The following is a 56,934-nucleotide window of genomic DNA, read 5'->3' on the forward strand; positions in this document are numbered from 1 at the left end:
CTGCTGATCGTGCTGGGCGCCGGCGGCCCTGGTTCGCTCATCGGCTTCGACTTCGCTCGCACCTTCAATCCGCAACGCAGTCTCGGCTCGGCCAACGGTGTCGTCAACGTGGGCGGGTTCCTGGCCAGCTTCGTCATGATGTTCCTGATCGGAGTGCTCCTGGACCTGCAGGACGGCTGGCGTCAGGCGCAGGGTGGTGCCAGCGATCTGTACTCGCTGGACTCCTTCCGAATCGCCTTCACGGTGCAGTTCCTCATCATCGGCATCGGAGTCGTGATGCTGGTCAACACCCGGAAGCGAACCCGGCGCATGCTGTCCCGCGACGAGGGAATAGAAGTCGCCCCGCTCTGGGTTGAACTCTCCAGGAAGCTACGGCGACGCAGGCACGGCGACTAGGCGTGGGTGGCTCGGTTTATACACAATCCGTGCAATAATTGTCAATAGGACCCGTTCTGGTTCCTGGGCGCACCGGCTGCTTGTCGGCTGCATTCCCGGGGACTTGACATGGGTCCTAGTACTGCCCAAAAACGTACTGCCCACAACCCTTTCTCGACGTGTGCACCCGGCCCGCGCCGGGTGAACGGTGCGGGCGAGGAAGCGCCGCACGCGCACGAACTACGGCATGAGAGGTGTTCGAATGGCAACCCCAACGAAGACAGAGCCCGAAATGAAGACCACCGAGACCGAGCCGGCCGTCGACGAGTCGACCGCGGCCAAGACGCCCGCACAGAAGGCGGCAGCGACTCGCGCCGCCAAGGCCGCCGCCGCTGCCGCGAGCGGCGATGCCCCCGAGAAGGCCGCGCCGCGCAAGCGTGCCGCCAGCACCAAGACCAAGGCACCCGCTGCCGGCAAGAAGAAGGCCGCCGACGCCGGCGACGACGAGACCGCGGCTCCGGGCGATGAGCACGACGGCGACGACGACGACACCACCGATGGCGCCGCCAAGCGCGTAGCCCCCGCAGAGCCGCTGCCCAGCGGCGCTCTCGTCCTGTCGCTCGTCGACGACGAGGACGAGGTCCCCGTCTACTCGAGCGCCATCACCGGTGCAACAGCGGACCCCGTCAAGGACTACCTGAAGCAGATCGGTAAGGTCGCCCTGCTCAACGCGGCCGAAGAGGTCGAACTGGCCATGCGGATCGAGGCTGGCCTGTTCGCCGAGGACAAGCTCTCTCAGATGACCGACGCCGAGAAGAAGAGCGCGCTCGGACGCGAACTGCAGTGGGTCGCCAAAGACGGTGCCCGCGCCAAGAGCCACCTGCTCGGAGCCAACCTGCGCCTCGTCGTGTCGCTTGCCAAGCGCTACACCGGTCGTGGCATGCAGTTCCTGGACCTGATCCAGGAGGGCAACCTGGGCCTCATCCGTGCCGTCGAGAAGTTCGACTACACGAAGGGCTTCAAGTTCTCGACCTATGCGACCTGGTGGATCCGTCAGGCCATCACCCGGGCGATGGCCGACCAGGCCCGCACCATCCGCATCCCCGTGCACATGGTCGAGGTCATCAACAAGCTCGCCAGGGTGCAGCGCCAGATGCTTCAGGACCTGGGCCGCGAGCCCACACCTGAGGAACTGAGCCGCGAGCTCGACATGACTCCGGAAAAGGTCGTCGAGGTACAGAAGTACGGCCGCGAACCGATCTCCCTGCACACACCCCTGGGTGAAGACGGCGACAGCGAATTCGGCGACCTGATCGAGGACACCGAAGCCGTGGTCCCCGCGGACGCCGTCGGGTTCACCATGCTGCAGAAGCAGTTGGAGAGCCTGCTCGACTCGCTCTCCGAGCGCGAAGCCGGCGTGATCCGGATGCGCTTCGGGCTGGGCGACGGCATGCCCAAGACCCTGGACCAGATCGGCGACACCTTCGGTGTCACCCGCGAACGGATCCGTCAGATCGAGTCGAAGACCATGGCGAAGCTCCGCCACCCGTCCCGTTCACAGTCGCTGCGCGACTACCTCGAGTAAGCCTTGCCAGTGCGGTATGCGCCGGCGATCCTGCTCGGCAGGGTCGCGCGCACCCTTGCGCGTCTGCGTAAGCCCGGTGGCGGGTCAGCGGTCCCCGGCCTGGTGGTCAACACCATCGCGCCGGGGTTCCTGCCCCGCACCCTGAACGGTTTTCCCGGCGGCCTCGTGATCGTCACGGGCTCGGCCGGCAAGTCCACCACCACCAAAATGCTGGTGGCGGCGTTGCGCGCCTCCGGCGTGTCGGTCTTCACCAACCAGTCCACGGCGAACATCAGCCAGGGGCTCACCTCTGCGCTGCTGGAGCAGGTCAGCCTGACCGGCCGCATCGAGGGTGACATCGCGGTGCTGGAAATGGACGAGGGCCACGGCGCTCTGATCTCCGCCAAGCTCAACCCCCGGGTCGTCGTGCTGACCAACGTGATGGTCGACCAGATCGACCGCTTCCACGACTCCGACATGGTCGCGGCGATGCTGGCCAAGATCGCCCTGCGCGCCACCGGCTCCGTGGTTCTGAACGCCGACGACCTCTACCTGGCCAGGCTGGGCGAGGGGATCGCCCACGGCGTCACGGTCAACCGCTACGGTGTCTCCGACGAGGTCCTGGCCGCCAACCCGCGCGGCCTGGGCTACACCCTGACGGCGCCGACCCGGCTCGATGCTGCCGACGGCATGGTGCTGACCCGGGTCAGCGGACTGGACGCGACGGTCCTGGTGGACGGCCGGGTGCACGAGCTGCGCCTGCCCGCCCGAGGGACCCACTATGCGGTGGATGCGATCACCGCTCTCGCCGCCGCCAGAGCTGCCCTGCAGGACAGGTTCGACCCCGCCGTCGCTGTCGCCGCCATCTCGAGCATCCCGCCGGTCTTCGGTCGCGGCGAGGTCGTCTCGGTGCGCGGCACCACTGTGGAGTTCGTGCTGGTGCAGAACCCGGCCAGCCTGCAGTTGAACGTGGACAGCCTTGACCCGGACACCGAGCAGATCCTCGTCGCCGTCGGCTCCGACGTGCGCGACCCGTCCTACCTCTGGCCGGCCGACACCTCCCGCCTCGGCCATGTCCTGATCGCCTCGGGGTCGAAGGCGCACGACATAGCATTGCAGCTTCGGTACGACGGAGTACTCGTCGATCGCGTCGAAGCCGACCTCGGCCGGGCGCTGGACGACTTCCTGGCGCTCCCGGAACCCGCTCACGGCGTCAAGACGATCATCTTCTCGGCCGACTCGATGCGGCGCACCCGGGCTCATCTCGGCCTGGAATCCAACGAAGCGGACCCGTCATGACTGTTGACCACCCGGCAGACCTCACCATCGTCACCCTGGTCCCGTTGCTGCTGGACACGAACGGGGACGCGGCGAACGCCCGAGTCCTCGCTCAGCGTGCCCGCTGGGCCGGGCTGAGCGCCCGCATCGTGCCCGTGCACTCCGTGGCCGATCTGCCCGCGGTCGTCGACCTCGTGGTGATCGGTTCGGGAACGGACACCTCTCTCACGGCCGCCCGCGACGCCCTCTCCGCCCTGGCCGATGCGCTCCGTGGCTGGCTGGGCGGGGGAGTGCCCATCCTGGCGGTCGGCACCGGCTGGGAGCTGCTCAGCGCCGGGCTCGACCTGGCCGACGGTTCATCTCTCGCCGGTCTCGGCCTCGTGCCGGGCCGCGCGGGTCTCCTGCCCGACCGGGTCGCCGACGACCTCGTCGTCGACGCCGCCGGCCAGCGGCTGTCCGGTTTCGAGAACCACCGGCGGGGATACTCCGGCGCGACGGCATCGCTGGGCGTGGTGTCCTACGGCACCGGAAACGGAGACGGAACCGAGGGGGTGCGTCACGGCAGCTTCATCGGCACCCACCTGCACGGACCGGTTCTGGCCCGCAATCCTCACCTCGCGGACCTGCTGCTCGACCTGGCCTGCACCGCCAGGGGACTGACCCCGGCTGGTTCCACACAGACCGCGAGCGTCGACGGCATAGCAAAAGCCGCACGCAACCAGGTTGCAGTGCGGCTCGGGCTCACGGCGGAATAACTCCGACCGGATGCGTTCGGCGCCGCAGCTGACTGCGGCGCCGATCGACGTTTTAGGACTTCTGGTCTTCGAAGAGTCGGCTCGACTCGTCGTGCCAGCTTTCGGCGATAGCGGCGAGCTTCTCTTGGTGCTTGCGTCCGTGGTGGGCGCAGAAGAGCAGCTCGCTGTTGTTCACGACTACACGAATGTAGGCCTGAGCGCCACAAGCGTCGCAGCGGTCGGCCGCGGTGAGCTGGTGGGGGGCGCCCTGTTGGTCGACTGCACCATTTTCGGTGGCGATCTGGGACATATTCTCCTCCTCCAGACTGATACCAGGTGATACCAATTGAATCCTTACTGACCATGTAAACACGGCTGAGCCCCGATTGGGCCACAGTTGGGTGACATTTCGCTCACCGCGTAGCATTCGCGCGGCGGACCCGGGGCATTGGGCTCCCGCGCGAGTGTCGATCGGAGCGGGACGCGTCCGGGTCACTATTCTTAACCGTTGTGAGTTCTGACTATTCCGCCCGCCACCTCTCGGTCCTCGAAGGCCTCGACGCGGTGCGCAAACGCCCCGGCATGTACATCGGATCGACCGACTCCCGCGGGCTCATGCACTGCCTCTGGGAGATCATCGACAACTCTGTCGACGAGGCGCTCAGCGGGCACGGCACGTCGATCGGCATCGTCCTCCATGCCGACGAGAGCGTAGAGGTCAGCGACACGGCGCGAGGCATCCCCGTCGACATCGAACCGAAGACCGGTCTGTCCGGTGTCGAGGTCGTGTTCACCAAGCTGCACGCGGGCGGGAAGTTCGGCAGCGGGTCGTATGCGGCATCGGGCGGCCTGCACGGCGTCGGCGCGTCGGTGGTGAACGCCCTGTCGGAGCGTCTGGACGTCGAGGTCGACCGGGACGGCAAGACCTGGGCGATGTCCTTCCACCGGGGCGAACCCGGCATCTTCGCCGACACCGGCGAGAAGAGCCCTGACGCACCGTTCACCCCGTTCGAGAACAAGAGCGAACTGCGTGTGGTCGGCAAGGTGCGCAAGGGCGTCACCGGTACGCGGATCCGCTACTGGGCGGACCGCCAGATCTTCACCAAGGGCGCCGCCTTCCAGACCGAAGACCTGATGGGACGGGCCCGCCAGACGGCCTTCCTGATTCCGGGCCTCACCATCAACATCGACGACAGGCGAAGCGACGAGCCGGTCGCGGAGTCCTTCACCTTCGCCGGTGGTATCTCCGAATTCGTCGACCACCTCGCGGTCGACACGCCGATCACCGACACCTGGCGCCTCACCGGTGCGGGCAGTTTCACCGAGACAGTGCCCGTGCTCACCGACACCGGTGCCATGATCCCCACCGAGCTCGTGCGTGAGTGCCAGGTCGACATCGCCCTGCGCTGGGGCACCGGCTACGACACCGTGATCAAGAGTTTCGTCAACATCATCGCCACCCCCAAGGGCGGCACCCACCAGGCCGGGTTCGACGCCGGCATGCTCAAGTTCCTGCGAGCGCAGGTGGAGCAGAACGCCCGGCGCCTCAAGGCCGGCTCGGACAAGCTCGAGAAGGACGACATCCTCGCCGGGCTCACCGCCGTGCTCACGGTGCGGCTGCCCGAACCGCAGTTTGAGGGCCAGACCAAGGAGGTCCTCGGCACCCCGGCGGTGCGCGCCATCGTCGCCGCGGTGATCCAGAAGACCATGACCGAACGGTTCACCTCCACCAAACGGGACGACAAGACCCAGTCGGCCGTGGTGCTCGACAAGATCGTGGCCGAAATGAAGTCGCGCATCTCCGCGCGGGCCCACAAAGAGACCCAACGTCGTAAGAATGCGCTGGAGAGCTCGTCCCTGCCCGCCAAGCTGGTGGACTGCCGCAGCAACGACGTGGCGCTCAGCGAGCTGTTCATCGTGGAGGGCGACTCCGCGCTCGGCACCGCGAAGCTGGCCAGGGACAGCGAGCACCAGGCGTTGCTGCCCATCAGGGGCAAGATCCTCAACGTGCAGAAGGCCTCGGTCTCCGACATGCTCTCCAACCTCGAGTGCGCGTCGATCATCCAGGTCCTCGGCGCCGGGTCCGGCCGCAGCTTCGACCTCTCCGCCGCCCGCTACGGCAAGGTCATCATCATGAGCGACGCCGACGTCGACGGCGCGCACATCCGCACCCTGCTGCTCACGCTGTTCTTCCGCTACATGCGCCCCATGATCGAGGCCGGGCGGATCTTCGCCGCCGTGCCCCCACTGCACCGTGTCGTCGTGATGAACCCCGGCAGCAAGCCCAACGAAACCATCTACACGTACTCCGAAACCGAGTTGCAGGCCGTGCTCGCCGCCCTGAAGAAAAGCGGGAAGCGCTACCAGGACCCGATCCAGCGCTACAAGGGACTGGGCGAGATGGATGCCGACCAATTGGCGACAACGACCATGGAGCGCGCCCACCGCACCCTGCGCCGCGTCCAGGTGGCCGACGCCGAAATGGCGGGGAAGGTGTTCGAACTGTTGATGGGGAACGACGTCGCGCCGCGCAAGGAGTTCATCATCGAAAGCTCGGACAAACTCAGCCGCGACCGCATCGACGTCTGAACAACGCTTCGCCGGCCGGCGGGGGAGCGGCAGGTCAGCTCGGCGCTGGAACCGCGAATGCGGTGCTGGGCAGGTCCCGCTCACCGTCGGCGAGCCCTTGCACGATCCGGGCGCACACGAATACAGGGTCCAGGCCCACGGGCAGCGTCGGCGCGGTGCCGCTGATCGGATGTGAGGAGAGCGCCGTCTCGGTGTGTCCGGGCCTGGCGTCGACGACCCGGATGCCGGTGCGGCGCAGTTCCCGGCCGGCCGCCGCACCGAAGGCAGCCAGGGCGGCCTTCGACGCTGAATATGCCGCGAGGTTGGCCGTCGGGCTCTCGCTCACCACACCGCTGAGGGTGAGCAGGAAGGGCGACCGACCCGCGAGCGCCGACGCCGCCAGCGGCCCGTGGGCGGCCTGCAGCAGCAGCATCGGCGCGGTGGTGTTCACCGCGAAGAGCAGGGCAATGATGTCAGGGGTGAGTTCCGCCGCCGGCCCGAACGCGACGACACCGGCTGCCACCACGACCCCGTCCAGGTGCCCGGTCACCGTCGCCGCCACTTCGACCAGACGACGGATGCTGGCCGGGTCGGTGAGCTCGCCGGCGACGATCGCACCCGGCACGCCCAATGCGGCCAATGCGGCGGGATCCCGGCCGCTGAGCACCAGCGTCGCGCCGGCATCGGAGAGTTGGCGAGCGATTTCCCTGCCGAGGCCACCGGTGGCACCGACGACGAGGATGGTGGAGCCGCGGAGTTCAGGCATGCCTCACCCTACTGCCCTCGCCCGCGCGGAGACCCGGCGGGTCACCCGATCCCGGAGCCGATCGAACCGATCACGGCGTCCAGCATCGTGCCGGAGGCGTCTCGGCGTGCGCCGGATTCCGGCAGCGTGCGGGGCGTGCCCTCGACGCCCAGTGCGCGAGCGGACGCGGCACCCACCCAAGCCACGGCGATCACGTCTTCGCCCTTGAGGAACCTGTGCGAGCGGACCCCACCGGTGGCTCGCCCCTTGGCGGGGAACTCGGTGAACGCCGAGAGCTTGGCGCTGCCCGGGTCCGTTCCCGGCAGGGTCTGGCTTCCGGCGGCGATGGTCGCCACGACCGCGTCGTCGGCGTCAGCGGGCGCGAGACTGGTGAAGAACACCACGCGGGCATCTTCGCCGAGCTTGATTCCCGCCATCCCGCCGGCCGTCCGGCCCTGCTGGCGCACCGACGTGGCGGGGAAGCGCAGCAGCTGGGCATCGGACGCGACGAAGACCAGCTCGTCCTCCTCGGCACCCTGCACGGCTCCGACGACCTCATCTCCGGCCTTGAGGGCGATGATCTCGAAATCGGGCTTGTTCGCCCAGTCGTTCGGGGTGACCCGCTTGACGACGCCCTGCCGGGTGCCGAGCGCGATCGCCCGGTCTCCGGTCAGCGACACCAGGGCGATGACGACCTCGCCGCCGCTGCCCAACGAGAGGTAGTCGCGCACGCGCACGCCTGCCGCCAGCTGGATCGAGGTGGGCGGCAGCACGGGCAGATCGACGGGGGAGAAGCGGATGAGCCGGCCGCGGTTGGTCACCGCGCCGATCTCCGTGCGGCTGGAGGTGTCCAGCACGGACCGGACCGCGTCGTGCTTGGTGCGGCGGTGCGCGGGGGTGATGCGTTCGGCCTGCTCGTCGCCGGGCTTGGGGAGGTCGACCCTGGCGATTCGGCCGGTGGTACTCAGGTAGACCCTGGTGGGGGAGTCCGTCACTTCCAGCACGGCGGTCTTCCGGGCGGATGCGCCGGCGATGCTCGGGCGGGCCTCGGTGAGCAACGTGCGTCGCGGGGTGCCGAACCGGTCGGAGACGGCGGCGAGCTCGCTGGAGACCAGGCTGCGGATGGCCTGCTTGCTGGCGAGCAGGGCCTGGAGTTCCTTGATCTCGGCGAGCAGCTGGTCGCGCTCGGTCTCGAGTTCGATGCGGGAGAACCTGGTGAGCCGGCGCAGCCGCAGCTCGAGGATGTACTCCGCCTGCAGCTGGCTGAGGTCGAAGACGTCGATGAGTCGGGTGCGTGCCTGCTCGGTGTCGTCACTGGCGCGGATCACCTGGATGACCTCGTCGATGTCGAGGATGGCGATGAGCAGCCCCTCCACCAGGTGCAACCGTTCCAGCCGTCGGGCCAGCCGGTACGAGGTCCGCCGGGTGACGACCTCGATGCGGTGGTTGACATACACCTGCAGCAATTCGACCAGGCCCAGCGTCTGGGGCCCGCCGTCGACGAGGGCGACGGCGTTGATGTTGAAGGAGTCCTCCAGCGGCGTCACCCTGTACAGCTGTTCGAGAACCGCCTCGGGGCTGAAACCGGTCTTGATCCCGATCACCAGGCGCAGCCCCTTGGTGCGGTCGGTGAGGTCGGTGACATCCGAGATGCCGCTGAGCTTCTTGGAGTTGACGCCGTCCTTGATCTTCTCGATCACCCGTTCGGGGCCCACGAGGTAGGGCAGTTCGCTGACCACCAGGCCGGCCTTGCGGGCCGTGATCGCTTCGACGGTGACCTTCGCCCGGGTCTTGAAGCTGCCGCGCCCGGTCAGGTAGGCGTCCTTGATGCCGGCCAGGCCCACGATGGTGCCGCCGGTGGGCAGGTCGGGGCCGGGCACGAATTCCATGAGTTCGTCGAGGGTCGCGCGCGGGTGGGCGAGAAGGTGCCTGGCCGCCCCGATGACCTCGACGAGGTTGTGCGGAGCCATGTTCGTGGCCATGCCCACGGCGATCCCGCTGGCGCCGTTCACGAGCAGGTTGGGGTACGCGGCCGGCAGGACGTCCGGCTGGGTGAGCTGGTTGTCGTAGTTGGGCACGAAGTCGACGACGTCCTCGTCGAGGTGCTCGGTCATGGCCAGGGCCGGCGCCGCGAGGCGGGCCTCGGTGTACCGGGGTGCGGCGGGTCCGTCGTCGAGCGAACCGAAGTTGCCGTGCCCGTCGATCAGCGGCACGCGCAGGGTGAAGGCCTGCGCCATGCGCACCATCGCGTCGTAGATGGCGGTGTCGCCGTGCGGGTGCAGCTTGCCCATCACCTCGCCCACGACGCGCGCCGACTTGACGTGGCCGCGGTCCGGCCGAAGGCCCATCTCGCTCATCTGGTAGAGAATGCGGCGTTGCACCGGCTTGAGGCCGTCCCTGGCGTCGGGGAGGGCCCGCGAGTAGATCACCGAGTAGGCGTATTCGAGGAACGAGCCCTGCATCTCCGTCGACACATCGACGTCTTCGATGCGCTCGGTGGACATGGTGGTCCCCGTTTTGGCTGACACTGTGTTCTCTGAGCGGCTCATTCGTAGATTCTGCTCTGTGGTGCGTGCCGGCAGAACCGGTTGCACCAGGCTGATGCGCACGGACCTGCGCCTAGGAAACCTGAGGCCGGGTCTATGTCAGACTGGGCCAGATGCCCCCTATGTTACCGGTCCGGCCCTTCAGCGCCGTTCGCCTTGCCGACGTGTTGACAAGTTCCCTGGCGTCGCTGGATGCGCAGCCCAACCCGCTCGGCCTCCCACCGGCAGGCAAGGCCATCGTGGTCCTCGCGGACGGTTTGGGCGTGAGCAGTCTGCGCGCTCGCGCCGGGCACGCCAGGTTCCTCACCGCTCACCTGGCCAAGACCGACGTCGTCGATGGGGTGTTCCCGGCCACGACAGCGGCGGGCATCGCCTCGCTGACCACAGGTGTCGCGCCGGGAACCCACGGGCTGGTCGGCTACAGGGTGCTCGACGCCCAGAACGACCGGGTCGTCAACCAGCTCACCGGCTGGGACGAGCGGATGGAGCCGACCCGCTGGCAGAACCAGCCGACGGTCTTCGAACGGGCCGGAGAGACCGGGATCCCCAGCTTCGCCGTGGGACCCAAGCGGTTCACGGAATCGGGCTTCAGCCAGGCGGTGCTGCGCGGCGCGACCTACGAACCGGCCGAGACCGTCGGCGCACGCTTCGCCGCGGCGCGGGCGCTCTTCGATGCCCATCCCCGGGCCCTGATCTACCTGTACGTGCCCGAACTGGACATCAGCGCGCATGCCCATGGCTGGGAGTCCGGGCGGTGGCTTGCTCAGCTGGAGAGCCTCGACGCTGAAACCAACCGCTTCAACGCCACCCTGCGGCACGACGAAGGGATGCTCCTCACCGCCGATCACGGCGTCGTGGATGTTCCCGGTGCCAAGCAGGTTCTCTTCGATACAGTTCCCGCCCTCGTCTCCGGGGTGCGGCACATCGGCGGTGACCCGCGCTGTCTGCAGCTCTACACCGAGACCGGCGTCGACGCCGACGCGCTGGCCGAGGCCTGGCGCGCGGTCGAGGGGGAGCGGGCCTGGATCTTCACCAGGGCCGAGGCCGTGGCCGCAGGGCTGTTCGGCACGGTGCGCCCCGAGGCACTGGACCGGATCGGTGACGTCATCGTGGCGGCACGGAAGCTGGTCGCCTACTACGACTCGCGGGAGCCGAACCAGTCGGCGCGCAGCATGATCGGCCAGCACGGGTCACTGACCGACGAGGAACTGCGTGTTCCGGTGATCCGGTTGGGCGCCTACCGGCGCTGATCCGCCCTGGCAGCACAAACCCCTCGGAGCAGGCTCCGAGGGGTTTGTGTCAGGTGGCGGATCAGGCCGGGTACTGACCGCGCTTGACCTGCGGCTTCGGCAGGCGCATGACCCGCAGCTGGAGGGCCCGCATGGCCGCGTACCAGCGCACCTTCTCGGCACGGTCCTCACCGAACTTGGCCTCGATCTTCTTGGTCAGGATGAAGCCGAGGATGATGCAGTCGACGATCGCGACGAGGAAGAACGCCCAGAGCGCCAGGATGCCGTACGTCTGCACCGACGGGTCAGGGAAGAACGTGAGCAGGATGACGAGGAACATCACCGGGATCATGAACTCACCCACGTTGAACCGGGCGTCGATGTAGTCGCGGGCGAAGCGCTTCTGCGGTCCGCGTTCCCGCGACGGGAGGTATTTGTCCTCACCGGCCGCCATGCCCAGACGCGCCTTCTCGCGGGCCTCCGCCGATTTCGCGCGGGCCTGCTTGGCGGCGAGCTTGCGGTCGTCCGGCACCAGAGGACGCTTGTTCGCGGCCTCCTGAACGCGTCGGCTCGGCGTCGGCTGGCCCTTGCCCGTCGGCGCTCCGGCCAGACGTGCCTTCGTCTCGTCAGCGGACTCGATCGACGGTTCTGCGCCGGGATTTACAGGTTGCTTGGCCACATCAGTTCCTTGCAGTTAGGTTGCCTTAAGATTACTCGCATGACGGATACCGCGGATACAGCACCAGGAACCACCCAGCAAGCAGCCGGCGACACGCTCCAATCGGCACTGCGGAATGCGGTGGAACAGGAGCTCCCACGCACCGTCGCCGACCTCTGTGCCCTGGTGAAGATCCCCTCGGTCTCCTGGGCGGCGTTCGACCCGGAGCACGTAGCCACCAGCGCACGGGCCGTCGCCGCGCTCGTGCGGGAGATCGGCATTTTCGACTCCGTCACGGTGACCCAGGCCGGCATCCCCGGCACGGCCGAGCTCGGCCAGCCGGCCGTCCTCGCCACCAGGGCCGCCAAGAACGGCCGCCCGACCGTGCTGCTCTACGCCCACCACGACGTGCAGCCGCCCGGACAGGACGAGCAGTGGGACTCGCCGCCGTTCGAACCGACGGTTCGGGGCGACCGCCTGTACGGACGCGGCGCCGCAGACGACAAGGCGGGGGTGATGGCGCACGTCGCCGCACTGCGCGCGCTGCTGAGCGCCACCGGCGGCGACCTCGACCTCGGGCTGGCATTGTTCATCGAGGGGGAGGAAGAATTCGGCAGCCGCTCGTTCGCGTCCTTCCTCACCGACAACCGTGATGCCCTGCGGGCCGACGCCATCGTGGTGGCGGACTCGAACAACTGGGACATCTCCACTCCGGCCATCACGATCGGACTACGCGGCAACGTCACGTTCCGCCTCACGGTCAGCACGCTGGCGCATGCGTCGCACTCCGGAATGTTCGGCGGCGCGGTGCCGGATGCGATGATGGCGACCATCAAGCTGCTTGGCACCCTCTACGCCGCCGACGGCTCAGTGGCGATCGACGGTCTCACCAGCCACGACGCTCCCACTCCGCCGTACGACGAATCGGCGCTGCGCCAGGAGACCGGCCTGCTCGACGGCGTCGCCCCGATCGGCCACGGCTCCATTCTCAGCCGCATCTGGTCCCAGCCCGCCCTCACGGTGACGGGCATCGACGCACCGTCCGTCGCCAACGCCTCCAACACCCTGACCCCGTCGGTCAGCGTGCAGATCAGCGTGCGCATCGCGCCAGGCCAGTCCGCCGGTCAGGCCGCCGGCGTGATCGAGGCGCACCTGCGCGCCAACGCCCCGTTCGGCGCGCACATCACCATCGACGACCTCGACACCGGGGAGCCGTTCCTGGTGGACACCGGTGGGTGGGCCATCGCCGAAACCCGCCAGGCCATGAACGCGGCGTGGGGGGTGGAACCCGTCGATATCGGCGTTGGCGGCTCCATCCCGTTCATCGCCGACCTGGTCCGCGAATTCCCGGACGCCCAAATTCTGGTGACCGGGGTAGAGGATCCGGATTCCCGGGCGCACAGCCCCAACGAGTCCCTGCACCTGGGCGTCTTCAAGCGGGCCATCCTCAGCGAGGCGTTCCTCTTGGGACAGCTCAACGACCGCACCGGACACTGACGGGGGCGATCCGGCCGAGTTCCAGCCCGCTCACGGGTCTGGCGGATACACTAGAGACAGATTCGCCGGCCGAACCCCATGCGCGTGGGACGCTCACCGACGCGAAACCGGATAATACCGAGGAGTACCATGACCGACACGATCGAAACCAGCACCTCTGCCCATGGCGTCGGCCTCACCGATGTCGCCGCCCAGAAGGTACGCAGCCTGCTCACGCAGGAGGGCCGTGAAGATCTGCGTCTGCGGGTCGCCGTGCAGCCCGGTGGCTGCTCCGGCCTGATCTACCAGCTCTACTTCGACGAGCGCACGCTCGATGGTGACGCCGTCATGGACTACGACGGTGTCGAGGTCGTCGTCGACAAGATGAGCGTCCCGTACCTGGAGGGTGCCTCGATCGACTTCGAGGACACCATCCAGAAGCAGGGCTTCACCATCGACAACCCCAACGCGGGCGGCAGCTGCGCCTGCGGGGACTCGTTCCACTAGGCGGTCGATTCACACGATCGCGAGCAGGGGGCCATCCACGGATGGGCCCCCTGCTCACTTTTTTGTGCTGCCGTCCGCTGCCGGTGCGACCGGATCTTTGCCCCGGAAATCGCTCGGAACAGGCCCTTCGACCCTGTTGGCACGCCCAGATGGGGGTCCAGAATAGCGACGGGTCCGTCGATCGTGCACTCGGGCGGGACCGGCGCGGAGTAGGCTAGAGATGATAAACGCACTTCCTGTGTAGTGCCCTCACGTCTCCCCGAAAGGTCACCGGTGCTCAAAAACCGCCGTCTCCGATGGGCCGTCATTCCGGTCGCAGCAACGCTTGCCATTGTCCTGGCCGGATGCACCCAGGCCCAACTCAACGGGTACCTGCCCGGTTTCGAGGAGGGCGAGTCCCCGGTAACCAACAACACCGAGCGGGTGTCCGGTCTCTGGACCACCTCGTGGATCGTGCTGCTGATCGTCGGACTCATCACCTGGGGCCTCACCATCTGGGCCGTTGTCGTCTACCGACGCCGCAAGGGCCAGACCGGCCTGCCGGTGCAGCTGCGCTACAACATGCCCATCGAGATCTTCTACACGATCGTGCCCCTCATCCTGGTGCTGGGCTTCTTCGCCTTCACCGCACGCGACCAGAATGCCATCGAGGCCCGGTTCGACGAGCCCGACGTGCAGATCGAAGTGATCGGCAAGCAGTGGGCCTGGGACTTCAACTACGTCACCGACGACGTATTCACCCAGGGCATCCAGGGACAGCCCGACCTCGAGGGGGAGAAGGGCGCGCTGGTCGAGTCCGAGATCCCGACCCTCGTGCTTCCGGTCGGCAAGAAGATCGAAATCGCCCTGGAGGCGCGCGACGTCATCCACTCCTTCTGGGTCATCGACTTCCTCTACAAGAAAGACATGATTCCCGGCAAGACCAACTACATGTCGGTCATCCCCGAGCGCATCGGAACGTACGCCGGCAAGTGCGCCGAGCTGTGCGGCGAGTACCACTCGCTGATGCTGTTCAACGTCGAGGTCGTCTCTGAGGCCGACTACGAGACGTATGTCGACTCCCTGCGTGCCGCAGGCAACGACGGTCAGGTCTCCAACGAATACGACCGCAACTTGAATCTCCCAGGCACCGATGCCCCGACGGCTGAGGAAGGCAACTAGACCATGAGCACGACAACCGCTCCCGCCGGCTCCCCGGCCGCCCCCGCTGCTCCCGCGAGGCCGACTGGCGTCGACCGCAAGGGCAACATCGTCGTTCGGTGGATCACCTCCACCGACCACAAGGTCATCGGGTACATGTACCTGATCACGTCGTTCATCTACTTCTGCCTCGGCGGAGTGATGGCGCTCGTCATGCGCGCCCAGCTCTTCGAGCCCGGCCTGCAAATCGTGCAGACCAAGGAGCAGTACAACCAGCTGTTCACCATGCACGGCACGATCATGCTGCTGATGTTCGCCACGCCGTTGTTCTTCGGTTTCGCCAACGCCCTGATGCCGCTCCAGATCGGCGCTCCCGACGTCGCCTTCCCGCGGCTGAACGCGTTCTCCTTCTGGCTCTTCTTCTTCGGCAGCCTCATCGCGGTCGGTGGCTTCCTCACCCCGCAGGGCGCGGCATCCTTCGGCTGGTTCGCCTATCAACCGTTGGCGAGCACAACGTTCTCGCCGGGGATCGGCGGCAACCTCTGGATGGTGGGACTCGGCCTGTCCGGCTTCGGCACCATCCTCGGTGGCGTGAACTTCATCACCACCATCGTCACGATGCGCGCACCCGGCATGACGATGTTCCGGATGCCGATCTTCACCTGGAACACCCTGGTGACCTCGCTGCTGATCCTGATGGCGTTCCCGGTTCTCGCGGCCGCCATGCTCGCCGCGGCCAGCGACCGGATCTTCCTCTCGCACATCTACGACCCGGCCAACGGTGGCGCCATCCTCTGGCAGCACCTGTTCTGGTTCTTCGGCCACCCCGAGGTGTACATCATCGCCCTGCCGTTCTTCGGCATCGTCTCCGAGGTCTTCCCGGTCTTCAGCCGCAAGCCGATCTTCGGATACAAGACCCTGATCTACGCCACCATCTCGATCGCGGCGCTGTCAGTGACCGTGTGGGCGCACCACATGTACGTCACCGGTTCCGTCCTGTTGCCGTTCTTCTCCCTCATGACGATGCTGATCGCGGTTCCGACCGGCGTGAAGATCTTCAACTGGATCGGCACCATGTGGCGCGGCTCCCTCACCTTCGAGACCCCCATGCTCTGGGCCATCGGCTTCCTCATCACGTTCACCTTCGGTGGCCTGACCGGGGTCATCCTGGCATCGCCGCCGCTGGACTTCCACGTGTCGGACACCTATTTCGTGGTCGCCCACTTCCACTATGTGGTCTTCGGTACCGTGGTCTTCGCCATGTTCAGCGGGTTCTACTTCTGGTGGCCCAAGTGGACAGGCAAGATGCTCAACGAACGCCTGGGCAAGTGGCACTTCTGGCTGCTCTTCATCGGCTTCCACACCACGTTCCTCGTGCAGCACTGGCTCGGCGTGGTGGGCATGCCCCGCCGGTACGCGTCTTACCTGCCCGACGACGGCTTCACCTGGATGAACCAGCTGTCCACCGTCGGATCGATGATCCTGGCCGTCTCGATGATCCCGTTCTTCCTGAACGTGTACATCACGGCGCGGAATGCTCCCAAGGTCACGGTCAACGACCCGTGGGGCTACGGTGCCTCACTGGAATGGGCCACGTCCTGCCCGCCGCCGAGGCACAACTTCACGTCGATCCCGCGCATCCGCTCCGAGCGGCCGGCCTTCGACCTGAACCACCCCGAGGTCGGCATGCCCGTCGGAATCGGACCGGCAAAAGATGCCCCGGATGCCCCCACGTACGATGCCGGATCGGAAAAGGTCAAGTAGATGAAAGCCAATATCAACCTCTACTGGATCCTCACGGTCTTCCTGGCGGTCGTGGCTGTCGCCTACGTCGTCTGGGGCCTCGTCGATCCGCTTCAGGGCCGCATCGAATGGGTGGGAACCTTCGCCATCGCCCTCTGCGCTCTGCTCGTGGCCTTCATCGGGTTCTACCTCTCCCGCGTCTACAAGGCGCAGGGCGGGGAACTGCCCGAGGACATGCTCGATGCGAACATCGATGACGGCGACCCCGAGCTGGGCTTCTTCAGCCCGTGGAGCTGGTGGCCGATCATGCTCGCGGCCAGCGCCGCTCTGCTCTTCCTCGGACTCGCCGTGGGATTCTGGATCTCCTTCATCGCCGTCGGCATCGGAGTGATCAGCCTCGTCGGGTGGGTCTACGAGTACTACCGGGGCTTGTTCGCCCGCTAGGCCTCCACCGCACGAACGAAGCGCCAGTGACCCACGGTCACTGGCGCTTCGTCGTGTGCCCCGGCCGTGACTGTGTCAGGCGCCGGTGCGCCGGAAGCCGAGTAGACGGAACGCCACGGTGACCGGGGTGGACGCCCCCGGCTGGTCAGCATCCGCCTGAGCGGCATGGTGTGAAGACGGTCCCATGCCGATGAGAGCGGCAATGTCGACGGGGGACAGCGGCAGCACGCGGGCCAGATCCTGGGTCGATTCCAGGTCGAAGCCGGAGCCGAGGCTGGCAACCAGGTCGGCGCTCTTATTCGCGTGCACCTCGAGGGCCAGGCCCGCGGCCCGCAACTCCTGCAGATGGCTCGGGTGCGGCAGCACGACGGCCAGCAGCGCGCCCGGGGCCAGGATGCGATGGAACTCGGCCGGGTTCCGCGGCGCGAACACGTTGATGGCAACGTCTGCGGCCGCGTCCCTGACCGGCAGCGGTGACCACACATCTGCCACGAGGCCCTGCGTGGTGGTGCCGCGGTCGGCCACTCCGGCTCTGACCGTGCGCGAGACAGCGGCGGCGGACAGATCCATGGCCAGCGCCCGCACGCCCGCACCGTGGTCCGGCCCTGCCTCGGCGATGTGTGCGGCGGACACGGCGTTCAGAACGCCGCGGAGGTAGTACCCGGTGCCGCAGCCGATATCGATGACCCGGCGGGGGGATTCGGCGGCCACCAGGGCGCTGAGCGCCGCACGGAGGTCGGCGTACCAGCCGTGCTCCAGGAAGGCGTCACGGGCATCGAGCATGGCGGGGGAGTCGCCGATGAGCTTGCGCGAGCCGATGACGAGGGACGCGTAGCCTCTGCGGTTGGTGTCGAAGCGGTGCCCAGCGGCGCAGGCGAGCACGAGCTCACCCGCCGGAATCAGGTCCAGGAAACAGTTCGGGCACCGCAGCCACTCCGACAGAGTCTGGAGTGGTTGCGGTGCCCGAACCGGGTCACCGACGACGTCAGTGGTGATCGCCGTGGCTTTCTTCAATTTCCTTGGTGCCGACCGGGGCAATCCGATCCTCGAAGAACCAGCGGGACAACCCGGCACGGACCTTCTGCACGGGCGAGATCTTGCCCTTGGCGTTGGGCGTGAGGGCGAGAGGCTTGTAGTCGGTGTAGCTGACCAACTTCCAGCGCTCATACTCGTCGACGGGCTGGTGCACCTCGATGTACTCGCCACCGGGGAGGCGAACGATGCGCCCGGACTCGTAGCCGTGCAGCACGATCTCGCGGTCCTTCTTCTGCAACGCGAGGCACACCCGCTTGGTGATGAAGTAGGCGATGAACGGACCCAGGATCACGACGGCCTGGAGAGCGTGGATGACACCCTCCATGGTGAGCTTGAAGTGCGTTGCCATGATGTCCGAGGATGCCGCCGCCCAGAGGCCGGCGTAGAACGTGACACCGGCGGCGCCGATGGCGGTTCGGGTCGGGGCGTTGCGCGGACGGTCCAGCACGTGGTGTTCGCGCTTGTCTCCGGTGATCCAGGCCTCGAGGAACGGGTACAGCAGCACCACGACGATGAACAGACCCAGCCCCACCAGGGGGATCAGGATGTTGAACGAGTAGGTGTGACCGAAGATGACCCATTCGAGTCCCGGCGGAATCAGGCGCAGGGCCCCGTCGGCGAAACCGATGTACCAGTCCGGCTGGGTGCCGGCAGACACGGGTGACGGGTCGTACGGGCCGTAGTTCCAGATCGGGTTGATCGTGAAGAACGAGGCCATCAGCATGACAACGCCGAAGACGATGAAGAAGAACCCACCGGCCTTGGCCGCGTAGACGGGCAGCACCGGGTAGCCGACGACGCGTTCGTTCGTGTGGCCCGCCCCGGGGTACTGGGTGTGCTTGTGCACGACGACGAAGAGCAGGTGGATCGCAATGAGTGCCACGATGATCGCCGGCAGCAACAGGATGTGCAACGAGTACAACCGCCCGACGATGTCGGTGCCGGGGAACTCTCCGCCGAAGAGGAGGAAGGAGATCCACGTGCCGACGACGGGCATGCCCTTGACCATGCCGTCGATGATCCGCAGGCCGTTACCGGAGAGCAGGTCGTCGGGGAGCGAGTAGCCGGTGAAGCCCTCGGCCATGGCCAGGATGAAGAGCACGAAGCCGATCACCCAGTTGAGCTCGCGAGGCTTGCGGAAGGCGCCGGTGAAGTAGATCCGGAGCATGTGCAGGCCGATGGACGCCACGAACAGCAAGGCGGCCCAGTGGTGTACCTGGCGCATCAACAGACCGCCGCGCACATCGAAGGAGATGTCCAGGGAGGAGGCCATGGCCACGGACATCTCGACGCCCTTGAGGGGAACGTACGAGCCGTCGTAGTGCACCTCGGCCATCGACGCCTGGAAGAAGAAGGTCAGGAACGACCCGGACAGCAGGATGATGACGAAGCTGTACAGCGCGACCTCGCCCAGCATGAAGGACCAGTGGTCGGGGAAGATCTTGCGGCCGAGCTCCTTCACCAGGGTGGAGGCACTCGTGCGCTCGTCGATGTAATTGGCCGCCGCGCCGGTCAGTCCGCCTGACTTCTTTGTTTCGGCGGGTTTCATATTGGTTGTCGTACTCACTGTCGCTCCCAAAAGCTCGGTCCGACCGGTTCAAGGAAATCGCTCTGGGCGATGAGGTATCCCTCGGAGTCCACCTCGATGGGCAACTGGGGGAGGGCACGCTTGGCCGGTCCGAAGATGACCTTGGCGTGGTCGGCCACGTCGAACTGCGACTGGTGGCAGGGGCAGAGCAGGTGGTGGGTCTGCTGTTCGTAGAGACCGACAGGGCAACCCACGTGCGTGCAGATCTTGGAGTATGCGACGATGCCGTCATACGACCAGCCGGCACGCTCGGGAAGCTGGTTGAGGTCCTCCGGCTTCATCCTGACCAGGATGACGGCGGACTTGGCCTTCTCTTCGAGACGGCCGTGCTCCAGGTCCTGCAGACCCTCGGGGATCACGGCGAACGACGAACCCAGGGTGACGTCGGACGCCTTGATCGGCGCGCCGGACGGGTCCAGGGCCAGGCGGGTGCCCTTTTTCCACATCGTCTGCTTGAGCAGCGCGACGGGATCCTGGTCCTGCGGCGCAAGGCCGCGGAACAGCACCACGGCGGGCAGCGGGAAGACGACGATGGCACCGATCAGGGTGTTGCGGATCAGGGTGCGACGGCCGAGGCCGGATTCCTCGATCACTTCGTGGAAGATCTCCACCGAACGCTCGCGGGCCTCGTCGCTGCCGCGAACCGGGTGACGCTGGTCGATACCTTCGGTGTTGGGCATGAGGGACTTGCCCCAGTGCACGATGCCGATGCCGAGGGCCAACAGAGCCAAGGCCAGACCGATACCGATGAACAGGTTGTTCAGCCGCACGGAGCCCGGGTCTTCGGGGACGATCGGGAAGATCATGTACGCCGCGATGGCGAAGATGCTGCCGACGATCGACAGGTAGAACAGGGTGTACACCGCACGTTCGGCGCGCTTCTCCGCACGCGGATCAAGATCGGTGACGCGCTGCCGGTGCGGAGGCAAGCCGGGGTTCTGCACCGCATCGCGGGCAACCACGGAGGTGCCTGCGGCGGCCTGGCCGTGCTCGACGCTCGAGGAGTCGGCAGCGGTCAGGTCCTTTCCGCTGGTCTCATCGCTGGCCATTGTTCTCCTTCGGGGGCGCTATCTGCTGTTGCTGTGTCATAACCGGATGCCGATCAGTTGGACTTCGCTGCGATCCACACGGTCAGGGCCACAATGGCGCCCAAACCGAAGATCCAAAGGAAGAGGCCTTCGGACACCGGTCCGAGGGATCCGAGTGCGAATCCGCCCGGTGACGGGTTGTTCTCGACGTACTTGAGGTAGGTGATGATATCCCGCTTGTCTTCGGGCGAGATGTTCATGTCGTTGAACACCGGCATGTTCTGCGGGCCGGTGACCATGGCCTCGTAGATGTGCTCAGGGGTGACGCCGTCCAGCGCGGGAGCGTACTTGCCCTCGGTGAGCGCGCCGCCGGCGCCGGCGACGTTGTGGCACATGGCGCAGTTGATGCGGAACAACTCAGCACCGGCGGCAGCGTCGCCGGCGGCGTCGAGGTACTCGGCTTCGGGCTGGGCGGGGCCGGGTGCCAGGGAAGCGACGTAGGCGACGAGGGCCTCGGTCTGCTCCTCGGTGAACTGAACCGGCTTGACGATTGCCTGCGGGCCGTTGGCCTGCATGGGCATGCGTCCGGTGCCGACCTGGAAGTCGACTGACGCGGCGCCGACGCCGATCAGGCTGGGACCGCTGCCGGTGCCGTCGGCGCTGAGGCCGTGGCAGGTGGCGCAGTTCGCGGCGAAGAGCTTCTCGCCCTCGCTGACGGTCTGCGCGGACGCGGATTCGGTTTGAGCGGTGGCGGTGCCTGTGCTGATCATCGCGTAGGCGCCACCGGTGAAGAGCAGGCCGATCGCGATCAGGGCGACGCTCGCGAGCGGGCTGCGCCGGCCGGTGCGACGTGCGCGGCCGTTGGTAGGTTTCTGAGTCCTGGGCATACTGAGTGTGTCCGCTCCTGCTTGTTATTTAAGAACGTAGATGACCAGGAAGAGCCCGATCCAGACGACGTCGACGAAGTGCCAGTAGTACGAGACCACGATGGCGCTGGTGGCTTCCTTGTGACCGAAGTTCTTGACCGCGAATCCGCGGCCGATCACGAGGAGGAAGGCGATGAGCCCGGCGGTCACGTGGATGCCGTGGAACCCGGTGGTCAGGTAGAACGCGGAGCCGTAGGCGTTCGACGCCAGCGTGACACCTTCAGAGACCAGGGTCGCGTACTCGAGCACCTGGCCGGACACGAAGATCGCGCCAAGGGCGTAGGTGAGGAAGAACCACTCGACCATGCCCCACTGACTGGGCTTCCACCCCGTCGACCGGGACTGGAGGCGCTCAGCGGCGAAAACGCCGAACTGGCAGGTGATCGAGGAAGACACCAGGATCAGCGTGTTCACCAGGGCGAAGACGAAGTTGTGCTTTTCAGTCTCGAACAGCCAGAGCTCCGGAGCGGTGGAGCGCAGCGTGAAGTAGATGGCGAAGAGGCCAGCGAAGAACATGACCTCACTGCCCAGCCAGACAATGGTGCCAACCGCCACGCTGTTGGGCCGGTTCACTACGGGGATGGTCGCCCGGGGAGTCATTGAGGTCGTCGTCACTATTCCATTATGACCGATTCCTCCACAGGTTTTTCTCAAGGTGAAGTGCCATAAGACCCTAATTTGGGATCTGGCACCCCCAACCAGAGGCTGACGGGGCCGGAATTGCCGGGCGGGGGAGCCTGACGCTTAAGCTGGGAACATGCTCGAATCCCAGTCCTGGCCCGCCATTCTTGATTCCCTCCTGCGCGGGGAGGACCTGAGCGTCGCCGATGCGGCGTGGAGCATGGAACAAATCATGCTCGGCGAGGCGTCGCCGGCCCAGCTGGCCGGATTCCTGGTGGCCCTGCGCGCCAAGGGGGAGACAGTCGATGAGATCGTGGGTTTCCGGGATGCGATCCTCGACCACGCGGTTCCCCTCAACGTCAACTCGATGGGGCTGGACATCGTCGGTACCGGCGGCGATCGTTTCGGCACCGTCAACGTCTCGACGATGGCCTCGATAGTGTGCGCTGCTGCCGGCGTGCCCGTGATCAAGCACGGCAACCGGGCGGCCAGCTCCGCGTCGGGTTCGTCGGATGTGCTGGCTGCGTTGGGGATCGACCTGACCCTGTCGGCCGACGTCGTGGCGTCGATCCTGGCTGCCACCGGCATCACCTTCGCCTACGCGGCGGCGTTCCACCCCGGTTTCCGGCACGCCGCCGCGGTCCGCGGGGAGCTCGGCATTCCCACGGTGTTCAATTTCCTGGGCCCGCTCGTCAATCCGGCCAGGCCGGAGGCCTCCGCGGTCGGCGTCGCCAACCTCGAGAGGGTTCCTCTGTTCGTCGGTGTCTTCCAGACCCGCGGCGCTTCGGCGCTGGTCTTCCGCGGTGACGACGGTCTGGACGAGCTGACCACCACCGGACACAGCCACGTCTGGGAGGTCTCCAGGGGGCTGGTGACCGAGCACGACATCGATCCGCGCGACCTCGGGATCCCGCGTTCGAAGATGAGCCAGTTGGTCGGGGGTTCGCCCGAACACAACGCGTCGGTGGTGCACTCGGTGCTGGCCGGCGAACACGGCCCGGTGCGGGACATCGTGCTCCTGAACGCCGCGGCGGGCCTTGTCGCCTACGACCTCGCGCACGACCCTGCGCAGTCTCAGATCAGCATCCTGGACCGGTTCAGGGCCAAGCTGGCCGTCGCGGCGCGGGCCATCGATTCCGGCGCCGGCACCGCGAAGCTGGCCCAGTGGGTAGAGGCCAGCCGCGCCTGACGGACCTCGTCGGGTAGGTCCGGCATTGTCGGCGGAGTGCGCACCCCGCAGACGTGAGTCGGCCGGCTGCCGGCCCCGGAATCCCGGGGTCGGCAGCCGGCCGGTGAGACTGCAGCAGGTCGCGGCAGCGGTTAGAGCACGTCCTCGTCGACCCAGTCGAAGGTCTTGGTGACGGCCTTCTTCCAGTTGCGCAGCTGACGGGCGCTCTCCTCGGCGCTCAGCGTCGGCGTCCAGCGGCTGTCCTCCTGCCAGTTCGAGCGCAGTTCGTCCAGCGTGCTCCAGAAGCCCACCGCCAGGCCGGCCGCGTATGCGGCGCCCAGGGCGGTGGTCTCCGCCACCACCGGGCGGATCACCGGCACCCCGATGATGTCGGCCTGGAACTGCATCAGCAGGTTGTTCTTGATCATGCCGCCGTCGACCTTGAGCTCGGTCAGCGGCACCCCGGAGTCGGCGTTGACCGCGTCGAGCACCTCCCTGGTCTGGAACGCCGTGGCCTCCAGCGCCGCCCGGGCGATGTGGCCCTTGTTGACGAACCGGGTCAGGCCCACCAGTGCGCCGCGAGCATCCGAGCGCCAGTACGGCGCGAACAGGCCGCTGAACGCGGGCACGAAGTAGGCGCCGCCGTTGTCGTCGACGCTGGCAGCCAGTGTCTCGATCTCCTCGGAGGACCCGATCAACCCCAGGTTGTCCCGCAGCCACTGCACCAGGGCGCCGGTGACCGCGATCGAGCCCTCCAGGGCGTAGTGCGGTTCGGCGTCACCGAGCTTGTAGCCCAGCGTGGTGAGCAGGCCGTTCTTCGAGTGGATGATGTCGGTGCCGGTGTTGAAGATCAGGAAGTTACCGGTGCCGTAGGTGTTCTTCGCCTCGCCCTGATCGAAGGCGGCCTGACCGAACGTGGCGGCCTGCTGGTCGCCGAGGATGCCGGCGATCGGCACCTCGCGCAGCAGGCTGTGCTCGTTGACGGTGCCGTAGACCTCGGATGAGGACTTGATCTCGGGCAGCATCGACTTGGGCACGTTGAAGGCGGCGAGGATGTCGTCGTCCCACTGCAACGTTTCCAGGTCCATGAACAGGGTGCGGCTGGCGTTGGTGACGTCGGTGGCGTGCACGCCGCCCTCGAGCCCGCCGGTGAGGTTCCAGAGCACCCACGAGTCGGTGGTGCCGAACATCAGGTCGCCGGCGTCGGCCTTCGCCCTGGCCCCCTCCACGTTCTCCAGAATCCAGACGATCTTGGTGCCGGAGAAGTAGGTGGCCAGCGGCAGGCCCACCTTCTGCTTGAACCTCTCCACACCGCCATCGGCGGCGAGCCGGTCCACGATCGGCTGGGTGCGGGTGTCCTGCCAGACGATGGCGTTGTAGACCGGCTTGCCGGTGGTGCGGTCCCAGACCACCGCGGTCTCCCGCTGGTTGGTGATGCCGACAGCGGCGATGTCGTGCCGGGTGAGGTTGGCCTTGGACAGTGCCTGGCCGATCACCTCGCGGGTGTTGTCCCAGATCTCCATCGGGTTGTGTTCGACCCAGCCGGCGCGGGGGAAGATCTGTTCGTGCTCGAGTTGGCCGGTCGACACGATCGATCCGGCGTGGTCGAAGATGATGGCGCGCGAACTCGTGGTGCCCTGGTCGATGGCGAGAACATACTTTGCCATGGTTTACCTCCTTGTACGTTGCGTGATGGCTTGAAAAGACTATAAAACTGACTGGCGGTTCGGCTGGTGTTGCACAGCGAAGCAGGCCGGTCCTTGGCGGAACCGGCCTGCCGCCGCTACGCGATGACGGGCAGCCAGACCAGCGATGCCCAGCCCGCCAGGACGCCGCCGATGACGGGACCGACGACAGGGACCCAGGAATAGGCCCAATCCGAGGAACCCTTGCCCTTGATCGGCAGGACGAAGTGCGCGATCCGCGGGCCAAGGTCACGGGCAGGGTTGATGGCGTATCCGGTCGGGCCACCGAGGGACACACCGATCACCAGAACGAGCAGGGCCACGGGCAGCGCGCCCAGGGCGCCCAGGCCGCCGGCGGAACCGTCCTGGTTGCCGAAGGTGAGGATCACGAAGACGAGCACGAAGGTGCCGATCACCTCGGTGACCAGGTTCCAGCCGTAGGAACGGATGGCCGGCCCGGTCGAGAACGTTCCGAGCTTGTTGGCCGGTTCCGGCTCCTCGTCGTAGTGCTGTTTGTAGGCCAGCCAGACCACGACGGCTCCGAGGAACGCGCCGAGGAACTCCCCGGCCAGATACACGAGCGTCGACAGGAAGTTCACCGGGACGTCAGCGGCGCCGCCGAAGCTTTCGGCGCCGGACGCGACCAGACCGAGGGTGACGGCGGGATTGAGGTGGGCGCCCGAGTTGTAGGCGACGAGCACGCCGGAGAAGACCGCGAAGGCCCAGCCGAAGGTCACCATGAGGAACCCACCGCCGAAACCCTTGTTCTTCGTCAGGGCGACGTTGGCCACGACACCACAACCGAGGAGGACGAGCATCCCTGTGCCCAGCACCTCCGACAAAAATACAAGACCGATATTGTCCACGATGACCTTTCTCGTAAGAAGCGAGATGCCGGTTGAACCGGAGCAATCCCTTCGCGGTGAGCGATTTCGCAGTCACCATAGCGCGGGCGGGGCCGGAGCGAAATAGTCCCGATGGGCTGCCTCATCTGCCTCTTACCCAGACTCGTGGCAGCGCGTAGGTTGTGGGGGAGCACGATTGCGTGCCCGGCGTTGCAGCCTGCGCCGGTCGACCCCGACGAAACGAAGGAATGGTCATGAAAAAGCTTGTCAACGACCCGAAGAACGTTGTCGACGAAGCCGTCGCCGGTTTCGGTGCGGCCCACGCGGATATCGTGCGCGTCTCCCTGGACCCCGTGTTCATCGTGCGAGCCGATGCACCGGTGGCGGGCAAGGTCGGCATCGTCAGTGGCGGCGGCAGCGGGCACGAGCCCCTGCACGGTGGTTTCGTCGGGTTCGGCATGCTGGATGCCGCGGTTCCTGGCGCCGTGTTCACGTCGCCGACCCCCGACCCGATTCTGGCCGCCACGAAGGCCGTCGACGGGGGAGCGGGGGTGCTGCACATCGTCAAGAACTACACCGGCGACGTGCTCAACTTCGAAACCGCGGCCGATCTGGCCGAGGCCGACGAGATCGAGGTGCGCACCGTGATCGTCAACGACGACGTCGCCGTGAAGGATTCCCTGTACACCGCCGGCCGCCGCGGTGTGGCCGGAACGGTGCTGGTCGAGAAGATCGCCGGGGCCGCCGCGGCCAGGGGCGATGACCTCACCGCCGTGGCCACGGTCGCCGAGAAGGTGATCGGCCAGGTGCGCTCGATGGGAGTGGCCCTCACCCCGTGCGTCGTGCCGCACGCCGGCGAGCCCAGCTTCACCCTCGCCGACGATGAGATCGAAATCGGCATCGGCATCCACGGCGAGCCCGGGCGTGAGCGCATCAAGCTCGAACCTGCCGACGCCATCGTCGACCGGATCCTCGGACCGATCCTGGACGACATTCCCTACGCATCCGGCGACAAGGTGCTGCTCTTCGTCAACGGAATGGGCGGCACGCCTCAGGTGGAGCTGTACATTGTATTTCGACGGGCCGCCGAAGTTCTCGCCGAGCGAGGCATCGAGGTGACACGCACGCTCGTCGGCAATTTCACAACATCACTGGAGATGCAGGGCATGTCGATCACGGTTCTCAAACTCGACGACGAGCTGACCGCCCTGTGGGATGCTCCGGTGCACACGGCCGCACTGCGGTGGGGAAAGTAGGGAAGACCGAATGAGCGTAGACGTCGCATGGGCAGAGGCCTGGATCCGGAGCAGCGCCAAGGTTCTGTCGGAGCACCGCGCCGAACTGAACACCCTGGACCGGGAGATCGGCGACGGTGACCACGGCGAGAACATGGACAGAGGCTTCCAGGCCGTGCTGCCCAAACTCGACGCCCTGACCGACGCCGGCACGCCAGGAGAACTGCTGAAAACCCTGGCGTCCACGCTCATCTCTACCGTCGGCGGCGCGGCCGGCCCGCTCTACGGCACGGCGTATCTCAAGGCCGCCGGTGCCGTGAGCGGGAGCCCCGAACTGGACGGCCCGGCCGTCGTGGCGCTGCTCACCGCGGGACGGGACGGCATCGTGCTGCGCGGCAAGGCCGAGCCGGGCGACAAAACCATGGTCGACGCCTGGACCCCGGCGGTGGACGCGGCCATCGAGGCCGAAGCCGCGGGCGCCAGCCCCAGCCTGATCCTGGCCGCCGCCGCGGATGCCGCCGAAGCCGGCGCGGTGGCGACCGAACCCTGGGTCGCCCGGAAAGGTCGGGCGTCTTACCTGGGGGAGCGGGCCATCGGCCACCGCGACCCCGGCGCACAGTCGACGGCTCTCATTCTGCGCTGCGGCGCCGACGCGGCGGCGCAGTCCTAATCGTGTCCGACTCGTCGGCACCGGACGCGGGGGAGAGCCCCGCGCCTTCCGTGGGCCTCGTGTTCGTCTCGCACAGTGGGCAGATTGCCGCCGGCCTCGTGGAACTGGCCAGGCAGATGGCGCCGACGGTGACCCTGATCGCCGCCGGCGGGCGGGACGACGGGGGCATCGGCACCAGCTTCGACGCCGTCGCCGCCGGCATAGCCGACGCCGACCACGGTGCGGGTGTTGTCGTGCTCTGCGACCTGGGATCGGCCATCCTCACCGCGGAGACGGCACTGGACTTTCTGGACGACGAGGTGCGGGCGCGGGTGCGCCTGGCCGACGCTCCCCTCGTGGAGGGCGGCGTGGCCGCGGCCGTTGCCGCGGAGGTCGGGGGAGACCTGGCGGCCGTGCTGAGTGCGGCTGAGTCCGCCCGGGGCGCCGGGGCTGGCGCTGCAGCGTCCGCCGACGCCCCAGCGCCCGCCGCCGAAGCGGTTGACCGCACCGTGCGGCGCACGGCGACTCTGCGCAACCGGGACGGCCTGCACGCCCGCCCGGCCGCCGACTTCGTCAAGCTGGCCAGCACCTTCGATGCCGAGGTCAGCGTGAACGGGCGGGACGCGCATAGCCTGCTGGGCATCATGGGCCTGGGCCTGACCCGGGGAATGAGCGTCGAGATCACCGGGCCCGACGAGCGATCCCGCGCCGCCGTGGATGCGCTGGCCGACCTGATCGAATCCGGGTTCGGCGAGGAATGACGCCCCACTGGCGGGGTGTGCTGCCGTGCTGGCCGTCAGGCCGGTGACGGGCGTACGCTGGCGGCATGGTCAAGCATGAGAAATCCTCGGCCAAGACGCATCGCGTCGGGCCCCGCCAACTGTTCGACTGGGTGGAAGACCGGATCAGGCCGGCCTTCGACTCACCGCCCAGCGGCACCTACGATGCCGCGGAGACGACCGGATTGTCCGAGTGCCCGGTGTGCGGCCGCCCGATGACCGAGCACACGATAGAGCACTCGGCGCACGACACCGTGCTGAACTGCCCGGTGCCACACCCGGGGGCCTGGGACCGGGACGCGTTCGAGCCGGTCAACGAGTTCGGCATGGTGATCCGGCACCGTGACGAGGACCCGGCGCCCTGACCGTGCGGCGCCCAGAGCAAAGGAGAGCCCCATGGGCACAGTGGTCATGTACGCCTCCGTCTCAGTGGACGGCTTCATCGCGGACGAGGACGACGAGCCCGGAGCGCTCTTCGACTGGCTGACCAGCGGGGACGTCTCGTTGGACGAGGGCGGCGAGTTGGCCGTCTCGCAGGCATCCTACGACTACACGCGGGCGTACTGGGATCAGATCGGGGTGACCGTCGTCGGTCGCCACGTCTTCGACCTGACGGACGGGTGGGACGGGACACCGCCGAGCGGGATCGACCACGTGGTCGTCGTGACGCACCGGCCGCAGCCGGCGGGCTGGGACCCGGAGTCGCCGTTCCACTTCGTCGACGGTGTCGAGGCCGCCATGGCCACGGCGCAGGAGCTTGCGGGTGGCCGCCTGGTGGAGGTCGCCGCCGGCGACGTCGGTGGCCAGGTGCTCGCCGCGGGCCTGGTCGACGAGGTGCGCATGGACGTCGCACCCGTCGTGTTCGGGTCCGGTAAGCGCTACTTCGGGTCGGTCAACGCGCAGCAGCTCTTGGAGGATCCGGACGTGGTGATCCAGGGCGACCGGGTGCTGCACGTGCGCTATCCGGTGCGCCGTAGGCCGAGCTGAGCGGGGCGCGAAGATCCTTTTGTTGACATAATGTGCATTATCGGTCATATACTGATGCGGCCGGTCGGGGCGGAACGGGGCTATTCGACTCACTATTGACCGGCAGGTAAGTCGCCGGCTGGCGCCACGGCGTCACGGTGCCGCGCACCGGCGCATGCCGGGTCACGCCAAGCCCTCCGGTGGCACGTTGCCTGTCAGGGAACGGCCGGAGCAGGCACGCGTGTCCGGCGCCCCGCTCGAGCTGGCTGGCGGCCCCGTCCACACGTTATGTCAAGAAGCATCCGGCGCGGCGCAAATACGCCGGAATCCGGTGTCAGGACCCGACGTAGGCCGCCAGGTGCTGTCCGGTGAGCGTCGACCTGGCGGCAACGAGGTCCGCGGGAGTTCCCTCGAAGACGATCAGGCCGCCGTCATGGCCGGCGCCGGGGCCGAGGTCGATGATCCAGTCAGCGTGGGCCATCACCGCCTGGTGGTGTTCCACCACGATGACCGACTTGCCGGAGTCGACCAACCGGTCCAGCAGGCCGAGGAGCTGTTCGACGTCGGCGAGGTGCAGTCCGGTGGTCGGCTCGTCGAGAACGTAGATCCCGCCCTTCTCCGAAAGGTGAGTGGCCAGTTTCAGCCGCTGCCGCTCTCCCCCGGACAGCGTCGTCAGGGGCTGGCCCAGGCTGAGATAGCCCAGACCCACGTCGGCCATGCCGACCAGGATGGCATGCGCGGCCGGTGTCCGGGCCGGGCCGCTGCCGAAGAACGTCTCGGCTTCGGTGACCGACATCGCGAGGACCTCGCTGATGTCTCGGCCGCCGAGGCGGAACTCCAGCACGGAGGCGTCGAACCGCTTGCCCTCGCACACCTCGCAGGTGGTCGATACCGTCGCCATCGGGCCGAGGTCGGTGAAGATCACCCCGGCGCCGTTGCAGTTCGGGCAGGCGCCCTCGGAATTGGAGCTGAACAGCGCCGGCTTGACGCCGTTGGCCTTCGCGAAGGCCTTGCGGATCGGTTCGAGCATGCCCGTGTACGTGGCCGGGTTGCTGCGCCGGGAACCGCGGATGGCACCCTGGTCGATCGACACGACGCCGGCACCGCCGGGGATCGAACCGTGCACGAGCGAACTCTTGCCGGAGCCGGCCACGCCCGTGATCACGGTCAGCACGCCCAGCGGGATGTCCACGTCGACATCCTGCAGGTTGTGCGCCGTCGCGCCGCGGATCTCGAGCTTCCCTGTGGCCGCGCGCACCGTCTGCTTCACCTTGGCGCGGTCGTCCAGGTGCCGCCCGGTGAGGGTGTCGCTGGCGCGGAGGCCGTCGAGGGTGCCCTCGAAGCAGACGTTGCCTCCGGCAGTGCCCGCGCCGGGGCCGAGGTCGATGATGTGGTCGGCGATGGCGATCATCTCCGGCTTGTGCTCCACCACGAGCACGGTGTTGCCCTTGTCGCGCAGCCGCAGCAGGAGCTCGTTCATCCGCTGGATGTCGTGCGGGTGCAGACCGATGGTGGGTTCGTCGAAGACGTAGGTGACGTCGGTGAGCGACGAGCCGAGGTGACGGATCAGCTTGGTGCGTTGCGCTTCACCCCCGGACAGGGTGCCGGCCGGCCGGTCGAGCGACAGGTAGCCCAACCCGATCTCGGTGAACGAGTCGAACAGGTGCTGCAGCGCCGCGAGCAGCGGCGCCACCGAGGGGTCGTCGAGACTGCGCACCCAGGCGGCGAGGTCGCTGATCTGCATGGCGCAGGCATCCGCGATGTTCACGCCATCGATGCGGGAGGACCTGGCCGCCTCGCTCAACCGGGTTCCGCCGCACTCAGGGCAGGTCGCGAAGGTGACGGCGCGGTCCACGAAGGCGCGGATATGCGGCTGCATGGCCTCGCGGTCCTTGGCCAGGAACGACTTCTGCACCTTGGGGATCAGGCCCTCGTAGGTCATGTTGATGTCGCCGACCTTCACCTTGACCGGCTCCTTGTAGAGGAAGTCGTGCACTTCCTTCTTGGTGTAGTCGCGGATCGGCTTGTCGGCGTTGAGGAAACCGGAGCCGGTGAAGATCTTCACGCCCCAGCCGTCGGCGGTGTAGCCGGGGATGGTGAGTGCACCCTGGTTCAGCGACTTGGAGTCGTCGTACAGCTGGGACAGGTCGATGTCGTTGACGGTGCCCATGCCCTCGCACCGCGGGCACATGCCGCCGGTGATGCTGAAGCTGCGCCGCTCCTTGGTGGTGACGCCGCCCTTCTCCATGGTGACGGCTCCGGAGCCGGAGATCGAGGCGACGTTGAACGAGAAGGCCTGCGGTGACCCGAGGTGCGGCTGGCCGAGCCGGCTGAACAGGATGCGCAGCAGCGCGTTCGCGTCGGTGGCGGTGCCCACCGTGGAGCGGGAGTTGGCGCCCATGCGCTCCTGGTCGACGATGATCGCCGTCGTCAGGCCGCTGAGCACGTCTACGTCAGGCCGGGCCAGCGACGGCATGAAGCCCTGCACGAAGGAACTGTAGGTCTCGTTGATCATCCGCTGCGACTCCGCGGCAATGGTGCTGAAAACCAGCGAGCTCTTGCCCGAGCCGGAGACTCCGGTGAACACGGTCAGACGCCGCTTGGGGATCTCGACGCTGATGTCCTTGAGGTTGTTCTCGCGGGCGCCCTGCACCCTGATCAGGTCGTGACTGTCGGCGTCCAGGGTGGGCTGCTGAGGGACCGTCGAGGTGGAAGTTGTCATCGTGTCTCCAAAGGGTGCGTGGGCCGTCGCTCGGGAGTCGACCAGTTCCGAGCATACGTCAGGCACTCCCCCGTCACCGGGCGTTTTCGGCGCACGCTGCGCGACTGTATCCGGATGCGCGCGATCGGATTAGGTTGGCGGCGGGCGGTGTCACGATTGTGCCCGGATCCAGTCCGCCGTCAACGTTGCCCAGGCGAAGCCGCATGCAGAACAGGAGCACCATGCCCACCACGTCCGGACCCACCAGCGCCGTCTTCGCCATCGCGATCGATCCCCGGCAGCTGACCCAGCGGGAGGTCAGCGGCATCAGGGCGGCCTTCGCGGTGAGCGCCGTGGTGGCCATCACGGTCGGCACGATGCTGTTGGTCTGGACCGAGGCGACCCTCACGGTGATTGCCGTCTTGTTCGGGCTCTACTTCGTCATCAGCGGGGTCGTCCGGATCGTGCGCGGGGTCGCCAGCACCAGATCGGCCGCCGGCGGCCGGGTGCTCAACATCGTGCTCGGTGTGATCGTGCTGATCCTGGGCATCCTGGCGATTCGCAACCCCGAGGGATCGTTGGCCGTTCTGGGGCTGCTGGTGGGCATCGTCTGGATCGTCGAGGGAGTGGCGGCGCTCGTGGAATACACCACGGACTCGAGTCGCTGGCCCGGGATCCTGCTCGGGGTGGTCGGCGTTCTCGCGGGCGTGATCGTCCTGTTCGCGCCGGTGCAGACCATCGGTGTGCTCGTCACCATCGGCGGCATCATGCTGATCGTCTCCGGGCTGGTGCAGCTCGTGCGTGCCTTCACCTTCGGCCGCGGCCTCGCCGCCGGGTGACCGGCCCCGACTAACTGGTGAAGTCCGAGGTGTCGCCCACGTAGCGGGTGTTGTTCGCCGGCACCGGCTCGACGGCGGCGAGCACGATTTCCGCGGCGAATTCGCTCACGTTGTACAGCTTGCCTGCGGAATCCTGGCGGGCGCTGATCGCCCCGGGGTTCGCCCGCTCGAGGAGCACAGCGGTGATGGTGCCCTGGATCATGTCGCCGGACACGACGACGAAACCGATGCCGGCTTCGGCCAGCTCGGGGATGACCGCACGGAGGGCGTCCTCGCCGGCACGCTTACTGCGGGCCACCGGCTCGTAGACGGCGACGTTGGACGCCGTGTCGACGAAGTGGGCCTGGTGGCTCGTGATGAAGACCACCCGGGCTCCGTCGCTGAGCAGCGGAACGGCGGTGGTGAGCAGGTTGACCTGGGCGTCGCGGTTCAGCTGCATGGCGTAGTCCTCGGCCATGCCGGATTCCATGCCGCCGGAGGCATTCATCACCAGGACGTCGAGTCCGCCGTACTCGGCGCGGATGGTGTCGAACATCGCCGACACCGACTCAGCGTCGGTGAGGTCGGCGGCCACGGTGATGGCCGTTCCGCCCGCGGCGCGAATTGAAGCGGCCAACTTGTTGGCGCGCGCTTCCTTGTTGCGGTAGTTGATGACGACCTTCGCGCCGGCTTCGGCGAAGTAGGCGACGGTGTCGGCTCCGATCCCCCGGGACGAACCCGTGACGAGGATGCGCTTTCCGGAAAGGCTGCCGGGCTGGAGGGGATTCATCGATGGTGTGCTCACGGGGATAAAGACTATCAACATGCCCCACGCCTCCGAGTGCTAGCGTCTCTAGCAACCGACGCTTAGAGGGGCGGCGAGATGGTGGATCTGACTGATTACCTGTGGATCGCGTGGCTGGTCTTCATCCTGGTCTGCGTCATCATCGAGTTGCTCACCCTCGATTTCACCTTCCTGATGATCGCCGTGGGCAGCGTCGCCGGGCTGGGCGCGAACCTGCTCGGCTGGGACTGGTGGGTGCAGATCCTCGTCGCCGCCGCCGTGTCGGTGCTTCTGCTGCTGCTCATCCGGCCGGTGCTGCTGCGCCTGATGAACAAGAGCGCCCAGGCGGTGCCGCCGAGCAATGTGGCCGCGCTGATCGGCATGGGCGGCCGGGTGTCGACCACCGTCGCCGAATTGGGCGGCCTGGTGCGGCTCGACAACGGCGAGACCTGGACCGCCCGTCTCGCCCCCGGCTCGGCCCCGACCAGCATCGACCCCGGCGAACGGGTGCTGGTGTCAGCCATCGAAGGTTCTACCGCCGTCGTCGTTCCCGAGGAAAGGACCGAGTAACGTGCCAAGTCCCGATCAACTCCTAATCCAGATCTTCGTGCTGGTGCTCGTCATCGTCGTCCTGGTGTTCGTCGTGGTGGTGCTCGTGCGCACAATCCGCATCATTCCCCAGGCCAGCGCCGGGGTGGTTGAACGTCTCGGCAAGTATCACAAGACCCTGATGCCCGGGCTGAACATCCTGGTTCCCTTCATCGACCGGGTGCGCCCTCTGATCGACATGCGCGAACAGGTGGTGTCCTTTCCCCCGCAGCCGGTGATCACCGAGGACAACCTCGTGGTCTCGATCGACACCGTCGTCTATTTCCAGGTGACGGATGCCCGGGCCGCCACCTACGAGATCGCCAACTATCTCGGCGCGGTCGAGCAGCTCACCACGACCACCCTGCGCAACGTGGTCGGCGGGCTCAACCTCGAAGAGGCACTGACCAGCCGGGACAACATCAACGGGCAACTGCGGATCGTGCTGGACGAGGCGACCGGAAAGTGGGGCATCCGGGTGGGCCGGGTCGAGTTGAAGGCCATCGACCCACCGCACTCCATTCAGGACTCGATGGAGAAGCAGATGCGCGCCGAACGTGACCGCCGGGCGCTGATCCTCACCGCCGAGGGCACCAAACAGTCCGCGATCCTCACCGCGGAGGGTGCCCGCCAGGCGTCGATCCTGCAGGCCGAAGGTCAGGCGAAGGCCGCCGTGCTCCGGGCGCAGGGCGAGGCCGAGGCCATCACAACGGTGTTCAAGGCCATCCACGACGGTGATCCGGACCCCAAACTGCTGGCCTATCAGTACCTGCAGACCCTGCCGAAACTGGCCGATGGCAGCGCGAACAAACTGTGGATCGTGCCGAGTGAGCTGACCGAGGCGATGAAGGGCATCGGGCGGGCCTTCGGGCCGAATCCGGTCGCCGGCTCCTACGCGCCGTCCGGCAGCACAGACGGTGCGGCGGGGACCGCGCCAGAGACCCCGGTGCCGCCACGTGACCACTGAACCGCCGACCTTCCTGTCGCCCCCTGGCACCCGGATCCTCGCGCACCGCGGGCTCAGCACCGAGGCGCCGGAAAACACCCTGCTCGCCTTCCTGCAGGCCATCGCCCACGGCGCAACTCACCTCGAAACCGACGTGCACGCCAGCAGCGACGGAATCGCCGTGATCAGCCACGATCCCGTGCTGTCGGATGATGGGCCGGCCGTGAACACCCTCACGATGGCAGAACTCGCCCGGATCGACCTCGGCGAGGGGCAGACCTACTGTTCACTCGCGGAGGCGCTGGCGGCCTTCCCGCAGGCGCGGTTCAACATCGACGTCAAATCTGCCGACGCCGTGCTGCCGGCTGCACGTGCCATCCGGGCAGCGGCGGCTTCGCGCCGGGTGCTGCTCACCTCGTTTTCTGAGAGCCGGCGGCGGCGGGTGCTCCGGGCCGTCCCCGGCGCGGCGACCTCTGCCTCCGCGCAGGGGATCGCACTGATGCTGGCGGCGATCGCCCTGCGCCAGCATTGGGCGCTCCCCCGCATCCTGCGCGGGGTCGACGCCATCCAGGTACCCGTGCGCGCGGGCCGCGTGCCCGTCGTCAGCACGCGCGTGATCAGGCAGATGCATGCAATCGGAGTGGAGGTGCATGTGTGGACCGTGAACGACCCTGCCCTGATGGCCCGGCTGTTGACGCTGGGCGTTGACGGCCTCGTCACCGACCGCTGCGACCTGGCCGCCCACCTGATCGCCCGGCGCTGACCCGCACCGGCCCACGCCGACACGCCGTCGTGTCGAGAGAGGTTTCTGAGAGATCGCCGCGAGATCGGCGATAACGGAAAGATAACGTCCAGCTTGATGGTTTACAACTGAGAATGCATCGCGAGAGGAGACCACACGATGGCAGATCGTAGTTTGCGTGGCATGAGGTTGGGTTCACAGAGCCTGCAGAGCGAAGAGGGCGTGACCTTTTCCCCACGCGTGAGTCACACGTATTTGTGTGCAACGTGCGAGCGCGAGACGGTGATGATTTTCTCCGCCGAAGCTGAGGCACCCGATGAGTGGGAGTGCCGTTTCTGCTCCCAGACCGCGACCCGGTTGGTTGATTCGAAGCCCGTGGTCGTCGACCACTCCGACGAAAAGATCGCCCGCACGCACTGGGACATGCTCCTGGAACGTCGCACCAGGGCAGAGCTCGAGGAACTGCTGGAGGAACGCCTCGCGGTCCTTCGTCAGCGCCGCGGCCAGAAGGTCGGCGCATAACCACACCGCGCTGCTGACCCAGCGCACGTCACCACACGGCGCCGGCTAACCCCGGCGCCGTTTGCGTATCCTGGCCCGGTCCGCGATGGGCGGCGCGGCAGTCAGCCGGCTGCCGGCCGCGGCGCGGCGCAGGGCGGGAGTCAAGACGAAGCAGAGCAGCACCCCCGCCAGGCCCAGGCCGGAGACGAACCACTCGAGGGGGCGGCCAATGCTCATGGCCGGGGTGTCGGTGACGCTCAACGGCACGGTCTGGACCATCGCTCCCGGCTCCCAGGTGGGCAGGCTGTCGAGTGAGCGGCCGTCGGGCGTGATGATGGCGCTGGTGCCGACCGTGGAGATGTTCACGACGGTGCGCCCGGCCTCGATCGCACGGAGCCGGGCGATCGCCAGCTGCTGCACCGACTCGTCGGTGCGGCCGAAGTCGGCATTGTTGGTCTGGGCCAGGATGATCTCGGCGTCGTCATCGATCATCTCCTGCACGAGCTGGTCATCGGCGATGTCGAAACAGATGGCGATGCCGGCGATGATGCCGTCGATGTCGAAGACGTTGTCCCTGGTGCCGATCTCATAATCGCGGGAGACCAGGTCGATCAGGTCGGGCGCGAACGGCCGCCAGAATTCCCGGTCCGGCATGTACTCCGCGAACGGCACCGGATGCACCTTGTCGTAGAGGTCGACGGCGCCCTCGCCGGCCTTCCAGAGCAGCGAGGTGTTGTAGAACTTACCGTCGCGCTCGGTGATGGTGCCGGCGATCAGCGGTGCGTCCATCGCCCGGCTGACGTAGTCGGCCACCCGGGCCGACTCCGCGGAGCGCAGCGGATCGACGTCGATGCCGTTCTCTGGCCAGACGACGAAGTCCACCGGCTCCCCCACCAGCGGGAGCGTGGCGGAGACGTGGTCGTTCAGGATCTGGCCCGGCGCGTTCTGGGCGAACAGACCGGCGTCTGAGGCGCCCTGTACGGCGGCGATGCGTGCAGAACCGCTCTGCAGGGTCGGCCACGCGGGGAACGCCAACAGCAGCGCCACCGCGGCGACAGCTATGGCGGATCTGGCCCCGATGCGCACGCCGGATTCCCGCCACAGTTGCACGGCCAGGGCGCTGAGCCAGACCATGACGAAGGTGAGGCCGGACATGCCCACCCAGGCGATGAGACCATTGAACGGGCTCTCCGATTGCGAGATCGCGATACGGCCCCAGGCGAAGCCGCCATACGGCCACACCGCGGAGATCGCTTCCCGAGCCGTCCACAGTCCGGCCACGACCACAGGGAGCAGAGCCAGTCGACCCACGACCGACGGCCAGACGCGGGGGCCGACGTTCAGGACCACCGCGGTGAGCGCCAGGCCGACGCCGAAGAAAATCGCTTGCAGCCCGGCCAGGGCGAGCCAGGGCACCGGTCCGAGGTACAGGGTGAGCCAGCTGATGTGGATGAGCCAGAACGACAGCCCGGCCACCAGACCGACGACCAGGCCGGTCCAGAGCCCGCGACCCAGCAGCGCCAGGAGCATCAGCGCCACGCCGACTGGAGCCAGGATCCACCAGGACCGGTCCGGGAAGCCGGCGTCCATGATCGCGCCGGCGCCGACGGCAAGCAGGATCGCCGCCCACAGGGGCAGGCCGGTGCTCCGCAGAGTAGCCATCTTCACTTCAACAGCCTACGCGACCGAGGAATACGCGACGATGCCGCGCCGGATGGAGTCCATCGCCACCCGTGCCGTGCGCCCGACCGGCCCGTCCGCCACGAGCGACAGCTGGTCGAGCAGGTCGATGGTCTGCTTGGTCCAGCGCACGAAGTCGCCCGCGGCCATCTCGGCCTCCTCCAGCACCAGGCCCAGGGAGTCGCCCCTGGCCCACTTCCACATCGCCAGGCTCAGACCGCCGGCGAGGGGGTTGCTGCCGGGCAGCTTGTGATCGCGTTCCAGATCGTCCAGCTGGCTCCACAACGTCTGAGTGGCGTCCAGGGCGGGCCGGAACGGACCCTTGGGCAGGTAGCGTTCGTCGGTCAACCCCTCGTCGCGGCGGGGCTCGAAGACCAACGCGCAGGCCATCGCGGCCAGGCTGGGCGCATCGAGGGAGTCCCAGAGGCCCCGGCGCAGCGACTCGGCGACGAGCAGGTCACGGTCGGCGTAGATGCGGCGCAGGATGCGGCCGCTCTCACTCAGCGTGACGGCGCGACCCTCGCCGGGCAGCAGATAGCCGAACCCGAGCAGCACATCGGTGACCCGGTCGAACACCCGCGCGACAGCCCCGGTGCGTGCGGTGATCTGGCTGGTCAGCGCCTCGGTCTCCCGGGTCAGCTTCCACCAGCGCTGTGCCCAGCGCGCGTGCGCCTCCCGGTCGGGGCAGCTGTGGCAGGGGTGCGAGCGCATCCGCTTGCGGAGGGCGGCGAGTTCCTTCTGACGCCGGTCCCGGCCGCGGGCGTTCGAGTCGGCGGCCGCGTTCTCCCGCTCGAGGTCGGACAACCGCCGACGGATGCCCGAGTATTCGGTGAAGTCGCCCAGGTGGCACGCCATCGAGGTGGCGTAGCCGTCGAGGGAGCTCTGCTGCTGGCGTACCCGGCGGGCCAGGTCGACGACGGCCCGGTCGGCCTGGAACTGCGCGAACGAGGATTCCAGCACCTCCCTGGTGCGTTCCCGGCCGAACTGGTCGATGAGGTTCACGGCCATGTTGTAGGTCGGTTTGAAGCTCGAGTTGAGCGGGTAGGTGCGACGCGAGGCCAGCGAAGCCACGGCCTGGGGGTCCAGGCCCTGCTGCCACTGGATGACGGCGTGCCCTTCGACGTCGATGCCCCGCCGCCCGGCCCGGCCGGTGAGCTGGGTGTACTCCCCCGGCGTGATCGGCACCCGGGCTTCGCCATTGAACTTCTCGAGCTTGTCCAAGACCACGGTGCGGGCCGGCATGTTGATGCCCAACGCCAGCGTTTCAGTCGCGAAAACGGCTTTGACCAGCTTCTTCTGGAAGAGTTCTTCCACGACTTCCTTGAACGCCGGCAGCATGCCGGCGTGGTGCGCGGCCACGCCGCGCTCCAGACCGTCCAGCCACTCCCAGTAGCCGAGCACGGCGAGGTCTTCGTCGAGCAGGGTGCGGCAGCGTTCGTCGACGATCTGCCGGATCTCGTCGCGTTCAGCGGTGTCGGTGAGGCGCACTCCGGCCCTGAGTACCTGTCGTACGGCCTGATCGCAGCCGACCCGGCTGAAGATGAAGAAGATGGCCGGCAGCAGGTGCTTGCCCTCCAGCATCCGCACGATCTCGGCGCGGTCCATGCGCCCCGAATCGCTTTGGGCGCGCTGTTGGTGGTACCGGTTCTGGTGCGACGACCCACGGCGTCCGCCGCCGGAGCGGTCCGGCACCGGACGACCGCCGAACTGGGCCAGTCGCACCAGCTCGGGGTTGACCCGGTGGGTGGCGGCCAGGCCGGAGGAGTCGAAGAGGTCGAGCATCTTGCTCTTGACCAGCACGTGCTGATCGAGGGGCACCGGGCGTTCCTCCGACACGATCACATCGGTATCGCCGCGAACGGCCTGCAGCCAGTCGCCGAATTCCTCGGCGTTGGACACCGTGGCGCTCAGCGAGACCATCCGCACCGACTGGGGCAGGTGGATGATGACCTCTTCCCACACAGCGCCACGGAAACGGTCGGCGAGGTAGTGCACCTCGTCCATGATGACGAAGGCGAGATTGACGAGCAGGTCGGAATCCGCGTAGAGCATGTTGCGGAGGACCTCGGTCGTCATCACGACGATCCGGGCGCCGGCGTTGACGTTGGTGTCGCCGGTGAGCAGGCCCACCTGGTCCGCGCCGTACTCGGCCACGAGCTCCTGGAACTTCTGGTTGCTCAGCGCCTTCATCGGCGCGGTGTAGAACACCTTCGCCGTGGGCTGCTGCATGGCCAGGAAGATCGCGAACTCGGCGACCACTGTTTTGCCCGCACCGGTGGGCGCGGCGACGAGCACGCTGTTGCCGGCCTCGAGGGACGCCCCGGCGGCGAGCTGGAAGGAATCCAGGTCGAAGCGGAGGCCCTGCCGGAAGGCCTCGAGCTTGGGCGTGCGCTCGCGCAGGCGTGCTGCCGTGTACCGGTCCGCCGGTGACTGAATATCGCTCATCTGGTCCGCTACAGCGCCATCTCCCGTTGGAGGGCGAGGGCCCGCTTGGCGGCGCGCCGATCGTGCAGGAGCGCGATGCCGTACGCGGCGAAATACAGAATGACCATCGGCACGGCGAGCATGAACATCGAGACGACGTCAGCGGCCGGGGTGGCGATGGCGGTGAAGAGGATGATCACCAGAATGGCCACCCGCCAGGACTTGATGATCGAGGCGGCGCTGATCACCCCGGCGAAGTTGAGCAGGACCACGAAGACCGGCAGTACGAACGCGACCCCGATCGCCACCAGGAGCTTGAGGGTGAAGTCCAGATAGTTCTGCGCGTTGATGAAGGCGGCGTCCTCCGGGGGCGCGAAGCTCGTCATGAGGCCGACCACCTGGGGCAGCACGTACCAGCCGGCGGCGCAGCCCGCGAGGAACAGAGGAACGGCGGTGAAGACGAATCCGTAGACGTACTTCTTCTCGCCCCTGGTGAGGCCGGGCATCAGGAACGCGAAGATCTGGTAGAGCCACACCGGGCTGGATACCACCAGGCCGACGTAGAACGCGATCTTCAGCCGCAGGTCGAAGGCGGACGTGATGTCCGGGTAGTTGATCTGGGCATTCCGGTCCTGCGCCTCGATGATGGCGTAGATGGGTTGGCGCAGGGCGTCCCAAACGCCTTCGGAGAGCAGCCAGCCCAGGATGGCGCCGACGAGGATGCCGGCGGCGGCGCGGAACAGGCGCTTGCGAAGCTCGACAAGGTGCTGGCCGAGCGACATCGTGCCCGCACGGTTCGCACGCTTGGTGTCGCGTACGGCCACCGGCTTAGGGCTTCGTCTGGTCGCCCGGGCCGACGGGCCGTGTCGTACCGTCAGCGGAATCCGGGTGCACCGGTGAGCCGGCCTTGTCGGCAGGGTCGTCGACGGTGTCGCTCTTGATCTCGTTCTTGAAGATCTTCATCGACTGGCCGAGACTGCGGGCCAGGCCCGGGAGCTTCGGCGCGCCGAACAACAGCAGGATGACGACGAGGATGATCAGAAAGTGCCATCCGGTCAGATTGCTCAACATGAGGGTCGATCCTCTGGCTTGTGGGGAGTGTGTTGAAGTAGTTTACCCCGGTTGATTGAGAGATCCCGACGGGTAGCCCGCCGGTGTGCACGCACGATGCGGGCCTGATCGATCGCGGCCGCCAGCTCCCGGCGGTTCTGGAACACCGCCGCACGAAACGGCGCCCGCGGCAGGTCCGCGTCCAGGTCGAGTTCGGCCAGCTGGTCGCCGAGGTCCTCGAGTGCGCCGAAGGTGGCCATCAGCTTGCGGAAGAGGTGAACCGCGAACCACGCCAGCATCGCGATCAGCCCGGCGGCCAGCAGCGTCCAGATCAGAATCCAGGACCAGACCGGCATCAGCGCACGGCCTCGTCGTCACGGGCGGCCGGCGGCCCGGCCGGGGAATCGTACCTCGCGGCCCCCGCTGCGGCCCAGTCGGCCACGGTCTGCCTGGCGAGGCCGGGGTCGACCACGGTGACGACGCCGGCCAGGCCGGCGACGAGGCGTTTGAGGCCGTGGAAGTGCGACACGCGCACCTGTGCTCTGGAGAGACCGTCAGTGGTGGCAGGCCCGGCCGGGACGGGACCGTAGTCGGCCAGGAGTTCGAGGGCGGCCGCCGGCAACTCGATCGTGACGGTGAGGTCGTCCACGGAGCCTTCGAACAGGGTGTCCGGCAGCAGCGCCCCGTCGTCGTGGGAATCCGCTGGGACCTCGGTTGACCTGAGGTTGCTCATCCGGTCGAGCCGGAAGGTGCGCATGGCCTCGCGCAAGTGGCACCAGCCGCGCAGGTACCAGTCGTTGTCGACGGATTCGATGCGTAGCGGGTCGACACACCGGTGCTCGGCAGTGCCGCGTGAGTTCAGGTAGTCGAATTCCACCTGAGTGCCGGCTCGCACGGCTCCCTGGATCACCGAGATCGTGACATCGGCGTCGGTTCGTGACACGGCCAGCTGGCTGGGTACTCCGGTGGAGCTGCGAGTGAGCTTGGCCATCAGGGAGGCGATGGCGTCCAGGTCGCCGTTCTCGGGCAGGGCAGAGAGGTACTGCAGTCCGGCGATGAGTGCCGCGGCTTCCCTGGCCGAGAACCTCGGTGAGTCATCGATGGCGACCAGGTGGGTGAGCACGATGTTGTCGTTGTTCTCGAATTCGTCCCACTGGATGTCGAAGAGGTCGCCGTGCAGGTATTGCCGGGTCTCCCCCGGCACCCCGGACATGGCGATGAGGTTCACGGCATCCCGGACCCGCTGGGGGGTGACCCCGAAGTGGTCGGCGACGGCGGTCACGCTCACTCTGTCGTGGTCCATCAGGTACGGCACGAGAGACAGCAGGAAGGTGAGTTTGTCGGACGCTCCGAGGGCGGCGGGCTTGATGCTCATCGGCCGATCTCCATTTCCGGCAGGGGGGCGTGAGCGTCGCGCACCCGGCGCAGCCGGGCCAGCACCGCGTCGACCAGGGCGGGCGGGGAGAGCACAAAGACCTCGGGTCCGTAGCCGGCCAGCTCGTCGGCGAGGATGTTGGCGTCGGTGTAGTGCAGCTCGACGCTGTCGGCGGCGCTGCCGGGCCCGCCCCGCTTGCTCAGCCGCACCGCGGCATCCGAGCCGGGCTCGACCGTGATCAAGGCGATCTGGGCCTGCCACAGCGCGTCGAGTTCGGCGAGGGCACGCTGGCCCTGGCCGTCGTCTGCAGGTGCGGCGCTGAGGCCGGGTACTGTCACGACGGGTCCGACGATCCGGGCCAGCAGGAACGTGCGGGTGGCGCCGGCGTCCTGGTCGGTGCCGTACAGGTGCCACCGGCCCTCGTGCAGCACCACGGCCAGCGGGGCGATGACCCGGCGGCGCGGGGAGCTCTCGCCAGGCTTGAGGTAGAGGAAGGCGACCACCTGGCGGCGGTCCATGGCCTTGCTCAGCGGTTCGAACGATGCCTCGCGGGCTCGCAGCGACGGCGCATAGCCGATCACCGGGTCGGTGGAGTCGATTCCCAGGGAGTTGAGCTTGGTGAGCGCCCGGCGGGACTCGGCCGAGAGTGAGCCCTCGCGCCAGACCGTCGCGGCCAGTTTGAGCAGCATGATCTCATCGGGCGAGAACGAGATGTCGGCCGGCAGGTCGTAGAGACCCTTGGGGATCCGGTACCGCAGATGATGATTGCTGCCGGGGTCGCCCTGCGACTCGATGGTCTCCAACGGGATGCCGAGCTCGCGGATGTCGTCTTTGTCGCGTTCGAACTGCCGCTCGAGGCTGGCGTTGTCACCGCCGACCCGGAACCGTTGCCGGTAGCCCTGCACCGTCGAGAGGATCTCGGTCTTGGTCAGGCCGATCTGGGTGGCGATGAGCGCGAGGACCAAACTGAAGAGGCGTTCCTCGACAGTGACGGGGTGCGTTTGTTCTGGGGTGGGCGACACATACGCGATTCTATCGGTGGTGCACTCGGTGGTTGGCCCGTCCCGCGGTGGACGCGGGACGGACCGGGCAGAGGTTAGTCGACGCCGAGGATGTCCACGACGAAGACCAGCGTGGAACCGGCCGGGATGGTGTCGGTCGCCTGATCGCCGTAGGCCTGGTCGGGCGGCAGCACCGCGACGATCTGCGAGCCGACGGTCTGGCCGATGAGGGCGTTCGCGAAGCCGGGGATCACACCGCCCTGGGTCTTGGACCCGTCCGCGGCCACGAACGCGGCCGGCGACCCGGCGGCCCAGCTGGAGTCGAAGACCTCCTTGGAGTCCCAGAGCACACCGGTGTACTGCACGGTGACGGTCGACCCCTCGGTGACGGTCTCGCCGTCGCCCTTCTTGAGCACGCCGACCTTGAGCTCGGTGGGCGGCTCGGCCGAGGGGATCGTGATGCCGGGGGTGCCGTCTTCCGCGAGGACCACGGCGGGCAGTCCCGCGACGGGCAGCTGGTTGGCGCCATCGGCGCGGGTGGGGTAGGACTTGACGACGTCGATCACGAACACGAGCGAGTCGTCGGCGGCCACGCCGATGTCGGCGTTGCCGCCGCCGGGGCCGAATGCATCCTCGGCCGACGCGGCGACGGCGACCCTGGAGCCCACCTGGGCACAGAGGAGGCCGTCGGTCAGGCCGGTGAGGGTCTGGTCGTTCAGCACGAAGCTGGCCATGGATTTGCCGTCGTAGCTGCTCTCCTCGATGGCTTCGCCCGTGGTGGCGTTGAACACGCTGAGGTCGACCTGCACCTTCTGGCCCTCGACGAGACCGGGACCGGAGCCGTCGATGATCTCGCTGCGCTGGGTGGTCTTGGTCTTCAGCGGGGTGGGGAAGTCGACGGTCGGCGCGGACCCGAAGTCACCGGTCACCGACACCAGCTTGGAGGCGTCGCCGGAGGAGACCGGAGCCGTGCAGCCGGCGTCGGCAGAGCCGGGGCTGCACGCGGTCAGGGTAGCGAGCACCAGGCCGGCGGTTGCGATGAGTGCGGGAACTTTACGCACGGGTCCTCATTTCGATACGGGAGGCGGCACGGTGATGCCGTCGGTGACTGTGGGGGTGAGTGCTGGCAAAAACCGCTGGTGCGGGCGGCGGGCCTCGGCCCATCCTATCCGGCGTCGAGGTCCCGAGCCTTGGAGAGTGCTGCACCATTCTCGGCCGTGCGGTTACGCTTGCGCATCACTTTGGCGCTCACCGACCTTTCGCCCAGTGCGCCGGGGGTCCACAGCTCGACATCGGCATCGCTGAAGTCGGTCTTGGAGGGGCGGCGTTTGAGCTCGGGCAGGATCGTGTCCGGCGCGAGGCGGCGTGCGGTGATGAGGAAGCCGGTGTGGCCGATCATGCGGTGATCGGGCCGCACGGCGAGGCCTTCCACGTGCCAGCCGCGCACCATGGTCTCGTGCGAGTCGGGGTTGGTGTAGTTGCCGGTGGCACGGATGGCCTCGGCGACCCTGGACAACTGGGTGACCGTGGCCACGTAGCAGAGCAGCACTCCCCCGGGCTTGAGCGCGGCGGAGACCACGTCGATGCACTCCCACGGCGCCAGCATGTCGAGCACGACGCGGTCGACGGACTGGGAAGGCCGGGTCTCGGGCAACGTGTCGGCGAGGTCGCCGAGGGTGATCGACCAGTTCTGCGGGTCGTGGCCGAGGAAGGTCGCGACGTTGGAGCGCGCCACGTCGGAGAACTCCTCACGACGTTCGAACGAGGCCAGGTGACCGGCCGGCCCGATGGCGCGCAGCAGCCAGAGCGACAGGGCACCGGAGCCCACGCCGGCCTCGACCACGGTGGCGCCGGGGAAGATGTCGGCCTGGGCGAGGATCTGGGCGGCGTCCTTCGGGTAGATGATGGCCGCGCCGCGCGGCATGCTCATGACGAAGTCGATCAGCAGCGGGCGCAGCGCGAGGTGTTCCACGCCCACGTTGTTGGTCACCACGGAGGCGTCGGGCAGGCCGATGATGTCGTCGTGCTCGAGGATTCCCCGGTGGGTGTGGAACGTCTTGCCCGGTTCGAGGGTGATGGTGTTCAGCTTGCCCTTGGGGCCGGTCAGCTGCACTCTGTCGCCGGCGCGGAACGGTCCGCTGTTCTGGATGACCTGGTTGTCGCTCATGCGTGTGTTGCGTCCTTGGGTGTGGTGGGGCTGGAAAGGGAAGATCGTTTGGACCGGTAGACCTCGGTGAGCGTGGCCAGCGAACTGCCGGTCAGGCTTTGCACCAGTGTGTAGTGCTCGCTCGCTTCGAGCGGCACCATGTGCGGCACGGCGATGACGACGGCGCCGGAGGCGACGGCCGCGGCCACGCCGGGCAGGGAGTCTTCGATGGCGACGCAGTGCACGGGGTCGACACCCAGGGTGCCGGCTGCCGTGAGGTAGGCCTCCGGATGCGGCTTGCTCTGCTGCACCATGTCCCCAGAGATGATGGTGGTGAAAGCGTCGAAGCCGACGATGGCGCTGATCTGGCGCGCCATCCGCTGTTCGGACATGGTCACCAGGGCCATCGGCACGCCCGCGCCGTGCAGCTCGGTGAGCAACTCGTGCGCTCCGGGACGCCACGGCACGCCGGCAGAGGCGAGCTGTTCCTGCACCCGTGTGGTGAGCCTGTCGACGATGGCCTCCGCGCTGAGATTGACACCGCGGTTCTGCAGGATGGCCGCGGAACCGAGCAGCCCTGAGCCGACCAGGAGCATGGCGTCGGTGTGCGTCCACACCCCGCCGAACGACTCCACGAGCTCGTGTTCGGCCCGCATCCAGTACGGTTCGGTGTCGACCAGGGTGCCGTCCATGTCCCAGAGGACGGCTGCCGGTGGGGCTGAGTGTGTTGGGTTCGGTGTCACGGGGTTCAAGTTTAGGGGGCACCGCCTATCCTTGAAGGAGGTCACCCAGTTCTGGAGGCCGGAATACACGAGGTCTTAAAGAGTGACAGACGGCAATGGGTTCCTCAGCGGGCGTCTCCTGGTGGTCGCCTTCGAAGGCTGGAACGATGCGGGTGAAGCCGCAACGGGGGCCGCGAGCACGCTGAAGGACCTTCTCGACGTCGAGGAGGTCAAGCGGATCGACCCCGAGCTCTACTTCGATTACCAGTTCAACCGGCCGACGATCTCCACCGACGAAGACGGCCAGAGGGTCATCGAATGGCCCAGCGCCGTCATGTACGGCCCCGTCGTTCCCGGAGCCAGCGGGATTCCGCTGGCCGAGGATGCGCAGCTCAAGGTGAGCGGCACCAACGCCGGGAACATATACCTCTTGATCGGCACGGAGCCCTCGCGCAGCTGGAAGAGCTTCGCGTCCGAGATCCTGGACTCCGTGCTCGCCGCTGACGTCAGCGGGATCGTCTTCCTCGGTGCGATGCTTGCGGATGTGCCGCACACCCGGCCGATCTCGATTTTCGTGTCCAGCGACAACCCCGAGGTGCGCGCCGAACTGCAGATCGAACGCAGCAGCTACGAGGGCCCGGTCGGCATCCTGAGTGTGCTGGCCGCCGCGGCCGAGACCGTGGGTATCCCCAGCCTCTCCATCTGGGCGTCGGTGCCGCACTACGTGCACAACGCCCCGTCGCCGAAGGCCATGCTCGCCCTGATCGACAAGCTCGAGGAGATCATCGACGTCGTGATTCCCCGTGGCGACCTGGTCACCGACGCCTCGGAGTGGGAGACCGGCATCGACGCCCTCGCCGCCGAGGACGAGGAGATGGCCGCGTACATCGGCCAGCTCGAGCAGGCCAGGGACACCGTCGACTCACCAGAGGCGAGCGGGGAAGCCATCGCCCAGGAATTCGAGCGGTACCTGCGCAAGCGCGGCGACGGCAGGGACGGCTGGGCCGACGGCCGGCAGGGTCCGGGCCCTGAGCCCCGCCAGCCCTAGGACCCGACCCCGTGTGACGCGCAAGCGGCGCGCTCCTTAGAGCTGCACGCCCAGAAGCGCGTGCACCGCGCCGGCGATCAGCGCCGGGTCGTCGACCCCGGCCGACACCGCGGCATCCACCGCGGCCAGGGCACCCCGGGTGTCGAGGTCGTTCACCAGGGCCGCGCGCATGCGGTCGACGACGGCCGTGGCCGACTCCTGGGCGATGCCGGCGGCGACGGCCGCTGGAACGGCGATCGGACCGAAGGCCAGTGTCCAGGCGGCCAGCCGGGCTTCGGCGTCGTCGAGTTGCCCGGCGGTCCACTCCCAGTCGGTGCGGTAGTGCTGCGCCAACAGGGCCAGGCGGATCGCCCGCGGGTCGCTGCCGCCTGCCCGCAGCCTGGAGACGAGGACCAGGTTGCCGAGCGACTTGCTCATCTTCTCGCCCTGGTAGGCGACCATGCCGGTGTGGCTGTAGACCTTCGCCAGCGGATGCCCGGACAACGCCGCGGCGTGCCCGGCGCTCATGTCGTGGTGGGGGAAGATCAGGTCGCTGCCGCCACCCTGCACCGTGAAGTCGGTTCCGAGTTCGGCCAGGGCGATGACCGAGCACTCGATGTGCCAGCCGGGGCGGCCGGCGCCGACGGGTGACTCCCAGGCCGGCTCTCCCTCGCGGGCGGCGCGCCAGAGCAGCGGGTCGAGCTTGTCGCGCTTGCCGGCGCGGTCGGGGTCTCCCCCGCGTTCGGCGAACAGGGCGAGCATGGTGTCCTCGTCGAGGTTGCTCTCCTCGCCCAGGGTCCAGGGCGCCTGGCGCTCGGCCGCACGAATGTCGAAGTAGAGGTCGGCTCCGGGGCCGTCGGGGGTCGGCAGGGCATCCGGCGTGGCCACCCGGTAGGCCAGGGCGGACTGGCGCAGTTTCAGCACGGCGGCGCTGATGTCATCGATGACATCGGTGACGGCCACGAAGTCGTTGGGCGGGATGATGCCCAGTGCTTCCATGTCGGCCCGGAACAGGTCGGTCTGCTCGGCGGCGAGGACGCGCCAGTCAACGCCGGTGGCCGTGGCCCGCTCGAGGAGCGGGTCGTCGACATCCGTCACGTTCTGCGCGTAGTGCACCCGATAGCCGCCGTCCAGCCACACCCGCTGCAGGGTGTCGAAGGCGAGGTAGGTGGCGGCGTGGCCGAGGTGGGTGGCGTCGTACGGCGTGATGCCGCAGACGTACAGCCGGGCCACGTCGCTGGGCTTGGCTTCGACGATCGCGTCCGTCGCCGTGTCGTGCAGGCGCGGAGCGTCTGACCTTCCCGGGATCGACGGGATGAGGGGTTGTGACCAGGCGCGCATGCTTCCAGCCTAACTAGGCGGCGATGGTGTTCGTGCCGAGCAGGATCATCACGACGACGCCGAGCGCGATGCGGTACACGACGAACGGCATGAAGCTGCGCTTGGAGATGTAGTTCATGAAGAACCCGATCACGAACAGCGCCACCACGAACGCCACAACGGTGGCGACCAGGGTCTCGAGCGGGCCGAACAGCTCAGGGGTGCAGTTCGCGGCAGCCGCGACGCAGGGCTCCTTCACCGACTTGTAGATCTGGTAGAAACCGCTGCCGAGCACGGCGGGGATGGCGAGCAGGAACGCATAGCGGGCGGCGGCGGCACGTTCGTAGCCCAGGAACAGGCCGGCGGTGATGGTGCCGCCGGAGCGGGAGACGCCGGGGATGAGCGCCAACGCCTGCGCGAAGCCGAAGATGACGCCGTGACCGACGGTGATATCGCCGAGCTTGCGGCGTTTGGCGCCGACGTAGTCCGCGACGCCCAGCAGCACTCCGAAGGCGATCAGCATGATCGCCGTGACCCAGAGGTTGCGCAGGGACGTTTCGATCTGGTCCTGGAAGAGCAGGCCGAGAATGACGATGGGCAGGGTGCCGAGGATGATCAGCCAGCCCATACGGGCATCCGGATCGCTCTGCGGCACCTTGCCGACCAGGGACTTCGCCCACTGGCCGATGATCCGCACGATGTCGCGCCAGAAGAAGATCACGACGGCCGCTTCGGTGCCGATCTGCGTGATCGCGGTGAACCGGGCGCCCGGGTCCTCGCCGGTGCCGAGGAACTGGCCGACGATGCTGATGTGGGCGCTGGAGGAGACCGGCAGGAATTCGGTCAGTCCCTGAACCAGGCCCAGGATGACCGCGTTGATGAAGTCCACGTAATACTCGTTTCGTGTGTGCTGTGTCTGGCCGGGTACGCGTCGTGAGCTAGTACGTCGTCGGGCTAGTAGGTCGACAGCAGATCGGTCAGAACCGTCCTGCCAAACACTAATGCGTCCAGCGGCACCCGCTCATCAACGCCGTGGAACAGTGCGGGAAAATCCAAATCCGCTGGGAGCTTCAGCGGAGCGAAGCCGTATCCTTGGATGCCCAGCTTGCTCAGCGCCTTGTTGTCGGTGCCGGCCGGCATCAGGTACGGCAGCACCGGTGCCCCCGGGTCGTGGGTCTCGAGGGTCTGAACGATCCGGTCGAACAGAGGGCCGGCGAACTCGGTCTCCAGGCCGACGTCACGGTGCATCACGACGATCTCGATGTCCGGTCCGACCAGTTCGGCCAGTTCGGCCAGGACGGCGTCTTCCTCGCCGGGCAGGGAGCGCACGTCGATGAGAGCCTCGGCCCGGTCCGGAATGACGTTGTGCTTGTACCCGGCCGTGAGGACGGTCGGGTTCATGGTGGTGCGGAGGCTGGCCTGGATGAAGCCGGAGGCGGTGCCCGTGGCCAGGGCCAGTTCGTCAGGCCCCATCGACTGCGGCTCCACGCCGAGGATCCGGGCGATCTCGGAGAGCAACTGCCTGGTGGTGTTCGTCAGGCGGATCGGCCACTGCCGGCGACCGACCTTGGCGACGGCCTCGGCCAGTCGGGTGATGGCGTTGTCGGTCACCAACCGTGAACCGTGACCGGCCGGGCCGTGCGCGACGAGCTTGAGCCAGATGAGAGCCTTCTCACCCGTCTGCAGCAGATAGGCCCGCTCGCCGCCGATGCTGATCGAATACCCGCCGACCTCGCTGATCGCCTCCGTCGCTCCCGCGAACAGGTCAGGGCGGGTGTCCACCAGGTAGTGCGAGCCGAACACTCCCCCGGCCTCCTCGTCGGCGAAGAACGCCACGACGAGGTCACGCTCGGGTTGACCGCCGGCAGCGAGCACATCGCCGAGGGAGGCGAGGATCATCGCGTCCATGTTTTTCATGTCCACGGCGCCACGGCCCCAGAGCATGCCGTCTTTGATCTCACCGCCGAACGGGTCCACCGACCAGTTCGCCGGTTCGGCGGGCACCACGTCGAGGTGGCCGTGCACCACCAGGGCGCCCTTGGCCGGGTCACGGCCGGGCACCCGGGCCACCACACTGGTGCGGCCGGGCTGTGAGTCGAACAGCTCGGGCGTCAGGCCCAGGGCGCGGAGTTTCTCGGCCACGTATTCGGCGGCATCCGTCTCGCCGTTGGAGCGGCCCTCACCGTAGTTGGTGGTGTCGAACCTGATCAGGTCGCGGGCGATCTCGGCGGTCAGGTCGAGAGCGTCGGCCGGAGCTGGTGTGGGGACGGCTGCAGTCATGCAGTTCACGCTACCGGGCATCCAGGCGGCTCCGCCCCCTGCCGGCAGCCGGAGGCGTGCTGGAGCCGTCCAGGGTGCAGGTGGAGCGCACCGGTGTCCGGACGGGCTCTGGATCCGTGCTAAGTTATTCCCCGGCAGCAAAACATAACTGCGGCCGAAAACATCCAGTCCGGGTGGCGGAAATGGTAGACGCGCTAGCTTGAGGTGCTAGTGCCCGTATAGGGCGTGGGGGTTCAAGTCCCCCCTCGGACACGGAGATTGTTGGTAAGACAGCAGTCAACGAGAACTGGTTGAGACAGTTCACGGGCCGGATCATTAGATCCGGCCCTGTCTCGTTTAAGCGATGAATTCTTCGGCCCCGCGTGCGGCCGGAAATTGCCCTGACCTCTCCCCCGCTGTCGGCTCGCGGAGCGCCGGTGGTGCCGTGCCACACACGGGTGCTCGTGGCCCGTTCCTGCTGCTAGAGTCATCCCAAGCGTCCGTGAGAGCGCTCTCATTGAGACTAGGCCCGGCTGTGACGGCGGATTCAGGATGTTGAATCGCCACCACATCCGGTCCGTTCAAACCGAAAAGGTGCACGCATGAAGTTCGGCCACTTCGACGACGAAGCCAGGGAATATGTCATCGAGACCCCGTTGACCCCCTACCCGTGGATCAACTATCTCGGCAGCGAGGACTTCTTCTCGCTGGTCTCCCACACGGCGGGCGGGTACACCTTCTATAAGGACGCCAAGATGCGTCGTCTGACCCGCTACCGCTACAACGACATCCCCACCGACTCCGGCGGGCGTTACTTCTTCATCAAGGACGGCGACGACGTCTGGACATCCAGCTGGCTGCCGATGAAGAAGGACCTCGACTTCTTCGAGACCCGGCACGGCATGGGCTACACCCGCATCACCGGTGAGCGCGGGGGGCTGCGCGTCTCCACGCTGTACTTCGTGCCTCTGGGTGAGACGGCGGAGGTGCAGAAGGTGACCATCACCAACACCTCCGACACCGTCAAGACCTTCTCCCTCTTCTCGTACCTCGAGTTCTGCCTCTGGAACGCCCAGGACGACCAGACCAACTACCAGCGCAACCTCTCCATCGGCGAGGTCGAGGTGGACGGCAGCGCCATCTATCACAAGACCGAGTACCGCGAACGGCGCGACCACTATGCCGTCTACGGGGTGAACGCCGAGATTGCCGGCTTCGACACCGACCGGGAGACCTTTGTGGGGCTCTACGAGACGCTGGCCGAAGCGAAGGTGCCGCACGCCGGCGCGAGCGCGAACTCGATCGCGTCGGGCTGGTACCCGATCGGCTCGCACCAGGTCGACTCGACCCTGCAGCCCGGCGAAAGCCGCGACCTGGTCTTCGTGCTCGGTTACGTGGAGAACAACGCCGAAAACGGCGAGGAGAAGTGGGCCGACGACGCCAAGCAGGTCATCAACAAGACCCGGGCCCAGGCGCTGCTCGCGCGGCTGTCAACCACGGAGGCCGCAGACGCCGCCTTCGACGCCCTCGGCGTCTATTGGACCGACCTGCTCTCCGCCTACACTGTCACGTCGCCCGACGACAAGCTCAACCGGATGGTCAACATCTGGAACCAGTACCAGTGCATGGTGACGTTCAACATGAGCCGCTCGGCGTCGTACTTCGAAACCGGCATCGGTCGCGGAATGGGCTTCAGGGACTCGACCCAGGACATCCTCGGCTTCGTGCACCTGATTCCGGACCGCGCCCGCGAACGCATCCTCGACATCGCCGCCACCCAGCTGCCGGACGGGTCGGCGTATCACCAGTACCAGCCGCTCACCAAGCGCGGCAACAACGAGCTCGGCTCGGGATTCAATGACGACCCCGCGTGGCTGATCATCGGGGTGGATGCCTACCTCAAGGAGACCGGCGACTACACGATCCTCGACGAGGTGGTGCCGTTCGACAACAACGACGCCCTCGCCGAGACCCTGTACACCCACCTGACCCGGTCGTTCGAGTTCGCCCTGAACAACCTCGGCCCGCACGGTCTGCCGCTGATCGGGCGCGCCGACTGGAACGACTGCCTGAACCTGAACTGCTTCTCCACCACCCCGGGCGAGTCGTTCCAGACCACCGAGAATCAGGCCGGCGGGGTGGCGGAGTCCACCTTCATCGCCGCGCAGTTCGTTCTGGCCGCCGGCCAGTACGCCACGATCGCGGAGCGCGGCGGCGACACCGTGCAGGCCGACAAAGCCCGCACGGCCGCTGCCGGGATGAGCGAGGCGTTGCTGACGCACGGCTGGGACGGCGACTGGTTCCTGCGCGCCTACGACTTCTACGGCAACAAGGTCGGCACCTCAGAAGACACTGAGGGCCAAATCTGGATCGAGCCGCAGGGCTTCGCCGTTCTCGCCGGTGTCGGTGTCGAGCACAACGCCGACGGCACCCCCGTGCAGACCAGCCCGGCCTTCCGCGCCCTCGACTCGGTGGACCGGCTGCTCGGTTCCGACCACGGCCTGGTGCTGCAGTACCCCGCCTACCGGAGCTATCGCATCGAACTGGGTGAGGTGTCGACGTATCCCCCGGGCTACAAGGAGAACGGTGGCATCTTCTGCCACAACAACCCGTGGGTGATCATCGGTGAAACCGTGCTCGGCCGGGGCGCGAAGGCGTTCGACCACTACCGCAAGATCGCCCCGGCGTACCGGGAAGAGATCTCAGAGGTGCATCGCACCGAGCCGTACGTGTACGCGCAGATGATCGCGGGCAAGGAAGCGGTCAGGCACGGCGAGGCCAAGAACTCCTGGCTCACCGGCACGGCGGCGTGGAACTTCGTGACGGTCTCCCAGTACCTGCTGGGTGTGCGCACGGACTATGACGGCCTCGTCGTGGACCCGCAGATCGGACCGGACGTCGCTGAGTTCACCGTCACCAGGCGGGCGCGGGGCGCCACCTATGTGATCACCGTGGCCAACTCGGGGCGTGACGGCTCCCGCGCCAGCCTCGAGGTGGATGGCGTGGCGATCGAGGGCCGTACCGTGCCGTACGCCCCGGCCGGCGCGACAGTGCAGGTGCGCGCAACGCTGTAGCAACAAAGCAGACTGAGGGCCGGATCTCGCGATCCGGCCCTCAGTCGGTTCAGCACCGGGTCAGGCTGCGGAGACCGCGACCTCGCCCGCCGGAGCGCCGACGCTGCCGAAGGTCAGGCGCCGGTTGGCGATCTTGTCGGTGAAGAACCTGTCGTGGCTGACCACGACGACGGCGCCGGGAAAATGCACCAGCGCCCGCTCCATCACCTGGGTGCTGGACATGTCCAGGTGGTTGGTGGGCTCGTCCAGGAGCAACACCGAGGCGCCGGAGAGCAGGCACTGCGCCATCGCCACGCGGGCCTTCTGACCGCCGGAGAGGTTGCCGATCTTCTGCTTGAGGTCGGCCTCGGAGAACTGGAACATGGTGAGGAACCGGTTCACCGACTTCTTGGTGGCCGTGAACGCCAGGCTGCCCTCGAGCGCGTTGACGGCGTGACTGACGGTGTCGGTGTCGTCCAGCTCGGCGAGCACCTGGTTGTAGGAGACCATGCCGGCGCCCTTGGCCCAGTCCACGTGGCCGTGATCGGCGGATTCCTCACCGGTGAGCACCCGGAGCAGGGTGGTCTTGCCGCTGCCGTTGGCGCCGAGCACCACGATGCGGTTGCCGCGGCGGATCTCGAAGCTCAGGTCGTTGAACAGCACCTTGTCGCCGTAGGCCTTGCTGAGCATCTCCACCCGGCAGAGCACATCCTTGATGTGCAGGCCGCCGTAGATCTCGGTGATGATCTTGTCGACCGGCCGCGGCGTGCGGGACTTCTTGATGGTGGCCAGCTGGCTGCCGAGCTTGCGGCTGGCGGCCTTCTGCGCCTCGCGCCGGTCGGCGATGCCCTCGGACTCGAAGGCGAGGAGCTCGGACTCGTGCACGAACTGCTGCTCGAGGGTCTTCAGCCGGAACTGCTTCTGCACCACGTATTCGCCGAAGTTGCCGGGGTACTCGTGCAGGTGGAAGTTCTCCAGCTCGATGATCCTGGTCACCACGGAGTCCAGGAAGGTGCGGTCGTGCGAGACGATCACGGCGGCGCCGTTGAAGTCGCGGAACCAGGTCTCCAACCATTCCACCCCGGCAACGTCGAGGTAGTTGGTGGGTTCGTCCAGCAGCAGAACATCGGGCGCTTCGAGCAGGATCTTGGCCAGGGCGGCGCGGTTGCGCCAGCCGCCGGAGAGCTCGTCGATGGTGCAGGTGCGGTGTGCCTCGTCGAAGCCCAGAACGGTCAGCGCCTTGTCGATCCGGCGCGGGTAGTCCCAACCGTCGAGCCGGTCCATGTCGGCGAACAGCTCAGACTGCCGGTGGATCAGCCGGTCCAGCTCTGCGCTGGCCGACGAATCGGCGGCGATCGCGGCGTCGATCGAGGCGAGCTCCGCCTCCACGGCCTTGATTTCGACGAACAGGGCGTCCAGCACCTGGGTGATGGTCTCCGCACCGTTCAGTTCGGAGAACTGGGAGAAGTAACCGATCTTCACCCCGTCGTCGACGGTGACAGTGCCGGCGTCCGGCGTCACCTGGCCGAGGATCAGCTTGATCAGTGTGGTCTTTCCCGACCCGTTGCGGCCGATCATGCCGACCCTGTCGCCCGGTTCGAGCCTGAAGAAGGTCTCGCGGAGCACCTGGGTGTTCTCGAAACGCACACTGACGTCGTTCAGCCTGATCAAACTCATGGATGCTGCACTCTCGCGGGTAGGTCGGGGAACCGCTGCCGACTGGCGCGGCTTCTGGACGGTGGTCTGGGTCTGCTGGCGGGTCAGTCGCTGTGTTCGGCGGCGTCGACGATGCCGATGAAGCGGCTGCCGATACCGTCGACCTCACGGCGGCTGAGGCCTGCCGCGGCCGCCGGCAGCTCGTCGTAGCCGTGGTGGTCACAGGTGAGATAGGTGAACGTCGGCCACCACTTCTTCGGTCGCGCCGCCTCGGTGAAGCCACACACGCTGCAGGTCAGTTCGATCCAGACGGGCTTCTTGCCGGTGCGGTTGGCCCGCGACTGCACCAGCCAGGCCGGCGGGTTCGTTTCGATCTCGGCGAGCTGAGCCTCGGTCATCCGGCTGGGCAGGTCGTGGCGCTGGGCCATCTCGAGGGGAATGTCGAGGCGAAGCGCTGCCTCTCGTCTGGTAATCATCACCTCCAACGATAGGCGGTGGCGGCCCGGCTCCGGGCCGCACCGGGAACTGGTTCAATGAACCATGCCAGAAATCAGCTCCCCGCTCGGCCTGCTCCTTGATGTTGACGGCCCCATCGCCAGTCCGGACACC

53 protein-coding genes and 1 tRNA gene (2 of these 54 only partly in view) are annotated in these 56,934 nt (G+C 67.2%); 26 read left to right on the forward strand and 28 right to left on the reverse strand.

Features of this window, described 5'->3' with window-relative positions; all coding sequences use genetic code 11:
- The 4 genes from ACEN2M_RS00525 to ACEN2M_RS00540 form a co-directional block, all read left to right on the forward strand.
- Positions 1-396, forward strand: the 3' portion of a protein-coding gene (locus ACEN2M_RS00525; protein WP_441646191.1) for an MFS transporter. The gene continues 939 nt to the left of window position 1, outside the view; the window shows 396 of its 1,335 coding nt (coding positions 940-1,335); the start codon falls outside the window, past its left edge; the stop codon is at positions 394-396.
- A gap of 226 nt (positions 397-622) precedes the next feature.
- Positions 623-1,960 carry an RNA polymerase sigma factor gene (locus ACEN2M_RS00530; RefSeq protein ID WP_441646192.1) on the forward strand — a complete coding sequence of 446 codons (1,338 nt, stop codon included), beginning with the start codon at positions 623-625 and terminating at the stop codon, positions 1,958-1,960.
- 9 nt (positions 1,961-1,969) lie between these two features.
- Complete coding sequence (locus ACEN2M_RS00535) at positions 1,970-3,238, forward strand: MurT ligase domain-containing protein (protein WP_441646193.1); 1,269 nt, start codon at positions 1,970-1,972, stop codon at positions 3,236-3,238.
- Positions 3,235-3,972: a type 1 glutamine amidotransferase gene (locus tag ACEN2M_RS00540; RefSeq protein ID WP_441646194.1), complete on the forward strand. Its 738-nt coding sequence runs from the start codon at positions 3,235-3,237 to the stop codon at positions 3,970-3,972. The genes ACEN2M_RS00535 and ACEN2M_RS00540 overlap by 4 nt, the downstream gene beginning before the upstream one ends.
- Positions 3,973-4,024: 52 nt before the next feature.
- Here ACEN2M_RS00540 and ACEN2M_RS00545 read toward each other — a convergent pair whose 3' ends face one another.
- A complete protein-coding gene (locus tag ACEN2M_RS00545; RefSeq protein ID WP_066595309.1) occupies positions 4,025-4,261 on the reverse strand; it encodes a DUF7455 domain-containing protein in 237 nt (78 codons plus the stop codon).
- 200 nt (positions 4,262-4,461) lie between these two features.
- Between ACEN2M_RS00545 and ACEN2M_RS00550 the strand changes: the two genes are divergently transcribed.
- Positions 4,462-6,540, forward strand: coding sequence for a DNA gyrase/topoisomerase IV subunit B (locus tag ACEN2M_RS00550; RefSeq protein ID WP_441646195.1), 2,079 nt, complete (start codon positions 4,462-4,464; stop codon positions 6,538-6,540).
- A gap of 34 nt (positions 6,541-6,574) precedes the next feature.
- Here ACEN2M_RS00550 and ACEN2M_RS00555 read toward each other — a convergent pair whose 3' ends face one another.
- On the reverse strand, positions 6,575-7,285 hold the full coding sequence (locus ACEN2M_RS00555; protein WP_441646196.1) for an SDR family NAD(P)-dependent oxidoreductase: 711 nt from the start codon (positions 7,283-7,285) through the stop codon (positions 6,575-6,577).
- Positions 7,286-7,326: 41 nt separating this feature from the next.
- Entirely contained in the window at positions 7,327-9,813 is a 2,487-nt protein-coding gene (locus ACEN2M_RS00560; RefSeq protein ID WP_441646197.1) for a DNA gyrase/topoisomerase IV subunit A, read from the reverse strand.
- 161 nt (positions 9,814-9,974) lie between these two features.
- Here ACEN2M_RS00560 and ACEN2M_RS00565 point away from each other — a divergent pair, with 161 nt between their 5' ends.
- A complete protein-coding gene (locus ACEN2M_RS00565; protein WP_441646198.1) occupies positions 9,975-11,060 on the forward strand; it encodes an alkaline phosphatase family protein in 1,086 nt (361 codons plus the stop codon).
- A 61-nt stretch (positions 11,061-11,121) separates the two neighbouring features.
- Here ACEN2M_RS00565 and ACEN2M_RS00570 read toward each other — a convergent pair whose 3' ends face one another.
- Complete coding sequence (locus tag ACEN2M_RS00570; protein WP_441646199.1) at positions 11,122-11,718, reverse strand: DUF3043 domain-containing protein; 597 nt, start codon at positions 11,716-11,718, stop codon at positions 11,122-11,124.
- A 39-nt stretch (positions 11,719-11,757) separates the two neighbouring features.
- Between ACEN2M_RS00570 and ACEN2M_RS00575 the strand changes: the two genes are divergently transcribed.
- The 5 genes from ACEN2M_RS00575 to ctaF all read left to right on the forward strand — a co-directional run bounded on the left by ACEN2M_RS00575 (position 11,758) and on the right by ctaF (position 17,007).
- A complete protein-coding gene (locus ACEN2M_RS00575) occupies positions 11,758-13,194 on the forward strand; it encodes a dipeptidase (RefSeq protein WP_441646200.1) in 1,437 nt (478 codons plus the stop codon).
- Between the two features lie 129 nt (positions 13,195-13,323).
- On the forward strand, positions 13,324-13,680 hold the full coding sequence (gene erpA / locus ACEN2M_RS00580) for an iron-sulfur cluster insertion protein ErpA (RefSeq protein WP_441646201.1): 357 nt from the start codon (positions 13,324-13,326) through the stop codon (positions 13,678-13,680).
- Positions 13,681-13,953: 273 nt separating this feature from the next.
- Positions 13,954-14,841: an aa3-type cytochrome oxidase subunit II gene (gene ctaC, locus ACEN2M_RS00585; RefSeq protein ID WP_441646202.1), complete on the forward strand. Its 888-nt coding sequence runs from the start codon at positions 13,954-13,956 to the stop codon at positions 14,839-14,841.
- 3 nt (positions 14,842-14,844) lie between these two features.
- Complete coding sequence (gene ctaD, locus ACEN2M_RS00590; RefSeq protein WP_441646203.1) at positions 14,845-16,584, forward strand: aa3-type cytochrome oxidase subunit I; 1,740 nt, start codon at positions 14,845-14,847, stop codon at positions 16,582-16,584.
- Positions 16,585-17,007 (forward strand): aa3-type cytochrome oxidase subunit IV, encoded by a 423-nt coding sequence (ctaF, locus tag ACEN2M_RS00595; protein ID WP_441646204.1) that lies wholly within the window; start codon positions 16,585-16,587, stop codon positions 17,005-17,007.
- Positions 17,008-17,082: 75 nt separating this feature from the next.
- Here the strand turns inward: ctaF and ACEN2M_RS00600 are convergent, their stop codons facing one another.
- From ACEN2M_RS00600 to ctaE, 5 genes are read right to left on the reverse strand one after another with little or no spacing between them, the layout of a single operon-like run.
- On the reverse strand, positions 17,083-18,021 hold the full coding sequence (locus ACEN2M_RS00600) for a methyltransferase domain-containing protein (RefSeq protein WP_441646205.1): 939 nt from the start codon (positions 18,019-18,021) through the stop codon (positions 17,083-17,085).
- Positions 17,993-19,591: a cytochrome bc1 complex cytochrome b subunit gene (qcrB, locus tag ACEN2M_RS00605; RefSeq protein ID WP_441646604.1), complete on the reverse strand. Its 1,599-nt coding sequence runs from the start codon at positions 19,589-19,591 to the stop codon at positions 17,993-17,995. The genes ACEN2M_RS00600 and qcrB overlap by 29 nt, the downstream gene beginning before the upstream one ends.
- A gap of 14 nt (positions 19,592-19,605) precedes the next feature.
- Entirely contained in the window at positions 19,606-20,679 is a 1,074-nt protein-coding gene (qcrA, locus tag ACEN2M_RS00610; RefSeq protein WP_441646206.1) for a cytochrome bc1 complex Rieske iron-sulfur subunit, read from the reverse strand.
- A 53-nt stretch (positions 20,680-20,732) separates the two neighbouring features.
- A complete protein-coding gene (qcrC, locus tag ACEN2M_RS00615; protein ID WP_441646207.1) occupies positions 20,733-21,545 on the reverse strand; it encodes a cytochrome bc1 complex diheme cytochrome c subunit in 813 nt (270 codons plus the stop codon).
- A 24-nt stretch (positions 21,546-21,569) separates the two neighbouring features.
- Positions 21,570-22,184, reverse strand: a complete 615-nt coding sequence (gene ctaE / locus ACEN2M_RS00620; RefSeq protein WP_441646605.1) for an aa3-type cytochrome oxidase subunit III — start codon at positions 22,182-22,184, stop codon at positions 21,570-21,572.
- A gap of 157 nt (positions 22,185-22,341) precedes the next feature.
- Between ctaE and trpD the strand changes: the two genes are divergently transcribed.
- Positions 22,342-23,394, forward strand: coding sequence for an anthranilate phosphoribosyltransferase (trpD, locus tag ACEN2M_RS00625; RefSeq protein WP_441646208.1), 1,053 nt, complete (start codon positions 22,342-22,344; stop codon positions 23,392-23,394).
- A gap of 131 nt (positions 23,395-23,525) precedes the next feature.
- On the opposite strand, the gene glpK is transcribed toward trpD, so the two are convergent.
- Positions 23,526-25,040, reverse strand: coding sequence for a glycerol kinase GlpK (glpK, locus tag ACEN2M_RS00630; protein ID WP_441646209.1), 1,515 nt, complete (start codon positions 25,038-25,040; stop codon positions 23,526-23,528).
- Positions 25,041-25,156: 116 nt separating this feature from the next.
- Entirely contained in the window at positions 25,157-25,876 is a 720-nt protein-coding gene (locus tag ACEN2M_RS00635) for an MIP/aquaporin family protein (protein ID WP_441646606.1), read from the reverse strand.
- A gap of 281 nt (positions 25,877-26,157) precedes the next feature.
- Here ACEN2M_RS00635 and dhaK point away from each other — a divergent pair, with 281 nt between their 5' ends.
- The 5 genes from dhaK (at position 26,158) to ACEN2M_RS00660 (ending at position 29,553) form a co-directional block, all read left to right on the forward strand.
- Complete coding sequence (dhaK, locus tag ACEN2M_RS00640; protein WP_441646210.1) at positions 26,158-27,159, forward strand: dihydroxyacetone kinase subunit DhaK; 1,002 nt, start codon at positions 26,158-26,160, stop codon at positions 27,157-27,159.
- Between the two features lie 10 nt (positions 27,160-27,169).
- The gene (gene dhaL / locus ACEN2M_RS00645) at positions 27,170-27,808 is read left to right on the forward strand and encodes a dihydroxyacetone kinase subunit DhaL (protein ID WP_441646211.1); all 639 of its coding nucleotides are present in this window, start codon (positions 27,170-27,172) and stop codon (positions 27,806-27,808) included.
- Positions 27,809-27,810: 2 nt separating this feature from the next.
- Positions 27,811-28,548: a dihydroxyacetone kinase phosphoryl donor subunit DhaM gene (dhaM, locus tag ACEN2M_RS00650; protein ID WP_441646212.1), complete on the forward strand. Its 738-nt coding sequence runs from the start codon at positions 27,811-27,813 to the stop codon at positions 28,546-28,548.
- A gap of 65 nt (positions 28,549-28,613) precedes the next feature.
- Positions 28,614-28,931 (forward strand): hypothetical protein, encoded by a 318-nt coding sequence (locus ACEN2M_RS00655; protein WP_441646213.1) that lies wholly within the window; start codon positions 28,614-28,616, stop codon positions 28,929-28,931.
- Positions 28,932-28,962: 31 nt separating this feature from the next.
- Positions 28,963-29,553: a dihydrofolate reductase family protein gene (locus ACEN2M_RS00660; RefSeq protein WP_441646214.1), complete on the forward strand. Its 591-nt coding sequence runs from the start codon at positions 28,963-28,965 to the stop codon at positions 29,551-29,553.
- A gap of 313 nt (positions 29,554-29,866) precedes the next feature.
- On the opposite strand, the gene ACEN2M_RS00665 is transcribed toward ACEN2M_RS00660, so the two are convergent.
- Positions 29,867-32,254: an ATP-binding cassette domain-containing protein gene (locus tag ACEN2M_RS00665; RefSeq protein ID WP_441646215.1), complete on the reverse strand. Its 2,388-nt coding sequence runs from the start codon at positions 32,252-32,254 to the stop codon at positions 29,867-29,869.
- Between the two features lie 221 nt (positions 32,255-32,475).
- Here ACEN2M_RS00665 and ACEN2M_RS00670 point away from each other — a divergent pair, with 221 nt between their 5' ends.
- The gene (locus ACEN2M_RS00670) at positions 32,476-33,072 is read left to right on the forward strand and encodes an HdeD family acid-resistance protein (protein ID WP_441646216.1); all 597 of its coding nucleotides are present in this window, start codon (positions 32,476-32,478) and stop codon (positions 33,070-33,072) included.
- Positions 33,073-33,082: 10 nt separating this feature from the next.
- Here the strand turns inward: ACEN2M_RS00670 and ACEN2M_RS00675 are convergent, their stop codons facing one another.
- A complete protein-coding gene (locus ACEN2M_RS00675) occupies positions 33,083-33,841 on the reverse strand; it encodes an SDR family oxidoreductase (RefSeq protein WP_441646607.1) in 759 nt (252 codons plus the stop codon).
- 93 nt (positions 33,842-33,934) lie between these two features.
- Here ACEN2M_RS00675 and ACEN2M_RS00680 point away from each other — a divergent pair, with 93 nt between their 5' ends.
- From ACEN2M_RS00680 to ACEN2M_RS00695, 4 genes are all read left to right on the forward strand, one after another.
- A complete protein-coding gene (locus tag ACEN2M_RS00680; RefSeq protein ID WP_441646217.1) occupies positions 33,935-34,405 on the forward strand; it encodes an NfeD family protein in 471 nt (156 codons plus the stop codon).
- A 1-nt stretch (position 34,406) separates the two neighbouring features.
- On the forward strand, positions 34,407-35,390 hold the full coding sequence (locus ACEN2M_RS00685) for an SPFH domain-containing protein (protein WP_441646218.1): 984 nt from the start codon (positions 34,407-34,409) through the stop codon (positions 35,388-35,390).
- A complete protein-coding gene (locus ACEN2M_RS00690; protein WP_441646219.1) occupies positions 35,380-36,132 on the forward strand; it encodes a glycerophosphodiester phosphodiesterase family protein in 753 nt (250 codons plus the stop codon). Before ACEN2M_RS00685 ends, ACEN2M_RS00690 begins: the two co-directional genes overlap by 11 nt.
- A gap of 138 nt (positions 36,133-36,270) precedes the next feature.
- Complete coding sequence (locus ACEN2M_RS00695; RefSeq protein ID WP_088456196.1) at positions 36,271-36,633, forward strand: RNA polymerase-binding protein RbpA; 363 nt, start codon at positions 36,271-36,273, stop codon at positions 36,631-36,633.
- Positions 36,634-36,678: 45 nt separating this feature from the next.
- On the opposite strand, the gene lnt is transcribed toward ACEN2M_RS00695, so the two are convergent.
- The 10 genes from lnt to ACEN2M_RS00745 all read right to left on the reverse strand — a co-directional run bounded on the left by lnt (position 36,679) and on the right by ACEN2M_RS00745 (position 47,040).
- Positions 36,679-38,274, reverse strand: a complete 1,596-nt coding sequence (gene lnt, locus ACEN2M_RS00700; protein ID WP_441646608.1) for an apolipoprotein N-acyltransferase — start codon at positions 38,272-38,274, stop codon at positions 36,679-36,681.
- Positions 38,275-38,289: 15 nt separating this feature from the next.
- Complete coding sequence (locus ACEN2M_RS00705; protein WP_441646220.1) at positions 38,290-40,737, reverse strand: DEAD/DEAH box helicase; 2,448 nt, start codon at positions 40,735-40,737, stop codon at positions 38,290-38,292.
- 8 nt (positions 40,738-40,745) lie between these two features.
- Positions 40,746-41,498 (reverse strand): twin-arginine translocase subunit TatC, encoded by a 753-nt coding sequence (gene tatC / locus ACEN2M_RS00710; protein WP_441646609.1) that lies wholly within the window; start codon positions 41,496-41,498, stop codon positions 40,746-40,748.
- A 46-nt stretch (positions 41,499-41,544) separates the two neighbouring features.
- Positions 41,545-41,787 carry a twin-arginine translocase TatA/TatE family subunit gene (gene tatA / locus ACEN2M_RS00715; RefSeq protein ID WP_441646221.1) on the reverse strand — a complete coding sequence of 81 codons (243 nt, stop codon included), beginning with the start codon at positions 41,785-41,787 and terminating at the stop codon, positions 41,545-41,547.
- Complete coding sequence (locus ACEN2M_RS00720; protein ID WP_441646222.1) at positions 41,781-42,122, reverse strand: hypothetical protein; 342 nt, start codon at positions 42,120-42,122, stop codon at positions 41,781-41,783. The genes tatA and ACEN2M_RS00720 overlap by 7 nt, the downstream gene beginning before the upstream one ends.
- Positions 42,122-43,141, reverse strand: coding sequence for a helix-turn-helix transcriptional regulator (locus ACEN2M_RS00725; RefSeq protein WP_441646223.1), 1,020 nt, complete (start codon positions 43,139-43,141; stop codon positions 42,122-42,124). The genes ACEN2M_RS00720 and ACEN2M_RS00725 overlap by 1 nt, the downstream gene beginning before the upstream one ends.
- The gene (locus tag ACEN2M_RS00730) at positions 43,138-44,163 is read right to left on the reverse strand and encodes a helix-turn-helix transcriptional regulator (protein WP_441646224.1); all 1,026 of its coding nucleotides are present in this window, start codon (positions 44,161-44,163) and stop codon (positions 43,138-43,140) included. Before ACEN2M_RS00730 ends, ACEN2M_RS00725 begins: the two co-directional genes overlap by 4 nt.
- Before the next feature lie 74 nt (positions 44,164-44,237).
- On the reverse strand, positions 44,238-45,203 hold the full coding sequence (locus ACEN2M_RS00735; protein WP_441646225.1) for an FKBP-type peptidyl-prolyl cis-trans isomerase: 966 nt from the start codon (positions 45,201-45,203) through the stop codon (positions 44,238-44,240).
- Positions 45,204-45,307: 104 nt separating this feature from the next.
- Positions 45,308-46,309, reverse strand: coding sequence for a tRNA (adenine-N1)-methyltransferase (locus tag ACEN2M_RS00740; RefSeq protein ID WP_441646226.1), 1,002 nt, complete (start codon positions 46,307-46,309; stop codon positions 45,308-45,310).
- Entirely contained in the window at positions 46,306-47,040 is a 735-nt protein-coding gene (locus ACEN2M_RS00745) for an HAD family hydrolase (protein WP_441646227.1), read from the reverse strand. Before ACEN2M_RS00745 ends, ACEN2M_RS00740 begins: the two co-directional genes overlap by 4 nt.
- Positions 47,041-47,113: 73 nt before the next feature.
- On the opposite strand from ACEN2M_RS00745, the gene ACEN2M_RS00750 reads away from it, so the two are divergent.
- Complete coding sequence (locus tag ACEN2M_RS00750; RefSeq protein ID WP_441646228.1) at positions 47,114-48,058, forward strand: PAC2 family protein; 945 nt, start codon at positions 47,114-47,116, stop codon at positions 48,056-48,058.
- Between the two features lie 36 nt (positions 48,059-48,094).
- Here ACEN2M_RS00750 and mshC read toward each other — a convergent pair whose 3' ends face one another.
- The 3 genes from mshC to ACEN2M_RS00765 form a co-directional block, all read right to left on the reverse strand.
- Positions 48,095-49,378, reverse strand: coding sequence for a cysteine--1-D-myo-inosityl 2-amino-2-deoxy-alpha-D-glucopyranoside ligase (gene mshC, locus ACEN2M_RS00755; RefSeq protein ID WP_441646229.1), 1,284 nt, complete (start codon positions 49,376-49,378; stop codon positions 48,095-48,097).
- 13 nt (positions 49,379-49,391) lie between these two features.
- Positions 49,392-50,246: an undecaprenyl-diphosphate phosphatase gene (locus tag ACEN2M_RS00760; RefSeq protein WP_441646230.1), complete on the reverse strand. Its 855-nt coding sequence runs from the start codon at positions 50,244-50,246 to the stop codon at positions 49,392-49,394.
- A 65-nt stretch (positions 50,247-50,311) separates the two neighbouring features.
- A complete protein-coding gene (locus ACEN2M_RS00765) occupies positions 50,312-51,637 on the reverse strand; it encodes a M20/M25/M40 family metallo-hydrolase (protein ID WP_441646231.1) in 1,326 nt (441 codons plus the stop codon).
- 167 nt (positions 51,638-51,804) lie between these two features.
- Between ACEN2M_RS00765 and ACEN2M_RS00770 the strand changes: the two genes are divergently transcribed.
- Together ACEN2M_RS00770 and ACEN2M_RS00775 are read left to right on the forward strand one after the other, a co-directional pair.
- Positions 51,805-51,889, forward strand: a tRNA-Leu gene (locus ACEN2M_RS00770).
- Positions 51,890-52,218: 329 nt separating this feature from the next.
- On the forward strand, positions 52,219-54,690 hold the full coding sequence (locus tag ACEN2M_RS00775) for a GH36-type glycosyl hydrolase domain-containing protein (RefSeq protein ID WP_441646232.1): 2,472 nt from the start codon (positions 52,219-52,221) through the stop codon (positions 54,688-54,690).
- 60 nt (positions 54,691-54,750) lie between these two features.
- Here the strand turns inward: ACEN2M_RS00775 and ACEN2M_RS00780 are convergent, their stop codons facing one another.
- Complete coding sequence (locus ACEN2M_RS00780; protein ID WP_441646233.1) at positions 54,751-56,346, reverse strand: ABC-F family ATP-binding cassette domain-containing protein; 1,596 nt, start codon at positions 56,344-56,346, stop codon at positions 54,751-54,753.
- A gap of 83 nt (positions 56,347-56,429) precedes the next feature.
- Positions 56,430-56,801, reverse strand: a complete 372-nt coding sequence (locus tag ACEN2M_RS00785) for a hypothetical protein (protein WP_441646234.1) — start codon at positions 56,799-56,801, stop codon at positions 56,430-56,432.
- 64 nt (positions 56,802-56,865) lie between these two features.
- Here ACEN2M_RS00785 and ACEN2M_RS00790 point away from each other — a divergent pair, with 64 nt between their 5' ends.
- Positions 56,866-56,934, forward strand: the 5' portion of a protein-coding gene (locus ACEN2M_RS00790) for a hypothetical protein (protein ID WP_441646235.1). It continues 822 nt past the right edge of the window; 69 of the gene's 891 nt are visible here — the first part of the coding sequence; it begins with the start codon at positions 56,866-56,868; its stop codon lies beyond the right edge, outside the window.

Source organism: Cryobacterium sp. W22_MBD10_FK3 (genome assembly GCF_052113745.1).
GTDB lineage: Bacteria > Actinomycetota > Actinomycetes > Actinomycetales > Microbacteriaceae > Cryobacterium.

Bases quoted from the DNA above. Each gene is read 5' to 3' on its own strand.
- tatC (WP_441646609.1), bottom strand. From the start codon at position 41,498: ATGTCGCTCGGCCAGCACCTTGTCGAGCTTCGCAAGCGCCTGTTCCGC.
- qcrC (WP_441646207.1), bottom strand. From the start codon at position 21,545: ATGCCCAGGACTCAGAAACCTACCAACGGCCGCGCACGTCGCACCGGC.
- qcrB (WP_441646604.1), bottom strand. From the start codon at position 19,591: ATGAAACCCGCCGAAACAAAGAAGTCAGGCGGACTGACCGGCGCGGCG.
- ACEN2M_RS00635 (WP_441646606.1), bottom strand. From the start codon at position 25,876: ATGCTCGTCCTCCTCGGTTGTGGTGTCGTGGCCAACGTCGCCCTGACG.
- ACEN2M_RS00540 (WP_441646194.1), top strand. From the start codon at position 3,235: ATGACTGTTGACCACCCGGCAGACCTCACCATCGTCACCCTGGTCCCG.
- ctaF (WP_441646204.1), top strand. From the start codon at position 16,585: ATGAAAGCCAATATCAACCTCTACTGGATCCTCACGGTCTTCCTGGCG.
- ACEN2M_RS00660 (WP_441646214.1), top strand. From the start codon at position 28,963: ATGGGCACAGTGGTCATGTACGCCTCCGTCTCAGTGGACGGCTTCATC.
- lnt (WP_441646608.1), bottom strand. From the start codon at position 38,274: ATGGCTACTCTGCGGAGCACCGGCCTGCCCCTGTGGGCGGCGATCCTG.
- mshC (WP_441646229.1), bottom strand. From the start codon at position 49,378: ATGCGCGCCTGGTCACAACCCCTCATCCCGTCGATCCCGGGAAGGTCA.
- ctaE (WP_441646605.1), bottom strand. From the start codon at position 22,184: ATGACTCCCCGGGCGACCATCCCCGTAGTGAACCGGCCCAACAGCGTG.
- ACEN2M_RS00725 (WP_441646223.1), bottom strand. From the start codon at position 43,141: ATGAGCATCAAGCCCGCCGCCCTCGGAGCGTCCGACAAACTCACCTTC.
- ACEN2M_RS00530 (WP_441646192.1), top strand. From the start codon at position 623: ATGAGAGGTGTTCGAATGGCAACCCCAACGAAGACAGAGCCCGAAATG.
- ACEN2M_RS00680 (WP_441646217.1), top strand. From the start codon at position 33,935: ATGGTGGATCTGACTGATTACCTGTGGATCGCGTGGCTGGTCTTCATC.
- ACEN2M_RS00545 (WP_066595309.1), bottom strand. From the start codon at position 4,261: ATGTCCCAGATCGCCACCGAAAATGGTGCAGTCGACCAACAGGGCGCC.
- ACEN2M_RS00785 (WP_441646234.1), bottom strand. From the start codon at position 56,801: ATGATTACCAGACGAGAGGCAGCGCTTCGCCTCGACATTCCCCTCGAG.
- dhaK (WP_441646210.1), top strand. From the start codon at position 26,158: ATGAAAAAGCTTGTCAACGACCCGAAGAACGTTGTCGACGAAGCCGTC.
- erpA (WP_441646201.1), top strand. From the start codon at position 13,324: ATGACCGACACGATCGAAACCAGCACCTCTGCCCATGGCGTCGGCCTC.
- tatA (WP_441646221.1), bottom strand. From the start codon at position 41,787: ATGTTGAGCAATCTGACCGGATGGCACTTTCTGATCATCCTCGTCGTC.
- glpK (WP_441646209.1), bottom strand. From the start codon at position 25,040: ATGGCAAAGTATGTTCTCGCCATCGACCAGGGCACCACGAGTTCGCGC.
- dhaL (WP_441646211.1), top strand. From the start codon at position 27,170: ATGAGCGTAGACGTCGCATGGGCAGAGGCCTGGATCCGGAGCAGCGCC.
- ACEN2M_RS00780 (WP_441646233.1), bottom strand. From the start codon at position 56,346: ATGAGTTTGATCAGGCTGAACGACGTCAGTGTGCGTTTCGAGAACACC.
- ACEN2M_RS00560 (WP_441646197.1), bottom strand. From the start codon at position 9,813: ATGAGCCGCTCAGAGAACACAGTGTCAGCCAAAACGGGGACCACCATG.
- ACEN2M_RS00740 (WP_441646226.1), bottom strand. From the start codon at position 46,309: ATGAGCGACAACCAGGTCATCCAGAACAGCGGACCGTTCCGCGCCGGC.
- ACEN2M_RS00670 (WP_441646216.1), top strand. From the start codon at position 32,476: ATGCCCACCACGTCCGGACCCACCAGCGCCGTCTTCGCCATCGCGATC.
- ACEN2M_RS00575 (WP_441646200.1), top strand. From the start codon at position 11,758: ATGACGGATACCGCGGATACAGCACCAGGAACCACCCAGCAAGCAGCC.
- ctaD (WP_441646203.1), top strand. From the start codon at position 14,845: ATGAGCACGACAACCGCTCCCGCCGGCTCCCCGGCCGCCCCCGCTGCT.
- qcrA (WP_441646206.1), bottom strand. From the start codon at position 20,679: ATGGCCAGCGATGAGACCAGCGGAAAGGACCTGACCGCTGCCGACTCC.
- ACEN2M_RS00675 (WP_441646607.1), bottom strand. From the start codon at position 33,841: ATGAATCCCCTCCAGCCCGGCAGCCTTTCCGGAAAGCGCATCCTCGTC.
- ACEN2M_RS00720 (WP_441646222.1), bottom strand. From the start codon at position 42,122: ATGCCGGTCTGGTCCTGGATTCTGATCTGGACGCTGCTGGCCGCCGGG.
- ACEN2M_RS00655 (WP_441646213.1), top strand. From the start codon at position 28,614: ATGGTCAAGCATGAGAAATCCTCGGCCAAGACGCATCGCGTCGGGCCC.
- ACEN2M_RS00555 (WP_441646196.1), bottom strand. From the start codon at position 7,285: ATGCCTGAACTCCGCGGCTCCACCATCCTCGTCGTCGGTGCCACCGGT.
- ACEN2M_RS00695 (WP_088456196.1), top strand. From the start codon at position 36,271: ATGGCAGATCGTAGTTTGCGTGGCATGAGGTTGGGTTCACAGAGCCTG.
- ACEN2M_RS00775 (WP_441646232.1), top strand. From the start codon at position 52,219: ATGAAGTTCGGCCACTTCGACGACGAAGCCAGGGAATATGTCATCGAG.
- trpD (WP_441646208.1), top strand. From the start codon at position 22,342: ATGCTCGAATCCCAGTCCTGGCCCGCCATTCTTGATTCCCTCCTGCGC.
- ACEN2M_RS00765 (WP_441646231.1), bottom strand. From the start codon at position 51,637: ATGACTGCAGCCGTCCCCACACCAGCTCCGGCCGACGCTCTCGACCTG.
- ACEN2M_RS00705 (WP_441646220.1), bottom strand. From the start codon at position 40,737: ATGAGCGATATTCAGTCACCGGCGGACCGGTACACGGCAGCACGCCTG.
- ACEN2M_RS00665 (WP_441646215.1), bottom strand. From the start codon at position 32,254: ATGACAACTTCCACCTCGACGGTCCCTCAGCAGCCCACCCTGGACGCC.